Annotated in this window: 54 protein-coding genes and 1 tRNA gene (1 of these 55 running past the window's edge); 15 read left to right on the forward strand and 40 right to left on the reverse strand. The window is 55.3% G+C overall.

Translation table 11 applies throughout. From position 1 onward, the window contains the following. A partial coding sequence (locus PGR79_RS19180; RefSeq protein WP_164519096.1) for a molybdopterin-dependent oxidoreductase occupies nt 1-338 on the reverse strand: 338 nt, incomplete at its 3' end. Nucleotides 339-610: 272 nt separating this feature from the next. Here PGR79_RS19180 and PGR79_RS19185 point away from each other — a divergent pair. Further along, on the forward strand, nt 611-1345 hold the full coding sequence (locus PGR79_RS19185; RefSeq protein ID WP_087859226.1) for a response regulator: 735 nt from the start codon (nt 611-613) through the stop codon (nt 1343-1345). A 28-nt stretch (nt 1346-1373) separates the two neighbouring features. Here PGR79_RS19185 and PGR79_RS19190 read toward each other — a convergent pair whose 3' ends face one another. The 3 genes from PGR79_RS19190 to PGR79_RS19200 are packed head-to-tail and all read right to left on the reverse strand — an operon-like array spanning nt 1374 to nt 4861. Beyond that, nucleotides 1374-2315 (reverse strand): ABC transporter substrate-binding protein, encoded by a 942-nt coding sequence (locus tag PGR79_RS19190; RefSeq protein ID WP_087859227.1) that lies wholly within the window; start codon nt 2313-2315, stop codon nt 1374-1376. 30 nt (nt 2316-2345) lie between these two features. Further along, nucleotides 2346-3344: an ABC transporter permease subunit gene (locus PGR79_RS19195; RefSeq protein WP_087859228.1), complete on the reverse strand. Its 999-nt coding sequence runs from the start codon at nt 3342-3344 to the stop codon at nt 2346-2348. Beyond that, nucleotides 3341-4861: a sugar ABC transporter ATP-binding protein gene (locus tag PGR79_RS19200; protein ID WP_430922295.1), complete on the reverse strand. Its 1521-nt coding sequence runs from the start codon at nt 4859-4861 to the stop codon at nt 3341-3343. The genes PGR79_RS19195 and PGR79_RS19200 overlap by 4 nt, the downstream gene beginning before the upstream one ends. A gap of 189 nt (nt 4862-5050) precedes the next feature. Here PGR79_RS19200 and PGR79_RS19205 point away from each other — a divergent pair, with 189 nt between their 5' ends. Both PGR79_RS19205 and yjdP read left to right on the forward strand, forming a co-directional pair. Beyond that, nucleotides 5051-7336, forward strand: a complete 2286-nt coding sequence (locus PGR79_RS19205; protein WP_430922297.1) for an ATP-binding protein — start codon at nt 5051-5053, stop codon at nt 7334-7336. A gap of 70 nt (nt 7337-7406) precedes the next feature. Further along, a complete protein-coding gene (gene yjdP / locus PGR79_RS19210) occupies nt 7407-7760 on the forward strand; it encodes a DDRRRQL repeat protein YjdP (RefSeq protein WP_045396524.1) in 354 nt (117 codons plus the stop codon). A gap of 22 nt (nt 7761-7782) precedes the next feature. Here the strand turns inward: yjdP and phnP are convergent, their stop codons facing one another. The 12 genes from phnP to PGR79_RS19270 all read right to left on the reverse strand — a co-directional run bounded on the left by phnP (nt 7783) and on the right by PGR79_RS19270 (nt 16672). Then, nucleotides 7783-8541: a phosphonate metabolism protein PhnP gene (phnP, locus tag PGR79_RS19215; protein ID WP_213795081.1), complete on the reverse strand. Its 759-nt coding sequence runs from the start codon at nt 8539-8541 to the stop codon at nt 7783-7785. 15 nt (nt 8542-8556) lie between these two features. Then, on the reverse strand, nt 8557-9120 hold the full coding sequence (phnN, locus tag PGR79_RS19220) for a ribose 1,5-bisphosphokinase (protein WP_087859234.1): 564 nt from the start codon (nt 9118-9120) through the stop codon (nt 8557-8559). Beyond that, on the reverse strand, nt 9120-10256 hold the full coding sequence (gene phnM / locus PGR79_RS19225) for an alpha-D-ribose 1-methylphosphonate 5-triphosphate diphosphatase (protein ID WP_430922299.1): 1137 nt from the start codon (nt 10254-10256) through the stop codon (nt 9120-9122). The genes phnN and phnM overlap by 1 nt, the downstream gene beginning before the upstream one ends. Then, a complete protein-coding gene (gene phnL, locus PGR79_RS19230; RefSeq protein WP_087859236.1) occupies nt 10253-10933 on the reverse strand; it encodes a phosphonate C-P lyase system protein PhnL in 681 nt (226 codons plus the stop codon). The genes phnM and phnL overlap by 4 nt, the downstream gene beginning before the upstream one ends. Before the next feature lie 107 nt (nt 10934-11040). Continuing rightward, the gene (gene phnK / locus PGR79_RS19235; protein ID WP_042894298.1) at nt 11041-11799 is read right to left on the reverse strand and encodes a phosphonate C-P lyase system protein PhnK; all 759 of its coding nucleotides are present in this window, start codon (nt 11797-11799) and stop codon (nt 11041-11043) included. Then, nucleotides 11796-12644 (reverse strand): alpha-D-ribose 1-methylphosphonate 5-phosphate C-P-lyase PhnJ, encoded by an 849-nt coding sequence (locus PGR79_RS19240; protein WP_213317926.1) that lies wholly within the window; start codon nt 12642-12644, stop codon nt 11796-11798. The genes phnK and PGR79_RS19240 overlap by 4 nt, the downstream gene beginning before the upstream one ends. Then, the gene (locus PGR79_RS19245) at nt 12637-13701 is read right to left on the reverse strand and encodes a carbon-phosphorus lyase complex subunit PhnI (RefSeq protein ID WP_213317927.1); all 1065 of its coding nucleotides are present in this window, start codon (nt 13699-13701) and stop codon (nt 12637-12639) included. The genes PGR79_RS19240 and PGR79_RS19245 overlap by 8 nt, the downstream gene beginning before the upstream one ends. Then, a complete protein-coding gene (gene phnH, locus PGR79_RS19250) occupies nt 13702-14286 on the reverse strand; it encodes a phosphonate C-P lyase system protein PhnH (RefSeq protein WP_430922302.1) in 585 nt (194 codons plus the stop codon). Next, a complete protein-coding gene (gene phnG / locus PGR79_RS19255) occupies nt 14283-14735 on the reverse strand; it encodes a phosphonate C-P lyase system protein PhnG (RefSeq protein ID WP_015368696.1) in 453 nt (150 codons plus the stop codon). The genes phnH and phnG overlap by 4 nt, the downstream gene beginning before the upstream one ends. After that, entirely contained in the window at nt 14736-15461 is a 726-nt protein-coding gene (phnF, locus tag PGR79_RS19260; RefSeq protein WP_047065952.1) for a phosphonate metabolism transcriptional regulator PhnF, read from the reverse strand. Between the two features lie 156 nt (nt 15462-15617). Next, nucleotides 15618-16052: a VOC family metalloprotein YjdN gene (gene yjdN, locus PGR79_RS19265; protein WP_015704080.1), complete on the reverse strand. Its 435-nt coding sequence runs from the start codon at nt 16050-16052 to the stop codon at nt 15618-15620. A 284-nt stretch (nt 16053-16336) separates the two neighbouring features. Then, entirely contained in the window at nt 16337-16672 is a 336-nt protein-coding gene (locus tag PGR79_RS19270; RefSeq protein WP_015704081.1) for a zinc ribbon domain-containing protein YjdM, read from the reverse strand. A 534-nt stretch (nt 16673-17206) separates the two neighbouring features. On the opposite strand from PGR79_RS19270, the gene proP reads away from it, so the two are divergent. After that, the gene (gene proP / locus PGR79_RS19275) at nt 17207-18709 is read left to right on the forward strand and encodes a glycine betaine/L-proline transporter ProP (protein ID WP_020079848.1); all 1503 of its coding nucleotides are present in this window, start codon (nt 17207-17209) and stop codon (nt 18707-18709) included. A gap of 50 nt (nt 18710-18759) precedes the next feature. Here proP and melR read toward each other — a convergent pair whose 3' ends face one another. After that, complete coding sequence (gene melR / locus PGR79_RS19280; protein WP_026612426.1) at nt 18760-19698, reverse strand: transcriptional regulator MelR; 939 nt, start codon at nt 19696-19698, stop codon at nt 18760-18762. Between the two features lie 239 nt (nt 19699-19937). Between melR and PGR79_RS19285 the strand changes: the two genes are divergently transcribed. The 4 genes from PGR79_RS19285 (at nt 19938) to PGR79_RS19300 (ending at nt 24410) form a co-directional block, all read left to right on the forward strand. Next, nucleotides 19938-21290, forward strand: a complete 1353-nt coding sequence (locus PGR79_RS19285; RefSeq protein WP_087859241.1) for an alpha-glucosidase/alpha-galactosidase — start codon at nt 19938-19940, stop codon at nt 21288-21290. A 92-nt stretch (nt 21291-21382) separates the two neighbouring features. Beyond that, entirely contained in the window at nt 21383-22798 is a 1416-nt protein-coding gene (melB, locus tag PGR79_RS19290) for a melibiose:sodium transporter MelB (RefSeq protein WP_430922305.1), read from the forward strand. Between the two features lie 274 nt (nt 22799-23072). Continuing rightward, nucleotides 23073-24029 (forward strand): plasmid stability protein StbA, encoded by a 957-nt coding sequence (locus PGR79_RS19295; protein ID WP_015368687.1) that lies wholly within the window; start codon nt 23073-23075, stop codon nt 24027-24029. A 9-nt stretch (nt 24030-24038) separates the two neighbouring features. Beyond that, nucleotides 24039-24410: a plasmid partitioning/stability family protein gene (locus PGR79_RS19300; RefSeq protein ID WP_087859243.1), complete on the forward strand. Its 372-nt coding sequence runs from the start codon at nt 24039-24041 to the stop codon at nt 24408-24410. A 101-nt stretch (nt 24411-24511) separates the two neighbouring features. Here PGR79_RS19300 and cbpM read toward each other — a convergent pair whose 3' ends face one another. The 3 genes from cbpM to PGR79_RS19315 form a co-directional block, all read right to left on the reverse strand. Beyond that, nucleotides 24512-24817: a chaperone modulator CbpM gene (gene cbpM, locus PGR79_RS19305; protein ID WP_087859244.1), complete on the reverse strand. Its 306-nt coding sequence runs from the start codon at nt 24815-24817 to the stop codon at nt 24512-24514. Then, nucleotides 24817-25734, reverse strand: coding sequence for a curved DNA-binding protein (gene cbpA / locus PGR79_RS19310; RefSeq protein WP_411325442.1), 918 nt, complete (start codon nt 25732-25734; stop codon nt 24817-24819). The genes cbpM and cbpA overlap by 1 nt, the downstream gene beginning before the upstream one ends. Nucleotides 25735-25875: 141 nt before the next feature. Then, a complete protein-coding gene (locus tag PGR79_RS19315) occupies nt 25876-26559 on the reverse strand; it encodes a TerC family protein (protein ID WP_087859246.1) in 684 nt (227 codons plus the stop codon). Between the two features lie 218 nt (nt 26560-26777). Between PGR79_RS19315 and PGR79_RS19320 the strand changes: the two genes are divergently transcribed. Next, a complete protein-coding gene (locus PGR79_RS19320; RefSeq protein WP_045380425.1) occupies nt 26778-27569 on the forward strand; it encodes a DsbA family protein in 792 nt (263 codons plus the stop codon). A 57-nt stretch (nt 27570-27626) separates the two neighbouring features. On the opposite strand, the gene pgaD is transcribed toward PGR79_RS19320, so the two are convergent. From pgaD to pgaA, 4 genes are read right to left on the reverse strand one after another with little or no spacing between them, the layout of a single operon-like run. Next, complete coding sequence (gene pgaD, locus PGR79_RS19325; protein ID WP_087859247.1) at nt 27627-28061, reverse strand: poly-beta-1,6-N-acetyl-D-glucosamine biosynthesis protein PgaD; 435 nt, start codon at nt 28059-28061, stop codon at nt 27627-27629. After that, nucleotides 28058-29389 carry a poly-beta-1,6-N-acetyl-D-glucosamine synthase gene (pgaC, locus tag PGR79_RS19330; RefSeq protein WP_087859248.1) on the reverse strand — a complete coding sequence of 444 codons (1332 nt, stop codon included), beginning with the start codon at nt 29387-29389 and terminating at the stop codon, nt 28058-28060. Before pgaC ends, pgaD begins: the two co-directional genes overlap by 4 nt. Beyond that, nucleotides 29382-31367 carry a poly-beta-1,6-N-acetyl-D-glucosamine N-deacetylase PgaB gene (gene pgaB / locus PGR79_RS19335; RefSeq protein ID WP_375156857.1) on the reverse strand — a complete coding sequence of 662 codons (1986 nt, stop codon included), beginning with the start codon at nt 31365-31367 and terminating at the stop codon, nt 29382-29384. The genes pgaC and pgaB overlap by 8 nt, the downstream gene beginning before the upstream one ends. 38 nt (nt 31368-31405) lie before the next feature. Then, entirely contained in the window at nt 31406-33853 is a 2448-nt protein-coding gene (gene pgaA, locus PGR79_RS19340) for a poly-beta-1,6 N-acetyl-D-glucosamine export porin PgaA (protein ID WP_411325443.1), read from the reverse strand. A 651-nt stretch (nt 33854-34504) separates the two neighbouring features. On the opposite strand from pgaA, the gene PGR79_RS19345 reads away from it, so the two are divergent. Both PGR79_RS19345 and PGR79_RS19350 read left to right on the forward strand, forming a co-directional pair. Continuing rightward, nucleotides 34505-35071: a helix-turn-helix transcriptional regulator gene (locus PGR79_RS19345; RefSeq protein ID WP_020079840.1), complete on the forward strand. Its 567-nt coding sequence runs from the start codon at nt 34505-34507 to the stop codon at nt 35069-35071. 330 nt (nt 35072-35401) lie between these two features. Further along, nucleotides 35402-35689 (forward strand): PerC family transcriptional regulator, encoded by a 288-nt coding sequence (locus PGR79_RS19350; RefSeq protein WP_020079839.1) that lies wholly within the window; start codon nt 35402-35404, stop codon nt 35687-35689. 61 nt (nt 35690-35750) lie between these two features. Here PGR79_RS19350 and PGR79_RS19355 read toward each other — a convergent pair whose 3' ends face one another. The 8 genes from PGR79_RS19355 to aspA all read right to left on the reverse strand — a co-directional run bounded on the left by PGR79_RS19355 (nt 35751) and on the right by aspA (nt 44265). Beyond that, entirely contained in the window at nt 35751-36077 is a 327-nt protein-coding gene (locus tag PGR79_RS19355; protein ID WP_430922308.1) for a contact-dependent growth inhibition system immunity protein, read from the reverse strand. Between the two features lie 268 nt (nt 36078-36345). Further along, nucleotides 36346-36421 (reverse strand) — tRNA-Phe (locus tag PGR79_RS19360). 114 nt (nt 36422-36535) lie between these two features. Then, complete coding sequence (locus tag PGR79_RS19365) at nt 36536-38623, reverse strand: DUF1176 domain-containing protein (protein WP_430922310.1); 2088 nt, start codon at nt 38621-38623, stop codon at nt 36536-36538. Nucleotides 38624-38688: 65 nt separating this feature from the next. Beyond that, a complete protein-coding gene (locus PGR79_RS19370) occupies nt 38689-39264 on the reverse strand; it encodes a transcriptional regulator (RefSeq protein WP_113374765.1) in 576 nt (191 codons plus the stop codon). Between the two features lie 35 nt (nt 39265-39299). Then, nucleotides 39300-41012 carry a protein-disulfide reductase DsbD gene (locus tag PGR79_RS19375; protein WP_430922312.1) on the reverse strand — a complete coding sequence of 571 codons (1713 nt, stop codon included), beginning with the start codon at nt 41010-41012 and terminating at the stop codon, nt 39300-39302. Further along, the gene (cutA, locus tag PGR79_RS19380) at nt 40988-41311 is read right to left on the reverse strand and encodes a divalent cation tolerance protein CutA (RefSeq protein WP_032715456.1); all 324 of its coding nucleotides are present in this window, start codon (nt 41309-41311) and stop codon (nt 40988-40990) included. The genes PGR79_RS19375 and cutA overlap by 25 nt, the downstream gene beginning before the upstream one ends. A 99-nt stretch (nt 41312-41410) precedes the next feature. Further along, nucleotides 41411-42712, reverse strand: a complete 1302-nt coding sequence (locus tag PGR79_RS19385) for an anaerobic C4-dicarboxylate transporter (RefSeq protein ID WP_430922314.1) — start codon at nt 42710-42712, stop codon at nt 41411-41413. A 116-nt stretch (nt 42713-42828) separates the two neighbouring features. After that, nucleotides 42829-44265, reverse strand: coding sequence for an aspartate ammonia-lyase (aspA, locus tag PGR79_RS19390; protein ID WP_045380159.1), 1437 nt, complete (start codon nt 44263-44265; stop codon nt 42829-42831). Nucleotides 44266-44600: 335 nt separating this feature from the next. Between aspA and PGR79_RS19395 the strand changes: the two genes are divergently transcribed. Further along, nucleotides 44601-45071: an FxsA family protein gene (locus PGR79_RS19395; protein ID WP_015368667.1), complete on the forward strand. Its 471-nt coding sequence runs from the start codon at nt 44601-44603 to the stop codon at nt 45069-45071. 31 nt (nt 45072-45102) lie between these two features. Here PGR79_RS19395 and yjeH read toward each other — a convergent pair whose 3' ends face one another. Next, nucleotides 45103-46350, reverse strand: a complete 1248-nt coding sequence (gene yjeH / locus PGR79_RS19400) for an L-methionine/branched-chain amino acid transporter (RefSeq protein ID WP_430922316.1) — start codon at nt 46348-46350, stop codon at nt 45103-45105. Nucleotides 46351-46581: 231 nt separating this feature from the next. Between yjeH and PGR79_RS19405 the strand changes: the two genes are divergently transcribed. The 3 genes from PGR79_RS19405 to PGR79_RS19415 all read left to right on the forward strand — a co-directional run bounded on the left by PGR79_RS19405 (nt 46582) and on the right by PGR79_RS19415 (nt 49040). After that, nucleotides 46582-46875, forward strand: a complete 294-nt coding sequence (locus PGR79_RS19405; protein WP_003855929.1) for a co-chaperone GroES — start codon at nt 46582-46584, stop codon at nt 46873-46875. 37 nt (nt 46876-46912) lie between these two features. Further along, entirely contained in the window at nt 46913-48559 is a 1647-nt protein-coding gene (gene groL, locus PGR79_RS19410; protein ID WP_015368665.1) for a chaperonin GroEL, read from the forward strand. A gap of 127 nt (nt 48560-48686) precedes the next feature. Continuing rightward, nucleotides 48687-49040 (forward strand): DUF4156 domain-containing protein, encoded by a 354-nt coding sequence (locus PGR79_RS19415; protein WP_015368664.1) that lies wholly within the window; start codon nt 48687-48689, stop codon nt 49038-49040. Nucleotides 49041-49082: 42 nt separating this feature from the next. Here PGR79_RS19415 and yjeJ read toward each other — a convergent pair whose 3' ends face one another. The 7 genes from yjeJ to PGR79_RS19450 all read right to left on the reverse strand — a co-directional run. Continuing rightward, nucleotides 49083-49946 (reverse strand): YjeJ family protein, encoded by an 864-nt coding sequence (gene yjeJ / locus PGR79_RS19420; RefSeq protein WP_308958329.1) that lies wholly within the window; start codon nt 49944-49946, stop codon nt 49083-49085. A gap of 10 nt (nt 49947-49956) precedes the next feature. After that, nucleotides 49957-52080 carry a peptidase domain-containing ABC transporter gene (locus PGR79_RS19425; protein WP_316425429.1) on the reverse strand — a complete coding sequence of 708 codons (2124 nt, stop codon included), beginning with the start codon at nt 52078-52080 and terminating at the stop codon, nt 49957-49959. Next, nucleotides 52073-53362 carry an HlyD family secretion protein gene (locus PGR79_RS19430; protein WP_087859218.1) on the reverse strand — a complete coding sequence of 430 codons (1290 nt, stop codon included), beginning with the start codon at nt 53360-53362 and terminating at the stop codon, nt 52073-52075. Before PGR79_RS19430 ends, PGR79_RS19425 begins: the two co-directional genes overlap by 8 nt. A 71-nt stretch (nt 53363-53433) precedes the next feature. Then, nucleotides 53434-53805: a hypothetical protein gene (locus PGR79_RS19435; protein WP_045396432.1), complete on the reverse strand. Its 372-nt coding sequence runs from the start codon at nt 53803-53805 to the stop codon at nt 53434-53436. Between the two features lie 132 nt (nt 53806-53937). After that, entirely contained in the window at nt 53938-54954 is a 1017-nt protein-coding gene (locus tag PGR79_RS19440; protein WP_113374735.1) for a fimbrial protein, read from the reverse strand. Between the two features lie 23 nt (nt 54955-54977). Continuing rightward, nucleotides 54978-57521, reverse strand: a complete 2544-nt coding sequence (locus PGR79_RS19445; protein ID WP_113374736.1) for a fimbria/pilus outer membrane usher protein — start codon at nt 57519-57521, stop codon at nt 54978-54980. Nucleotides 57522-57556: 35 nt separating this feature from the next. Further along, nucleotides 57557-57671 carry the 3' end of a fimbrial biogenesis chaperone gene (locus PGR79_RS19450; protein WP_113374737.1) on the reverse strand. 572 nt of this gene lie beyond the right edge of the window, so only the last 115 of its 687 coding nucleotides appear in the window; its start codon lies beyond the right edge, outside the window; its stop codon occupies nt 57557-57559.

The raw sequence follows: 57671 nt of genomic DNA on the forward strand, positions 1-57671 counted from the left end.
CCGGTCCCGCGGGAGGAGCCGGTGGTCTGGATCGCGTCCGGGCCATATTTTTCTTTAATGGCGCCAAGGCGGGTGGCGACATAATCGAGCGCCTCATCCCAGGAGACGGCTTCCAGTTTGCCGCCACGTTGGCGACGGATCATGGGGGTTTTGAGACGCGGGGTCAGGATCTGGGTATCGTTAATGAAGTCCCAGCCATAATAGCCTTTCAGACACAGGGTTCCCTGATTGGTTTTCCCCTGCGCCGCCTCAGCCCGGACGATTTTGCCGTTATCGACCACCAGGTTGATTTTGCAACCTGATGCGCAATACGGGCAAACCGTGACGACTTTTTTCATCGGTTTTGCTCCAGTTAATCAATTAGCGCTGACGCGCAATCGACCGTCACTATGCATCTTCTATGCCATGTTTTCATTGTGGGTATTGACGGATAGTACGCGGCTTTTTTGGGCGAAATGCTGACGAAAAACAGGTCATCGTCAGTTTTGACGTGACGAAAAGCCCGGAGATGTGACGCCGATTATAAAAACGGCAGCGAAAAATGGATTTGTCGTCGCCTGCTTGCACAATCGACCAGACTGACACTATTCCCGCCAGGCAGAGGTAAACCATGAAACCGGTCATTTTAGTGATTGATGATGACGCTGCGATCTGCGAGCTGCTGAGCGACGTGCTCGGCGCCCACGCGTTCGAGGTGGTGGCCTGCCAGAACGGCGGCGAAGCGCTGGCGACGGTCGCCCGGCGCGCAGATATTGCGCTGGCGCTGCTGGATATGATCTTGCCGGATACCAATGGATTGCTGGTGTTGCAACAGCTGCAGCGCACGCGGTCTGAGCTACCGGTGATAATGCTTTCCGGCCTGGGAAGCGAATCGGATGTGGTAGTCGGGCTGGAAATGGGCGCCGACGATTACATCGCCAAGCCGTTCAACGCGCGGGTAGTGGTGGCGCGCGTCAAGGCGGTGCTGCGGCGCAGCGGGGCGATCGGCACGGAAAGCCTCGTGCCGGGCGGAGATCATGGCCTGTTGTTTAACGGCTGGCGGCTGGATACCCGCCGTTGTGAGCTGTTTAATCCCCAGCAGCAGAGCGTGGCGTTAACCCAGGGGGAATATGGATTGTTGCTGGCGCTGGCGCAAAACGCCCGCCGGGTTCTGAACCGTGAACAGCTGCTGGCGCTGACCCATAATGAGAGCATGGAGGTATTCGACCGCACGATCGATGTGCTGATCATGCGCCTGCGGCGTAAAATTGAGGTCAATCCGCACCAGCCCACGTTGATTAAAACCCTGCGCGGGCTGGGCTACGTTTTCTCCGCTGACGTTATCCATAACGACAAAGCGGCCTAAGGGGAGACCCGTCAGCCGCTTTGCAGCGTTATTTCACCGTCCAGCCCTTATAGCTGCTGACGTTATTTTTATCGATCATCTTCACCGGGATCAGCACCGGCGCGGTCGGCGCGGGCTTGCCCTGCAAAATGTCATAACCGATTTCCACCGCCTTCGCCGCCATGACCTGCGGGTCCTGCGCCGGCGTGGCGACGAATAGCGAATTCTTACGCTTCAGCGCCTCTTCGCCGTCCGGGCTGCCGTCGACGCCCACGATAAAGAACTCGCTGCGTTGCGCCTGTTTCGCCGCCAGATCGGCGCCAATCGCCGTCGGATCGTTAATCGCGAACACGCCGTCAATCTTCGGATTTGCCGCCAGCAGCGACGTCATCACTTCCAGTCCGCCTTCGCGACTGCCTTTAGCGTTCTGGTTGGCGGAGAGGATTTTGATATCCGGATGTTTTTTGAATTCGGTTTCGCAGCCTTCGACGCGGTTCTGCACCGCGGAAACCGGCGGCCCGTTAATAATCACCACGTTGCCTTTGTTGTTCAGGCGATCGCTAATGTATTTACAGGCCATAGCGCCCGCTTGCGTGTTATCGGAGGTGATGGTGGCATCCGCGCCTTCGGCGGCGACGTCAACCGCCACCACCACGATCCCGGCCTCTTTCGCCCGTTTCACTGCCGGGCCGATACCTTTTGAATCAGCGGCGTTAAGGATGATCATATCGACTTTGGCGGCGATAAAGTTATCTATCTGCGCCACCTGCTGTCCCAGGTCGTAGCCGCTCGACACCAGCGTGACCTTCACTTTATCCCCCGCCAGCTTGCGCGCTTCCAGCTCGGCCCCCTTGGTAATTTGCACGAAGAACGGGTTGGCGAGGTCGCCTACCGTCACGCCTATCGCTTGTAGATCTTTGGCCGACGCAAAAGGGGAGGCGGCCAGCAGCGCGCCGGCACACAGCGCGGTCACTATCGGTTTTAAACGCATTCGCTTTTCCTCGCAGGTAAGATGTTGTTGTTATGCACTTTGGTGGTGTCGGGTACGGTATTTGTCGATCAGCACCGCTATGATGATCACCGCCCCTTTGATCACCAATTGCCAGAAGTAGGAGACGCCCATCAGCGTCATGCCGTTGTTGAGGGTGGCGATAATCAGTGCCCCCACCAGCGTACCGGTGATGGTGCCGATACCGCCGACGAAACTGGTACCGCCGAGGATCACCGCGGCAATGGCGTCCAGCTCATAGCCGACGCCGAGGTTGCCGTTGGCGCTGTACAACCGGGAGGCGCTCATCACCCCGCCGAGCCCGGAAAGCAGCCCGCTCATGCCGTAGACGAACAGCAGCACCAGCCAGACTTTAATCCCCGTCAGCCGCGCCGCCTGCATATTGCCGCCGACGGCGTAAATATGAATACCGAGGGTGGTGCGGCGCAGGATAAACCAGCACACCGCCACGACCGCCAGCGCAATCACCACCAGCCACGGCACCGGGCCGAGATAGTTATTGCCGATCCATTCAAAACTAATATCGGAGTTGATCACCGTGGTGCCGTCGGCTAGCAGATAGGCGGCGCCGCGCAGCGCGGTGTAGGTGCCAAGGGTGACAATAAACGGCGGTAGTCCGGCGAAGGCCACCAGCGCGCCGTTGAACAGCCCGAGCAGCAGGCCGAGCATCAGGGCCGCCGGAATCGACAGCATCGCGAATTGCGGGATGAGCGATACCACCATCGCCGCAACCGCGGTGGTGCCGAGAATTGACCCCACCGACAGATCGATACCGCCGGTCAGAATAATAAAGGTCATCCCCGCCGCCAGCACGATGTTGATGGAGGACTGGCGGGTAATATTCAGCAGGTTGCTTTCAGTAAAGAAATTCGGCGCGACGAAGCCGAACACCGCGACGATCAGGATTAAAATCGGCAGGATGCCGACGGTTTGCATCAGGTCGCCCATCAGTATTTTTTTTGCCGAGGCGGATTTCGCCGCCGGCGCGGAGGTCTCTTTCGGTATGCTCATGCTTGTCCTGCCTTAAGGTGAGAATCGTTCACGCCGGTCGCCAGCGTCATAATGCTTTCCTGACTAATCTCGCCAACCTGCAACTCGCCGGCGATAGCGCCTTCGCGCATCACGTATACCCGGTCGCTCATGCCTACGATTTCCGGCAATTCGCTGGAGATCATTAAAATGGCGACGCCCTGGCGGGCCATCTGATTCATGATGCGGTAAATCTCGCTTTTGGCGCCGACGTCAACGCCGCGGGTCGGCTCATCCAGAATGAGAATGCGCGGGCCGATCGCCACCCAGCGTGAAATCAGCAGCTTTTGCTGATTGCCGCCGGAAAGCCCGCCGGCGCGTACCTGGGCATGTGGGACGCGGATGTTCAGCAGCTGGATGGCGTCATCGGAGATGGTTTGCGCCTTCTTACGGTCGAGCATTCCCCAATTGGCGTCGCGCTCAAGCGTCGCCATGGTGATGTTCTCCTGCGCCGCCAGTTCGAGAAATAGACCCTGTTCCTTACGGTTTTCGGTCAGAAAGCCGATCCCGAGGTCGATCGCTTCGCGCGGCGAGTGAATAACAACCGGTTCGCCGTCGATTTCAATCACCCCGCCCGTCGCTTTACGGACGCCGAAAATCAGCTGCGCCAGCTCGGAACGCCCGGCGCCGACCAGCCCGGCCAGGCCAACGATTTCCCCGGCGTGCACCACCAGGCTGCTGGGATGCACTTTGCCGCTGTCGCTGAGATCCTGCACCCGCAGGCGCGGCTGGCCGCGCGGGATATCGCGCTCTTTATTGAACAGATCGCTGAGCGGACGGCCAACCATCATGCGTACTAATTCGGGGGCGCTAAGGTGGTCGCGGGTGAGGCTGCCGACATACTGGCCATCGCGCAGCACGCTGACCCGGTCGGAGAGTTCATACACCTCCGCCATGCGGTGGCTGATGTAGATGATTGCCATCCCTTCATCGCGCAGGCGCAAAATCAGCTCAAACAGGCGCTGCGTTTCCCGCGAGGAGAGGGCGGCGGTAGGTTCATCCATCACCAGAATGCGGCTGTTGCGATGCAGCGCGCGGGCGATTTCCACCTGCTGCTGTTCGGCGATAGTCAGCTTCATCACCCGGTCGCTGGCTTTGAACTGCGCGCCGAGCCGGTCGATAACCGCCTGCGCCTGGGACTCCATCTCTTTACGTTGTACCAGACCGCCGCGGGAAAGCTCGCTGCCGAGGAAAATGTTTTCCGCGACGGTGAGGTTAGGCGCCAGCTGCATCTCCTGATAGATCAAGGTGATCCCTGCCGCCAGCGCATCCTTCGGGCCTCTGATCGTCTGTGGTTGTCCGTCGATCAGGATCTCGCCGCTGGAGGCGGTATAGGCGCCGGCGAGGATCTTCATCAACGTGCTTTTTCCCGCGCCGTTTTCGCCCATCAGCGCGTGGATCTCGCCGGGCCAGACCGTCAGATCCACCCCTTTTAGCGCATAAAACTTGCCGAAAACTTTGGCGATGTTGCGCATGGATAGCACCGGTGTTCCCTGCATGCCTGCTCTCCTGGCTGCGTTGTTGATGTCGGCACTTCATCACCGCAACGTAAATGAGTGATGTCATCGGCCATTCATAATTGTCATATTTTTGAATAGTTAATGCAGATCACAATTACGCCGAGAAATTTTCTTCACCTTCGGCGATAGTGCGGGAATGATGGGAGAAAACGCCTGACCGGAGTCGCCATGTCTTCTCGCCATCCGTACTTTTTCGTTAGCGCCCGCGGTCGCCTGCTGTCATTTAACTTGTTGATGGTGGCGGTGACGTTAATGGTCGCCGGAGTGGCGATTTTCGGTTTTCGCCATGCCAGTCAGTTGCAGGAGCAGGTGCAGCTGCAAACGCTTACCGACATGAGCGGCAGTATGAATCTGGCGCGTGATACCGCGAACGTCGCCACCGCGGCGGTACGGCTGTCGCAGGTAGTGGGCGCGCTGGAGTATAAAAGCGAAGCGGAACGGCTGCTGGAAACCCAACAGGCGCTGAAGCATTCGCTTGGACAACTGGCCTCGGCGCCGCTGGCACGGCAGGAACAGACGCTGGTGGCGAGCATTATTCGCCGCAGCAACGAGCTGCAGCAGAGCGTCGGCGGCATGCTGGAGCGCGGGCAGCGTCGCCATCTGCAGCGCAATGAACTGCTGAGCGCGCTGTATCAAAACCAGAGCTATTTGCGTCATTTGCAGGATCTCAACGATCGCGAGGGTAAACCGGCGATCGATCCTCAGCGTTTAAACGAGATGGACCGGCTGATCGTCGCCGCGATACACACTGCGACGCCGCGTTCAATCGTCCTGCAGCTCGATGACATCAGACGCTTTTTACCGCGCAACGATAGCGATTCAGAGCGGGCGTTTATCCTGCCGGATTTCAACGCCGAGTTGGCGCGGCTGGCGCCGCTATCGGCGCAGCTTGAAGAGAGCGATCTGGCGATAGGCTGGTATATGTTTCATATCAAAGCGCTGGTTGCGCTGCTTAATGATGATATTAATCGGTACGTTGCCAGAGTAGCCCAGGCATCTGAGGCACGGGCGGCGCAAAGCCACCAGCAGTTGCGCTCCATCAGCACATTTATCCTGCTGGCCGCGCTGCTGGCGCTGGCGATTACCGGCTGCGCCGGCTGGTATATTTATCGTAATCTCGGCCTTAATCTGAACGCGATATCCGGCGCGATGTCGCGGCTGGCGCACGGCGAGCAGAATGTGACGGTGCCGGCTCTGCAGCGGCGCGATGAGCTTGGCGAACTGGCGCGCGCCTTTAACATTTTCGCCCGTAATACCGCTTCCCTTGAGCACACCACCCGCCTGCTGCGAGAGAAAACCACCCAGATGGAAATTGACCGCATTGAGCGACAGGGGCTGGAAGAGGCGCTGCTGCATAGCCAAAAAATGAAAGCCGTCGGCCAACTGACCGGCGGCCTGGCGCACGATTTTAACAACCTGCTGGCGGTTATTATCGGCAGCCTCGAACTGGTACAGCCGGATGAGTGCGATGCGCCGCGGATATCGCGGGCGCTGAAGGCCGCCGAACGCGGCGCCTTACTTACTCAGCGGCTGCTGGCCTTTTCGCGTAAACAGGCGCTGAACCCGCAGGCGGTGGCGCTACAGCCATTGCTGGAGAACGTCTGTGAACTGATGCGCCATTCGCTCCCCGCATCGTTGCGTCTCGAAATTGAAGCGCAGTCTCCCGCCTGGCCGGCGTGGATCGATGTCGGGCAACTGGAAAACGCGATTATCAATCTGGTGATGAACGCCCGCGACGCCATGGAGGGACGGCCAGGCGTTATCGCGCTGCGCACCTGGAACCAGCGGGTTACCCGTAGCGATGGACGACGTCAGGATATGGTGGCGCTGGAGGTGATTGATCACGGCTGCGGCATGTCGCAGGAGATAAAAACGCAGGTCTTCGAGCCCTTCTTTACCACCAAACAGACCGGTAGCGGCAGCGGGCTTGGGCTGTCGATGGTGTACGGTTTTGTGCGCCAGTCGGGCGGGCGTGTGGCGATTGAAAGCGCGCCGGGGCAGGGCACCACCGTACGTTTACAGCTGCCGCGAGCCACGTCAGCGGCGGAGGATGAACGAGCGCCGTTGGATAGCGAACCGATGACGAGCGGCGAGCGGCTGGCTTTGGTGCTTGAGGATGAAGTCGATGTGCGCCAGACGTTATGCGAGCAGTTGCATCAGCTGGGCTGGCTGACGCTGGAGGCGCAAAGCGGCGAGCAGGCGCTGCAGATGCTGGCGGCCTCCAGGGATATCGCGTTGTTGATTAGCGATTTAATGCTCCCCGGCGGGCTGAGCGGCGCCGAGGTGATTCACGAAGCGCAACGCCGTTTCCCGGCGGTGGCGCTGCTATTGATTAGCGGCCAGGATTTGCGCCCGGCGCATAACCCGGCGTTGCCGGAGGTGGAACGGCTGCGCAAGCCTTTTACCCGTACGCAGCTGGCGCAGGCGTTGCGTGCGGCGATGGCGCGGATTTGAGATTCCTCCGCTACACGCCGCACATACGGTTGATTAAGGTACCACCAGTACCCTGATGAGACTGGCCACGATGAAACGTTACGCAACCGCTCTGTTTTTTTGCACGCTGGCGCTGAGCAGCCAATTGGCCCACGCCGATATTATTGATGACGCTATTGGTAATATTCAGCAAGCCATCAACGATGCCTACAATCCGGGCAGCAGCCGTTCCGACGACGACGACGGGCGCTATGACGACGGACGCTACGATGACGGCAGCTATCAGGGCAGCCGCCAGCAGCGTAGGGATAATCAGCAGCAATATAACGATCGCCAGCGCCAGCTTGACGACCGCCGTCGCCAGCTGGATGAGCGCCAGCGCCAGCTCGATAGCGATCGCCGCCAGTTGGAAAGCGATCAGCGCCGTCTCGACAACGATTACTGATTTTCCATTGCCATGACGCCGGTTACTCCAGCACGATCTCCATGCCGTCGTATCCCGCCTCGAAACCTTTCGGCAGCGGGTTAGTCATCATCCAGCGGTCGAACTGATGGCTGATATGGGTGAGGATCACCCGCGGGCAGCCAAGTACCTGGTTCAGTGCGCGCACGGTATTCAAGTCGCTGTGGTTGCGCGGCGTCTGCGCCCTGGGCTCGTAGCTGCAATCGATGACAATCACCTGCGGCTGATTATTAAGTAAAAACTTCAGCGTCTTCTCCGGCAGCCCGGCGGTATCCGCAAGCCATGCCACCCGGCTGTGCGCCGACTCCAGCAGATAGCCGTAGGTCAGCTTCGAATGGATTAACGGCAGCGGCGTGACCTGTAGCCCCTGTAGTTCAAATACCGTGAAGGGGGTAACGGTGTGGCTAAAATCGAGGATGCCGGGATGTTTAAACAGATCGTCGCAGCCGATGTCATCCGGCGGGCCGTACACCGCAATCGGATCGCCCACGCCCCAGCGCAGGGGGAACAGCCCCTGTACGTGGTCCATATGGTAATGCGTCAATAAAATCTGCTGGAAGCTGCCCGCGGGCTGGCGTTCCGCCAGATCCGCCAGCCCGGCGTCGAGCAGCGTGACCGCATGGTTAAAGCGCACCACCGCGCTGCAGGGGCGGCGGCGATAGCGCGCATCGACGCGGGCGCGCTGGCAGGCGGCGCAATCGCAGCCGAAGACCGGCACCTGCTGGGCGCCGCCGGTGCCGGTCAGGCGGATCGTCAGGCTCATCGTATTACCTTACCCTCAGGCATGCTGATTCTCTTCACGCCCGGCGTGCTGGCGCAACAGCTGGAAGAAACGCTCTACCGATTGCCCGAGGCTGCCGTCGTTATTCAACGTCAGGCAGTCGGCCGGTTTATAGCGCGCGGCGCGTTGCAGGCGTTGGGCGATTTCCACGGCATTTTCCCGGCCGCGCTGTTCAAGCCGCTGGCGCAATACCTGTGGCGAGACTTCGAGACAAATTGGTACCAGTACGTCATCGTAACGTTCCCGCGCCTGCGCCAGATGCGCGCGCGAGCCGTTGGCGACGACATCAAAACCGGCATGCAGCCAGAGGTCGATCTCCACGCCGACGCCATAGTAATTATTGTTGGCATGCCAGCTTAGCGCGAAAAGATTACGCTCGGCGCGGGTGAAAAACTCATGCTCGCTCAGCGCAATATGGTTCTCGCAGCCCGCCTGGTGCGGGCGGGTGATGTAGCGATGCGCGACCAGCAGTTGCGGATGCTCACGCTGGCGCAGCGCGGCCAGCAGGCTATCTTTTCCCGACCCGGAGGGGCCGACCAGCCAAATCAGTTTTCCAGGCATTAAAAGACCCTCTTTCCCTGACGCCAGACGTGGTCGATATGGACGTGCTCGCCGCGGCGGTGCGCCAGCACCAGATCGGCGCGTTTGCCTTCGGCGATGACGCCGCGGTCATGCAGACCCAGCGCCTGCGCCGGATGTTTGCTGACCAGACGGATAGCCTGCGCCAGCGTGAAAGCGTTGTCGTCGCTATCGGCGATGCGGAAAGCGGCATCAAGCAGGCTGGCGGGGTAGTAGTCGGAAGAGAGAATATCTAACAGGCCGCTGGCGGCCAGTTGATGCGCGGCGACATTGCCGGAATGCGAGCCGCCGCGCACGATATTCGGCGCCCCCATCAATACATTCATACCGTGCTGGCGCGAAGCCTGCGCGGCGGCCAACGTGGTGGGAAATTCGGCGATCACGCTGCCAAGCTGGTGGGATTCGGCGACATGTTCATGAGTGGCGTCGTCGTGGCTGGCGAGAGCGATTTGGCGTTCCCGGCACATCGCGGCGATAGCCTGGCGATTAGGCTGCGACCAGGCCGCCGCCAGCGCCATTTGCTCCTCTTCGAAGCGTTCCATCTCCTCGCCGCTGAGCTGATATTTGCCCTGATAATATTCGCGATATTTTTCGCGGTTGGCGAACTGGCGTTGACCCGGCGAGTGATCCATCAGCGACACCAGAGTGACCGGCTCGCGGTCGACCAGCTTTTCAAACAGCGGCAGAGTGGTGTGGTGCGGCAGTTCACAGCGCAGATGCAGGCGATGCTCGGCGCGGTTAAGCCCGCGCTTTTGCGTCTCTTCCACCGCGTTGATCATCTTTTCCAGATTCTCAAGGCGGTCGCCGCCGTCGCGCACGTCGCCAATCGCCACGGCGTCGAGTACGGTGGTGATGCCGCTGGCGACCATCAAAGCATCGTGGCTGCTCATCGCCGAGTGTGCAGGCCAGTCAACCTTTGGCCGCGGGGTGAAGAATTTATCCAGGTTATCGGTATGGAGTTCGATAAGCCCCGGCAGCAGCCAGCCGCCTTCGCCATCGAGGGCGCCGGGCTGCCGGCTCTGGCTTTCGGCAAAGGCGTAAATCCGCCCCTCCTGCACTTCCAGCGAACCGTCGATGGTTTCGTCTTCCAGTACCAGCTTTACGTTATTGATTATCATACTGTGATACCCATTGGGTGCAGGCGGTCGGCGACCTGACCGCGTACCGTTTCATCATGGAAAATACCGACGATGGCCGCGCCGCGGGCTTTAGCCTGCTGGATCAGCGCCACCACCGCGGCGCTGTTGTTGGTATCCAACGAGGCGGTGGGTTCATCAAGGAGTAAAATCGGATAGTCGACCGCAAAACCGCGGGCGATGTTGACCCGCTGCTGTTCGCCGCCGGAAAAGGTGGATGGTGCCAGATGCCACAGACGCTCCGGCACGTTGAGATGGCTCAGCAGACGGGCGGCTTTAGCGGCGCTCTCTTCGCGCGGCGTACCAAGGTCGAGCAGCGGCTGCATGACGACTTCCAGCGCGGATATCCGCGGGATCACCCGCAAAAATTGGCTGACCCAGCCGATGGTGGTTTTACGCACTTCCAGCACCTTGCGCGGCGTGGCGGTCACCAGATCCACCCATTCGTCGCCGTGGCGGATATGAATATGACCGCTGTCCGGCAGATAGTTAGCGTACAGCGAGCGCAGCAGCGTCGATTTACCGCTGCCGGAATGGCCGTGCAGCACCACGCACTCCCCGGCGTTAACGGTGAGCGAAGCGTCGGCGAGCACCGGCAGGCGTACGCCGTGCTGTTGGTGCAGAACAAAGGTTTTATGGATGTTTTCAACGCGGATCATTTTAGCCCTCTCGGGGTTGGAGTGCCGGGTGGCGCTTCGCTTACCCGGCCTACGAATAACGCACCTGTAGGCCGGATAAGGCGCAGCCGCCATCCGGCAAAACAGCATCAATTCTGCAACACCGACGACACCAGCAGCTGGGTGTAAGGATGATGCGGATCGTCGAGCACCCGGTCGGTTAAGCCACTTTCCACCACCTGTCCTTGTTTCATCACCAGCAGACGGTTCGCCAGCAGGCGGGCGACGCCGAGATCGTGGGTGACTATCACCGCCGCCAGCCCTAACTCCACCACCAGCCCGCGCAGGAGATCGAGCAGGCGCGCCTGTACCGAGACGTCCAGCCCGCCGGTGGGTTCATCCATAAACACCAGTTTCGGCTGCGTCACGAGATTGCGGGCGATTTGCAAGCGCTGCTGCATGCCGCCGGAAAAGGTGGTCGGCAGGTCGTCGATGCGGGAAGGCGGGATCTCCACCTCCTGCAGCCAGCGTTCGGCGGTGGCGCGAATGTCGCCGTAGTGGCGGGCACCGGTCGCCATCAGCCGTTCGCCGATGTTGCCGCCCGCCGAGACCTGGCGACGCAGGCCGTCCATCGGGTGCTGATGCACAACGCCCCATTCGGTGCGTAGCAGGCGGCGGCGTTCGGCTTCGCTCATGGCGTATAGCGATCGCTGTTGATACCGCACTTCACCCTGTTGCGGCGCCAGACGAGCGGAAATCGCTTTCAGCAGCGTGGTTTTACCGGAGCCGGATTCACCGACGATACCGAGCACTTCGCCCGGCCACAGCTCGAAAGAGACATCGCTAAAACCTTTGCCCGGCGCATAGAGATGGGTCAGGTGATTGACTGCAAGTAACGGCTGGCTCATTTTTTCTGCGCCTCGCTCTGTTGGCGGCAATAGTCGGTATCGGAGCAGACAAACATCCGCTGGCCGCTGTCATCCAGCACCACTTCGTCAAGATAGCTGTGGCGAGAACCGCAAATGGCGCAGGGTTCATCCCACTCCTGCACGCTAAACGGGTGATCGTCGAAATCGAGGCTTTCGACTGCGGTATAGGGCGGCACCGCGTAGATACGTTTTTCGCGCCCGGCGCCGAACAGCTGCAGCGCCGGCATCATGTGCATTTTGGGGTTATCGAATTTCGGGATCGGCGAAGGGTCCATCACGTAGCGGCCGTTCACCTTCACCGGATAGGCGTAGGTGGTGGCGATATGGCCGAAGCGGGCGATATCCTCATACAGCTTCACCTGCATTACGCCGTACTCTTCCAGCGCGTGCATGGTGCGGGTTTCAGTTTCGCGCGGTTCGATAAAGCGCAGCGGCTCCGGGATCGGCACCTGATAGATCAGGATCTGATCTTCCACCAGCGGCGTTTCCGGGATCCGGTGGCGGGTCTGGATCAGGGTGGCGTCTTCGGTGCGTTCGGTGGTGGCGATGCCGGTTACGCGTTTAAAGAACTGGCGGATCGACACCGCGTTGGTGGTGTCATCGGCGCCCTGATCGATGACCTTCAGTACGTCGTTCTCGCCGATAACGCTGGCGGTCAGTTGGATCCCGCCGGTACCCCAACCGTAGGGCATCGGCATTTCGCGGCCGCCGAAGGGCACCTGATAGCCGGGAATGGCCACCGCTTTCAGTATCGCCCGGCGGATCATGCGCTTAGTTTGCTCATCAAGATAAGCAAAGTTATAGCCAGTCAGTGGGTTAGCCACGTTCGTTCTCCCGTTGCAGGCGTTTCAACAGCGCCAGTTCGGCCTGGAAATCGACATAGTGCGGCAGTTTCAGATGCGAGACGAAGCCGGCGGCTTCAACGTTATCGGCGTGCGCCAGCACGAACTCTTCGTCCTGGGCCGGGCCGCTTATCTCTTCGCCGTATTCCGGCGCCTGAAGGGCGCGGTCGACCAGCGCCATGGCCATCGCTTTACGCTCGCTCATGCCAAACGTCAGGCCGTAGCCGCGGGTGAAGTGCGGCGGCTCATCCTTTGGATCGACAAAGCCGTTGACCATTTCGCATTCGGTCAGCAACAGCTCGCCAATATTGACGCTAAAGCCCAGCTCTTCCGGCACGATTTCCACCTGTACGTAGCCGCTGCGGATCTCGCCGGCAAACGGATGGTTGCGGCCATAGCCGCGCTGGGTTGAGTAGGCCAGCGCCAGCAAATAGCCTTCATCGCCGCGTACCAGTTGCTGCAGCCTTGAGGAGCGCGAGCAGGGATAGACCGGCGGGGTGCGGGTGATATCGTCAGGCGGCGCGCCGCAGTCCGCTTCCGCTTTTGCCAGCCCCTGCTGCGCCAGCAGGTTGAAGACGTGCGGCGTCGGCTGCGTTTCGCTATTGGCTTTCTGCACCGACGGCGGTTCGCCGTTGGCCAGCAGGGTAAAATCGAGCAGGCGGTGGGTGTAGTCATAAGTAGGGCCCAGCAGCTGGCCGCCGGGAATATCTTTGTACACCGCGGAGATCCGGCGCTCCAGGCGCATACCGGCGGTATCAACCGGTTCGCTGACCGCCAGCCGCGGCAGGGTGGTGCGGTAGGCGCGCAGCAGGAAAATGGCTTCGACGTTATCGCCGCTGGCCTGCTTCAGCGCCAGCGCCGCCAGTTCGCGGTCGGCGATGCCGCCTTCGGTCATCACCCGGTCCACCGCCAGGCTGAGCTGTTCGCTTATCTGGTCAACGCTCAGTTCGGGAAGCCGTCCATCGCCCCGTCGTTTCTGCTCTTGCAAGGCGTGAGCGGCGCTAATCGCCTTCTCGCCGCCTTTGACGGCAACATACATTTAGCACACCTCCACGTGGGTGGTACGCGGGATAGCCAGCAGGCGCTCGCCGCAGGTCAGGATCAGGTCAATGCCCAGCGGGAACGGGTGCGGGCGTTCGGTTAATTCGTCGATGATGCAGTCTGGCAGCTGTGGGGCGATCATTCGCTCCTCGGCAATGCCCGCGCCGGTCAGGCGCAGCATGCGTCCGCCGCTCAGGCTGGCTAGTTGAACAATCAGCGTGACGCCGGTTTCCGGCGCCGCCACGGTACCGGCGGAAAGGACATTAAGCTGTTCGGCGCTGATGGTGTCGCAGGCGACGGCAAATACCGCCTGCTGCGGCTGTTCCACCAGCGTCGCGCCGGTATGGAAGCGCAGATTTTGGCTGACCAGATCGTTATGCAGCGCGGCGGCCATCCACACCGGGGTGTTGTGATCGGCCAGCGTCAGCAGCAAGCTGGTGGAGGCGATATTCAGCGGCTGCCAGCCGTGCTGAAGCTGCTGTAGGGAGACAATCACTCCCGGCTCGCTCATTGCTTTCAGCAGGCGGCGGAAACTGTGTTGGGCATCCTGCACCGGTAGGGTAAAGGCGGTTTGTAATGTCATGCGTTATCTCCGCGAACCAGAGTAAAGAAGTCGACCCGGCTGGCGTTGACTTCGGCGCGGCGAGCATCAAGGCGCGCGCTGCGTTGTGCTTCCAGCGGGGTAATGAGGGTTTCCATTAAGGTGTGAAAATAGTGAGGCGATTGCAGCAGGCCGTCGATCGCCGCACAGCGCTCGGCGTGGGGGCGGTCGCGGCCCAAAATCCAGCTGTAGCCGAGGGTGCCATCGGCCAGGCGTACGGCGGCGCGGGTCAGGGTGGCGTCGCCGGCAAAGAAGCGATCGCCGATGCCGCCCATGCGCGCCTGGAGCTGTACCAGTCCGGTTTCCGGGGCGCGAATTAATTCATACTCCGGCGCCAGCCGCAGCGATTGCATGCGCGCCAGAAGGTCCTGCGGTTCACTGTGGGCCAGTACGGACATCCAGCGCTGGCGGGTGGCGGTATCGAAGTGCATTCAGTGCTCCATGGTGAATTCAATCATGTCGGCGCGGGTCAGGCTGACGGAGTACTCCGTCGTGACTGTCTCGCCCTCGCGGCTATTGAGCGTACGTACGCACAGCAGCGGCGCCATATTGGGGATTTCCAGCAGCTTGCTCTCTTTCGCCTGCGCGCGGCGGGCGCTGATTTTGGTGCGCACGCGGGTCAGTTCGACGGCGAGTTGGTCGCGCAGCAGGTCGTGTAGCGAACCGTGGGTGAAGGTTTGCAGCACCGGCCAGAAGCGCAGGTCGGCGAAGTAGTGGTCAATCAAACACAGCGCCACGCCGTTGACCCGGCGCAGGGTGCGCAGATGAATGACGGTTTCGCCTTCGGCAATGCCAAAGGCTTCGGCGACATGGCTGCTGGCCGGGCGTAGCACCGACAACAGCTTCTCACTGGTCGGGTGGCTGCCTTGTTCCAGCAGGTTCTGGCTGAAACGCGCCTGGGCGTTGAGCGGGTAGTCGATGGGGCGCATCAATACCAGCACGCCGACGCCCTGGCGGCGCTGAACCCAGCCGCGTTCCACCAGCTGATCGATGGCGCGACGTAGGGTGTGGCGGTTGACTTCAAAGCGCGCCGCCAGCTGCTGTTCCGCAGGCAAATAATCGCCGCAGCGATAGTGATGGCGCAGCTCCTGTTCAAGCCTGGCGGCAATTTCCTGATACCGGGTGGGGTAACTGGTCGGATGTCTGGATAAGTACATGGTTATCGAGCCTCACTAAGCACCTTGGGGATCCCCGTTGAGCGTGGGCCGATACTGACGCGTTTTTGTTACATTTCTGTTAAGTCACGATGACCGCAGGATGAAGAGTTGATGCCGGTGAGATGACAGGGCGGAGAAGCCGCCCTGTGGAGAAGATTAGGGTTGTTTGACGACGTTAACCATCCACGGCACGCCGAAGCGATCGACCACTTTGCCGAAACCGTGGGCCCAGAAGGTCTCCTGCCACGCCATTTCGATGCGCCCGCCATCGGCCAGCGCCTCAAACCAGTGTTTGCCTTCAGCAATATCTTTTGGCTCCAGCACGAGGACGAATCCCGCGTAATGTTCCATGTCGCTACTGGGGCTATCGCTCAACATCAAAATACTGTCGGCGACCTGCAGGCTGGCGTGGGCGATGCAGTCGGCGGCAAGATGTTGCCCGGAGGCGCAACCATCTTCGGCATCCTGGGCGCTCTGCGGCATCTCGCCGTAGGTGATTTGGTGGATAAGCTGCGCCCCCAGCGCCTGCTGATAGAAGGCGATGGCGGCAGCGCAGTTGCCGCTAAAAGCAATGTAAGGACTCAGGGACATAAGCATGACCTCAGATAATCAATGACCCATAAAGCGTAGTTGGTGACGGGCAAAAGAAGCCAGGCGGCAAAGCGGGGTGAATTTTTCTGAAAATGCGTCGCCGCGTGGCGGGAAGGCAGAGACGAAATGAGAATTGATCGCGCGGTTTGGCTGGAAGGATTCGGGAATAATTTTCGTGAAATTAGCAAAATAACTTCGCCGCGATCCACCGCTGATATTCGGACGCGCCGGCGAGGTTGCCGCCAGCGCCGGAAAAATAATGGCGCTGGCGTAAAAAAAATTAATTAGTTCTTTTTGACGAATTCAGATTTCAGCTTCATCGGACCAAAACCGTCAATTTTGCAGTCGATGTTGTGATCGCCTTCGACCAGACGGATATTCTTCACTTTGGTGCCGATTTTCAGCATAGAAGAACTGCCTTTTACCTTCAGATCTTTCACCACGGTCACGCTGTCGCCATCGGCAAGTAAGTTGCCGTTAGCGTCTTTTACGATCAGCGCGTCGGTGTCGTCGGCCGGCTCGGCATTGTTCCACTCGTGGGCGCATTCCGGGCAGATGTACATGCCGTTATCTTCATATGTGTATTCAGAATGGCATTTTGGGCAGTGTGGAAGTTGCATGGCGTTCCTCGTGATTACTGGGAAAAACAGGACGTTGGTCCGTTAAACAGCGGCTATTAGCCGAAAGTGCGGCTGATTATAGCGCAATCCCGCACTTTTGTCGGGTATTTTTTCCAGGAAATAACGCAGGGTAATTATTTTGGCTTTGCGGAGAATATGCTGAAAAATGGACGTTAATAAAGTCCATAAATAAACATCGGCGGCGAAACAGAGATTGAACTTATTCATTTTATTTGGCTCTGTAATTAAGCTGGGCGAATTTTTCGTGAAGTTGATCCCAAATTTAAACGCTGGTAGGGTAAAAAGGGATGTAAGTAAATTCGTCACTGCTTATTTGGTAAGTGAATTATTAATTTAAGGCCAGAGCAGGCGTCAACAGGTTCGGTTGTACACTCTGTCAGAAAGACAGTGCAGGCAAACCTGCTACGCTTGAAATGTGGAGCACAGCACTTCGCCGCTCCCAACGTACGTCGCGAATGACCTCGTCATTTGGCGAGGAGTCGTGCGCTCAAGGCGATAGCACAGAGGAAAAGTATGCTTAAAAGGAAAAAAATAAAGCCGATTACGCTTAGGGATGTCACTATCATCGATGATGGCAAGCTGCGAAAAGCCATCACCGCGGCCTCGCTCGGTAATGCGATGGAGTGGTTCGATTTCGGTGTGTATGGTTTTGTGGCTTATGCCCTCGGTAAAGTCTTCTTCCCCGATGCCGATCCCAGCGTGCAGATGATTGCCGCTCTCGGTACTTTCTCGGTTCCCTTCTTGATTCGTCCGCTCGGCGGCCTGTTCTTCGGGATGCTCGGCGATAAATACGGTCGACAAAAAATCTTAGCGATCACCATCGTTATCATGTCGATAAGTACATTCTGTATCGGTCTTATTCCGTCGTATGCCACTATTGGTATCTGGGCGCCGATTCTGCTGCTGTTGTGTAAAATGGCGCAGGGCTTCTCGGTGGGCGGCGAATATACCGGGGCGTCGATCTTCGTGGCTGAATACTCGCCTGACCGTAAACGCGGGTTTATGGGCAGTTGGCTGGACTTCGGTTCGATTGCCGGCTTCGTGATGGGCGCAGGCGTGGTGGTACTGATTTCCAGCGTCGTGGGTGAAGAGAATTTCCTCGACTGGGGCTGGCGTATCCCGTTCTTCCTGGCGCTGCCGCTGGGGATTATCGGCCTGTACCTGCGTCACGCGTTGGAAGAGACCCCGGCGTTCCAGCAGCACGTGGATACCCTTGAACAGGGCGACCGCGAAGGCCTGCAGGAAGGTCCGAAGGTCTCCTTTAAAGAGATTGCCACCAAGCACTGGCGCAGCCTGCTGACCTGTATTGGCCTGGTGATTTCCACCAACGTGACCTACTACATGCTGTTGACCTATATGCCGAGCTACCTGTCGCATAACCTGCACTACTCGGAAGATCACGGCGTACTGATTATTATCGCCATCATGGTCGGCATGTTGTTTGTCCAGCCGGTTATCGGCATGCTGAGCGACCGTTTTGGCCGTCGCCCGTTTATCCTGGTGGGTAGCGTCGCGCTGTTCACGCTGTCTATCCCGGCCTTTATCATGATTAACAGCAACGTGATTGGCCTGATTTTCGCCGGTCTGCTGCTGCTGGCGGTGGTGCTGAACTGCTTTATCGGCGTGATGGCCTCATCGCTGCCGGCGATGTTCCCGACCCACATCCGTTTCAGTGCCCTGGCCAGCGCCTTTAACATCTCGGTGCTGATCGCCGGTCTGACGCCGACGCTGGCGGCATGGCTGGTGGAAACCACCCAGAACCTGATGATGCCGGCTTACTATCTGATGGTGATTGCGGTGATTGGCCTGATTACCGGCCTGTCGATGAAAGAGACCGCTAACCGTCCGCTGAAAGGGGCGACGCCGGCGGCGTCCGATATCCAGGAAGCGAAAGAAATTCTGGGCGAGCACTACGATAACATCGAACATAAAATCGAAGATATCGATCAGGAAATCGCCGACCTGCAGGAAAAACGCGCCCGTCTGGTACAGCAGCACCCGCGTATCAACGACTAACCGCTTTTCACTGTTCACGATGCCGCCTGGGGAGACCCAAGCGGCATTTTTTATGGCTGCGGCGGCGCGAGACTGTGGCGGCGCTGCTGGCTCAATTTACGGTACTGCTGCGGCGGCATGCCGACGTAGCGGGTAAAGGTGCTGTAGAAGCGGCTGCTGGAACGGAACCCGGCGGTGAGGGCGATATCAAGGATGGTCTTATCGGTGTCGCTCAGCAGCGCGCGCACGTGATTGATGCGCATGGCGGTGATGTACTGCTTCATGGTCTGCTGCATTACCCGCTGAAAAACGCCCATCGCGTAGTTTGGGTTGAGTTTAACGTGCTCGGCGACGGCATCGACGGTCAGCGCCTGGTCATAATGGGCGGCGATAAATTCCAGCATCTGGCTGACATAAAATTGCGCGTGGCGCGAGACGCTGTTCTTGTGCGTGCGCGAGGTCTTATTGACCAGAATCGGCTGCCAGCCGGCGAGGCTCAGCCGTTTGAGCATCAGGGCGATTTCATCGATCGCCAACTGGCGAATCTGTTCATTCTCGTGATTCAATTCCTGCTGCCAACGGCGTACTTCAAAAGCGCTTAACTGCTGGGCGGCAAGAGATTTAATCACCATCCCGTGGGTGACGTGGTTTATCAGTTCGCGATCCAGCGGCCACGACAGAAACAGATGCATCGGCAGGTTGAATATCGCCATCTGCTGGCAGTCGCCGGGGCGGGTCAACTGATGCGGCGTACAGGCCCAAAACAGGGTGATATAGCCTTTCTCAATGCGCACCACTTCATTGTTAATCAAATACTCCACGTCGCCGTCGAACGGCACGTTGACCTCTACCTGGCCGTGCCAGTGGCTGGTGGCCATGGCGTGCGGGGGGCGCAGTTCGATATCCATGCGCTGATACTCGGAATAGAGCGCCAGCGGGCTGCGGCTCTGCTTTTCATCGCTGCTGCACATGTGCGGGTCGGGGGGCAGGGAAGTGAAGCGGTGTTCCATCATGGGCGGATTCCTGGATCGTCAGAGTGGCTGCGTTTTTAGCCTGAACTGATTACAGCTTAGCGGAATCATCGGCCCGTTTTCTCTCCTTTTAAGCCGATCTATTCCCAAAAGCTCAGATTTTGTGGCGCTTAATGGCCGATCTGAGTTTCCGGGAATGCTCCGGCGGGAACGGGGCAGCGCAGCGGCGAGCGGCATGCCACTCTGAAAGTGTTCAATGACCTGATGGAGAGAGCGCGATGTCCGCCCCAAAAATTACCTTTATCGGCGCCGGTTCGACGGTGTTCGTCAAAAATATTCTCGGTGATGTTTTCCAGCGCCCGGCGCTGAAATCGGCGCATATCGCGCTGATGGATATCGATGAAACCCGGCTGGAAGAGTCACATACCGTGGTACGAAAGCTGATGGATTCCGTCGGCGCGAATGGCGAAATTAGCTGCCATCGCGATCGTAAAACCGCCTTGCGGAACGCCGATTTTGTTGTTGTCGCTTTCCAGATTGGCGGCTACGAGCCCTGCACCGTGACTGACTTTGAAGTCTGTAAACGCCACGGCCTTGAGCAGACCATTGCCGATACGCTGGGGCCGGGAGGCATTATGCGCGCGCTGCGCACCATCCCGCACCTGTGGGCTATCTGCGACGATATGAGCGAGGTCTGCCCGGACGCCACCATGCTTAACTACGTTAATCCGATGGCGATGAACACCTGGGCGATGTACGCCCGCTACCCGCATATCAAGCAGGTGGGTCTGTGCCACTCGGTGCAAGGCACAGCGGAAGAGCTGGCGCGCGACCTTAACCTCGACCCGGCGGATTTACGTTACCGCTGCGCGGGAATTAACCATATGGCGTTCTATCTGTCGCTGGAGAAAAAGCTCGCGGACGGCAGCTACGTCAGTATCTATCCCGACCTGCTGCAGGCCTACGCCGAAGGACTGGCGCCGAAGCCGAACCTGCATGGCAATCCACGCTGCGAGAACATCGTCCGCTATGAGATGTTCAAAAAGCTGGGCTACTTTGTCACCGAATCGTCGGAGCATTTCGCCGAATACACGCCATGGTTTATCAAGCCGGGGCGCGACGATCTTATCGCCCGCTATAAAGTGCCGTTGGATGAGTACCCTAAACGCTGCGTCGAGCAGTTGGCCAACTGGCATAAAGAGCTGGAGAGCTATAAGAGCGGCGAGCGTATCGAGGTTAAACCTTCGCGCGAGTATGCCAGCACCATCATGAATGCCATCTGGACCGGCGAGCCAAGCGTGGTGTACGGCAACGTGCGCAACGATAATCTTATCGACAACCTGCCGCAGGGTTGCTGCGTGGAAGTTGCTTGCCTGGTGGACGCCAACGGCATCCAGCCGACGAAAGTAGGCGCGCTGCCGGCGCATCTGGCGGCGCTGATGCAGACCAACATCAACGTGCAGACGCTGCTAACGGAGGCCATCCTGACGGAAAATCGCGATTACGTTTATTACGCCACGATGATGGATCCGCACACCGCCGCGGTGCTGGGGATCGAAGAGATCTACGCGCTGGTGGACGATCTGATCGCCAGCCACGGCGACTGGCTGCCGGACTGGCTGCACCGTTAATCTTCTCATGCCGCCGGGGGATCTGGCCCGGCGGCGCCTGCCATGCTCTATCAAACGCTAAAGGAGGCGCTGGCGACAGCGACCTGTACCCTATGAGTATTTCAATGACAACAAAGCTCAGCTACGGATTTGGTGCCTTTGGTAAAGATTTCGCTATCGGTATCGTTTACATGTATCTGATGTATTACTACACCGATATTGTTGGCTTATCGGTTGGGGTGGTTGGCACCTTGTTCCTGGTGGCGAGGATCCTCGATGCGATAGCCGATCCGATCATGGGATGGATCGTCAACTGCACGCGATCGCGATGGGGGAAGTTCAAGCCGTGGATCCTGATCGGGACTATCACCAACTCGGTGGTGCTGTATATGCTGTTCAGCGCCCATCACTTCAGCGGCGGGGCGCTTCTGGCGTGGGTGTGGCTGACCTACCTGCTGTGGGGCTTCACCTATACCATCATGGATGTGCCGTTCTGGTCGCTGGTGCCGACCATTACCCTTGATAAACGCGAACGTGAACAGCTGGTGCCTTACCCGCGCTTTTTCGCCAGCCTTGCCGGGTTTGTGACCGCCGGGGTCACACTGCCGTTTGTCAGCGCCGTCGGCGGCGCCGATCGCGGCTTCGGTTTCCAGATGTTTACCCTGGTGCTGATTGCCTTTTTCGTAATTTCCACCCTCGTTACCTTGCGCAACGTCCATGAGGTTTACTCGTCGGATAGCGGCGTAAGCGAGGATTCCAGCCATCTCTCACTGCGCCAAATGGTGGCGCTCATCTATAAAAACGATCAGCTGGCCTGCCTGTTGGGCATGGCGCTGGCCTATAACACGGCGGCGAATATCATTGCCGGCTTCGCGATTTATTACTTTACCTACGTGATTGGCAGCGCGGAGATGTTCCCGTATTACATGTCCTACGCGGGGGCGGCGAATTTGCTGACGCTAATCCTGTTCCCACGGCTGGTGAAAGGTCTGTCGCGACGCTTTCTGTGGGCGGGGGCATCGATCATGCCGGTGCTGGGCTGCGGCGTACTGTTGCTGATGGCGCTGAGCGGGGTTTACAACATTGTGCTGATTTCGCTGGCTGGAGTGTTGTTGAATATTGGCACCGCGCTGTTCTGGGTGCTGCAGGTCATTATGGTGGCCGATACCGTTGACTACGGCGAATATACGATGAATATCCGCTGCGAAAGTATCGCCTACTCGGTACAGACGCTGGTGGTCAAAGCCGGTTCGGCGTTTGCGGCCTGGTTTATCGCCATCGTGCTCGGTATCATCGGTTACGTGCCGAATGTGGTGCAATCATCCCACACGCTGCTGGGGATGCAGGCGATTATGATTGCGCTGCCGACGATCTTTTTTGCTCTGACGCTGTTTCTCTATTTCCGCTATTACAAACTGAATGGCGATATGTTGCGACGTATTCAGATTCACCTGCTGGATAAATATCGTCGGGTACCGGAAAATGTCGTCGAGCCGGAACGGCCGATCGTGGTACCCAATCAGGTGTAAAAAGCGTGCGAAAACCGCTGGCGAAAGAGGGGAGGGATGCTCTCTTTTTGCACAAAAAAAGCGTTTAAAATAGACAGAAATGAAAACTTTTAGTTCTCTTATTTGTCTCTTATAGTTCTCTCTTTGAACTCAATGAGTTAATTGAAATCTCCATTGTTTCTCAAATAAAACTCAGAATTGTCTCTTTTTCGTGCTCTTGCGCTGCTTTTTAACTCTTGCTACTCTTTTTGGGTCTTACATTTTCTCTTATTTGTCTCAGTGATGGAGCAATGCGATGCGCATTTTTATCGATGATGGTTCAACCAATATCAAAATGCTGTGGGAGCAAGATGGCGAAACTTTCACCCATATCAGCCCCAATAGTTTCAAGCGCGGCTGGTCTGCCACCTTCGGCGCCGGGAAGCCATTTAACTACACCGTGGATGATGAAAAGTACTCTTTCGACCTGATCACCCCCGATGCGTTACCCACCAACAATATTGATTGGCAATACAGCCCGTTGAACTCCATCGCTGTTCACCATGCTCTGCTGACCAGCGGCCTCGAACCGCAGGATGTCGAGATTGTGGTCACCCTGCCGCTGACTGAATTTTATGATGAAGATGCGCAATATCGTCTTGATAACATTGAGCGTAAGAAAAAGAGCCTGCTGCGCGAAGTTAAACTGAATAAAGGCGTGGTGTTCAATATCACTAAAGTCACCGTGCGTCCGGAATCCATTCCGGCGGGTATCAGCCTGTGCGATGAGCTGAAACCCTCGCATTCGGTGCTGATTGTCGACCTCGGCGGCACCACGCTGGATATTTCGATGGTGGCCGGGCAAATGACCTCGGTTTCGCGTATTTACGGCGACCCGAAGCTGGGCGTATCGCTGGTGACCGACGCCGTTAAGCTGGCGCTGGCGCGGGCGAATACCGATACCTCCAGTTATAACGTTGACCAGATAATCATCAACCGCCACGACGAAGAGTATCTGACCGATAACATCAACGATCCGGATGCGGTATCTGAAGTGAAAAAGGTTATCTCCAACAGCATCGAACGCCTGACGACTCGCGTTCTGACGGCGATTGATAGTTTTAAAGGCTATTCTCACGCCATCGTGATTGGCGGCGGCGCGCCGCTGGTTGCCGATGCGATTCGCGAACGCATGGGTCTGCGCGAAGATCGCTTTGTGGTGGCCGACGAGCCGCAGTTCGCCCTCGTGCGTGGTCTGAAAATTATTGGTTAAGGAGCGTCTATGACTCTGGATCGCAGAAAGGTTCTGATATACCTGCGCCCGGATATCAGCGCCAGCGAGCGCTTTGCGGACGCGAAAATTGAAGCCCATCATCGTGGCGATCGCGGGGATATGTCGCGTACAGCGCTGCTGGCAGGGTTAGCGTTGGGTGAAGTAGATAGCCGGCTGCCGTCAATGCTGGCGGCGCTGCTGGCGGAAGATACGCCGCCGGAGACGCTGCGTAGAATGCTGGCCTCGTTTCTTGAGATTCAGCCAGCCTCTTCCGCTGCGGCATCTACGCCAGCGGCCGCGCCGGTTAAGGCGCCCGAGCCGCCAGCGCCGGTGAGCGAGAGCGTCTCCGCGCGTAATCTCGCCGGCTCGCTGCCGGATTAAGCGCTTTTCCCGGCTTTCGCTACGCGCAGCCGGGCTACGGTTTGCGCCGTGAGCGAACTGTAGCCCGGGTAAGGCGGAACGCCGCGACCCGGGAAATCCGCTTAGCTGTGGGTCAAAAAGCGGGCCAGACGCTGCTGCAGTAGCCGATTTTCGCGGGTGAGTCGCGCATTTTCATCCAGCAGCGTCAACGCCACCGCAATCCCCGGCCAGTCCAGCTCCAGCTCGTTACGCAGGCGCACTGCGCGATGCACAATCGTCACCGCGCTGTCGTCAAACAGCCAGGTTTCAGCCTGCGGCTGGTGCGGCTCAATCATCCCTAAGCCGACGATCTCCGTCAGCTCCTCTTGCGACACCCCGGTGCGCAGGCACAACTCGGTGATGGTAAACGTCACTGTTACTTTAGCCATCAGGCTTTCCCCCATGTCTTACGCGGATCGAAGCTGGCTTCGCTTTCGGCGAGTTGCTGCCAGAGCTCACGCGCTTTTTCATCTGGTTTTGGCGGCATAACGATTTTGATGACGGCGAACAAATCGCCGGTGTGGGTTTTGCTTACCAACCCTTTGCCCTTGATGCGCAGCCGTTGTCCCGCCTGGCTACCCGCCGGAATTGTCAGCAGAATGCTCTCTTTTAACGTCGGTACGGTGACTTTCGCCCCCAGCGCGGCTTCCCACGGCGCCAGCGGCAGTACGATCTCCAGGTTATGACCGTTGATGTCGAACAGCGGATGCGGCGCGATGTGAATCACCAGCCACAGATCGCCATTCGGGCCGCCGTTTTCGCCTGGCGTCCCCTGACCTTTCAGGCGAATTCGCTGGCCATCGCTGACCCCCGCCGGAATTTTCACATTCAGCGTTTTCGGCGTTTCACTCTCAACCATGCCGAAGATGTTATAGACCGGCAGCTTGTAGCTGATGGTACGAGTCTGTTCGGCGAGGGTTTCTTCGAGGAACACCGCCACTTCGATTTCGACATCGTGGCCGCGCTCGGCGCGTTGGCGGCGGGCGTGATGCGCCTGCTGGCCGAACATCGAGGAGAAGATATCGTCGAAGTCCTGCTGGCTGTAGCTTTGTTCGTGGGCGTGCTGTTGGCGGTTGAACTGCGGATCGTTGCGGTGCTGCCAAAGTTGGTCATATTCGGCGCGACGCTGATCGTCTTTGAGGACTTCCCATGCTTCGGCGAGATCCTTGAATTTTGCTTCGGCATCGGGCTCTTTGCTGACGTCGGGGTGATATTTACGTGCCAAACGGCGGTAGGCGGTCTTGATGGTTTTCAGATCGTCCGTTGGCTTAACCCCTAGAATGGTATAATAATCCTTTAATTCCATGGTGTTATCTCATTTATGCTCAAAAATCTGGTCACAGAATCCCTGGATCAGGCGGCTCTATTAAGAGTAGGGCAAATGAGAAAGGGTGGCGGAGAAAAGTGGCAAAAACTTGACGCCGTCGGGGATGACGGCATCCAGTGATTATTCTGGGGTGCCGGAGCGGTAGTTGCGCCGCCATCCTTCCAGCAGCACCAGCGCCGCACCAATGGCCCCGGCAACAAAATGTAGATAATTCGGGGAATTGGGGAACAGCTGAACAAAGGTCGGGTCGGTTATCATCATTGAACCGGCAATCCAGCCAATCAACGCGCCGCCCAGCAATACGACCGAGGGAAAGCGAGTCAGTATGGCCAACACCAGCTTACTGCCCGCGACAATAATCGGGATGCTGATTAATACCCCCAGCGCCACCAGCAGGAGATGGCCTTTACCGGCGGCTGCCACGGCTAGCACGTTATCCAGCGACATGATCACATCGGCGACGGTGATGGTGACGGCGGTGCGCCACAGGCTACTGGAGCTGCTGATATCGCTCTCTTCTTCCTCGTTGGCGACCAGCTTAATGCCAATCCACAGTAGCAGTAACGCGCCGACGATTTTTAGCCACGGCAACGACAACAAATAAATCGCCACCGCCAGCAGCGCGACCCGGGCGATAATCGCGCCGAGAGTACCGATAACAATGGCTTTGGTGCGCAGATGCGCCGGCAACTTGCGGCAGGCCATGGCGATGACCACCGCGTTATCGCCGCCTAATAACAAATCGATGGCGATGATTTGTAGCAAAATAACGGCGAAGTCCCACTGACTCAATATTTCGTTCATGCCTGGCTCGTATTGCAAATAATGTCGATCAAAAAAGATGGGCGCAGGGTACTCCCGTTCTTCGCCCCTGACCACCCTTCAGGCCGTAGGGGGAATCGCGGCGTCTGACAAATAAAGTTACGAATCAATGCATAGACTGACAATGATTCGCCGCCAAAGGATGATATTTTGTCCGATTAGGCTCACCTGCCGTCTACTTTTCGTAAGGACTTTTCAATATGTCTGGCATCAAGAATCTACTTATTCTCGCCCTGGCGGGCGCTTCCCTGCTGCCGGCGCTGGCCAGCGCCGCTGACGCGCCGGCCGCGACGTTCACCGCGGAGCAGGAAGCGCGTATCGGCAAAATCGCCGCTGATTACCTGGTCGCCCATCCGGAAGTGCTATTGCAGGCCAGCCAAAAGCTGCAGCAAATTCAGGCGGAGCAGCAGGCCAGCGCCGCTACCCAGGCGGTAATCAAGAATGCCGACAAGCTGACGCAGGATAAGGCCACGCCAACCTACGGCCCGGCTAACGGTAAAGTCACCGTTATCGAGTTCTTCGATTATCAATGCATCTACTGTAGCCGCCTCGCGCCGGTTATGGAGCAGGTGATTAAAGACCATCCGCAAACCCGTTTTGCCTTCAAAGAGTGGCCGATTTTCGGCAGCCGCTGGGCAACTTCGCTGGATGCGGCGAAAACCGGTCTGCAGATATATCAGCAGAAAGGGGCCGAGGCCTATCTGACTTACCACAACGGCGTTTACGCCACCGGGCATAACGAAGGCAAACTGACGGCGGCGGACATCCAACAGCAGGCGAAAAAGGTGAACTTTGACGCCAAAAAAGCGGCGGACGTCGAACCGGCGCTGGAAAACATTAACCAGCTGGCGCAGGAGATTGGCTTAAGCGGTACGCCTGGCGTGATTGTCATGCCGACAACTGGCGCGACCGAAGCGACCATTACCGTCTTCCCGGGACTGGCCGACAAAGCCTCGCTGGATGCGGCGATTAAGAAAGCCGGCGGTAACTAATTTCACCGCCCCGTAAGCACAAAGGCCGCAAGCGATGCGGCCTTTTTTGTGGTTCCGTTAGCGTTCGTCTTCCTCGCTCTGATTGATTTTTAAATCAATGATTCTGCCAATCTGGTCGTGATATACCGTCAGCAGGTTATATTGGCTCATCTCGGAAATGATTTGCGGTGCGATATTAAAGCTCTCCGCTAGCTCTTCATGACGTAGCGAGGCCATGCTGCCGTGCCGCCGGGCGTTATAACGGCGTAGATTGTACTGATACCACAAAATCAGCAGCCAGCCGTTAATTGCTGCTACCAGTAAATAGACCAGTACGGTATTAAACGACGCCATAATCGCGTCCCAGCTGTCGTTACCGTGCTGGGTAAACTGCATCAGCAAATTGGCATACAGAAAAAAGGCGAAGCCGGCCCACGCGATAGCGGTTAATACGCCGTCAAAGATGCGCGGCAACACGCGATGCTCGGTTAAGATCAGGGTTTGTTCGTTCATGACATTCTTCCTTTACCTCTATCGGGGCTGACCCAGCGAGCCCTGGCGCGTTTACGTTTCAACATGACTTTGGGGAAGGCAACGATGGTGGTTAACAGGCCAATCATCCAGTACACCATCGGAAACCAGATCACCCAGAACAGCGAGCCGGCGACGCCGCGTTCATAGCGCCGTTCGATGTACAGACTGGCGATAAACTGCAGCAGACACATCACCCCCAGCAGCAGCCCGGTAAATTCCGGCGGAAAAAGGCTGCGGACGGTCAGATTCTCCGGCAGCGGGGCAAAATGGCTGGCGATGAACAGCAAAATGGTGACCGCATAGGCGAAGGCCCATAGCGTGGAGAGGGCATATTCGAGAAACAGCGGCCACATCCGGTGATGCTCCCAGCGAAACAGGCGGCGCAGATTGACCAGAAAAACCTCGGCGCCGCCCTGCGCCCAGCGTAACCGCTGTTTCCACAGCCCCTTCAGCGTCTCCGGCATCAGGATCCAGCACAGCGCTCGCGGCTCGAAGAAAATCGCCCAATGGCGTAGCTGCAGCTTCCAACTGATATCGATATCTTCGGTGATCATATCCGGGCTCCAGTAGCCGACGTCCGCCAGCGCCTGGCGACGAAAAGCGGCAATCACCCCGGAGACGGTAAACACACGGCCGTAAATACGCTGGGTGCGCTTAATCAGCCCGATTATCGAAGAGAATTCGCCGACCTGAATGCGGCCAATCAGCGTCGAGCGGGTACGAATTCGCGGGTTGCCGGTCACCGCGCCGACGTGGGGATACTGAATCAGCGGCGCTACCAGGTAGGCGGCGGTATCGCGGTCGAGCAGGGCATCGCCGTCGATGCACACCAGCAAGTCCCCACGCGCGGCGGCAGCGCCGGCTTTCAGCGCTACCGCTTTCCCCTGATTTTCGGCTAGATGAATCACCCGCAGCAGGTCGTACTCTTCCGCCAGTTGATTCAGCACCCTGGCGGTATCGTCGGAGGAGCCGTCGTTGATGGCGATCACCTCAATGTTGCGATAGCGCTGAGCCAGCGCGGCTTCGATGGTCTCGCGGGCATTTTTCTCCTCGTTAAAGCAGGGAATCAAAATAGAGATCAGCGGATCGCCGTCGAGTTTCGGCGGCGGCGTCTCTTTACCCCACGGCCAGTGGCGTTCCAGTTGAAACCAGAAGTAGAGCCCGCCGGTTATCCACAGCACCGACATAAACAGCGGCCAGAAGAAGACGAAATCCAGTATCAACTCGCCGGTGAAAACGGCGGCCACGCCCAGCGGTAGCCCGAAAACCAGGCATAAAATCGAAAATGCGATAATGCGATCAGTCATTGTTGGGATACCAGTACGATGAAAACAGGGGCCTGATTTTTGAGATATCAGGCTGATTATTAAGAAAATCGTCGGGGTAGTAGCCGTAATTGTTGACGCCGTTGAGCTGTAATGTCCGCATCCAGTCGACCAGCTGTTGGTCAGGGATGGCGTTTTGCTGCGGGAGACTCCAGTCTTTAGCCTGTAGCTCAAAAATGGTTTTCTTCAGTGCGCCCGGCCTGGCGCTGACGGCGCGCACCAGACGCGCCAGCCACGCATCGCTTTCCGCAACCGGAACGGATTCCATCAGCGGCATCGCCATCGGCACCGTCCAGTCGTAGGCCGCCAGAAAATCATCCAGATTCTGCGCGAACCAGGCCTCGCTTTCCGGCTGCAGGATCGGCAGGGCGAAGATATTGCGCGCGGTTCTCACCTGCGGGCCGCGAATCGCTTTCACGCTCTGGCTGAGCGTGCGGGTGAAGTCGATAAGCGTCTGACTTTTAAATCGCGTCCAGGCGTGCAGCGTGGCGGGGTTTTGGCGGATCTGCGCGATATCCTCCCGATGGCCCGCCGCACGCCAGGCAGCCATCGCCCCGGCGCCGGCATCTTCGTAATCCGTCAGTACCGCGTCGTCGTGGAACAGCACGCCGTCAAAGGTCGCGTAGCGGGCAAGGTCCTGATAAATATCGCGGATCTCATCGCGCACCTGGCTATTCCATGGCGACAGACGTACATAGGGGTGAGTAGCCTGGCGCAGCGTGTTGCTTTGTGCATCCCAGCGCTGTACGCGCGGTAGCGAACCGTCCAGATCGAACGCCAGCACTGGCATCCACGCATACACTTTGGCGCCGCCGCGCGTCTGCAATTGCCAGGCGACGAAATTAAACAGATCGGCGCGCATCGGCAGGCGGCGGTTGGGGAAGTAGAGCGCTTTCACCGTGCCGTCGCCGAGCGGATCGGAAAAGGCCTGTAGGAAAACGTGAGTGATTTTCATGTCATAGACGCGCTGGATCAGCTTATCGATATTTTTGCGCTGCTGAGCCGGGTCTTTATCGTAGACATAATCGAGATCGACGTGCATCACCCGAACCGGTTCACGCTCCTGGATTTGCGTTACCTGGCTGGCGAAGGCCTTGATCGACGGGTTACCTGAGATAAGCAGACGGGGAATGTTATCCAGATCGCGCACGTCGCCCAGACCATCGCCTAGGGTAAACGCCAGTTGATAGCCGCGATTTTTGGCAATAGCCAGCGATGTGCCGTTGGCCGCGCCGTAGGGCCATACCCAGGCGCGCGGCGCTTTGCCGGTGACGTCGGCGATTTTGTCGCTCACTTTGCGCACGTCGGCATCGATGCGCTGGTGAAACTGCTGGTCGCTTTCGTAGCGCCCACTGGCCTTATCATAAAAGCGGTTGGCAACCGCCGGTTCGCGGCTACCCTGTGGATTGGCCTGAATACCATAGTGCGAAGCCCAGGTATGCGCGCCGATTTCAACCAGAGGTGATTGCGCGAGCTCGCGCACCATCTCCCAGGTGGCGAAACGTTCGCGCGGGGTCATCAGACCGCCGAAATCGACTTTTTTCTGCTCCGGCGTATCGACCCAACTGCCTACCGGCGCCCACAGTGCCGGGACGTTCCAGGCTTTTAACAGCGGCCAGACCCGGGTGTAAAAACTGCTGTAGCCATCATCGAAACTCAGCAGAAATGCCTTCGGCGGCAGTGTGATTAACCCCGCGTTGGCGTCGAGAATATTTTGCACGCTGATGGCCTTATAACCATTGTGCAGCAGCCAGCCGATTTGATCGTTGAGCGCGCTGGTACGCACCGCCAGATAGCGCTGATCGGCGGCATCGTCTTCTACATCGTGATAGGCCAGTACCAAAAACTTATTATGCGGCCAGGGCTTATTCGCCTCCGGTTGCGGCCGCGCGTCCGGCGGCAGAAAAGGAATCGTCTCTGCGCGAAGCGCGCAGGTCATCAGGAGCCAGCCGATAACCATCAGGCTGATGCGGATACTTTTGTTGACCATGTTTATCCTTAAAACCGTAAATTCGCATCAAGGGCAATGGAGAGATTGCTTTCGCGTTTGCCGTCGTAAGGGCGCTTGTCCCAGTTCAGCATCACGCCGGTGTCGATCACGTTGTTCCAGCGAATTCGCTGGCCGTAGCCGAGCATGGCGATAGCGCCGGCCGAATATGCTTTTTGCCAGTAGGCGCCGCCGCCTGCCGCAAGCTGCTGGCTCCAGACGGTATCGTAGTGCTGATACATGACGTGATCGGCGACCAGCGCCGAGGTGGCGGCGAAGTCGCGTTTCGGGTTGTAGTACAGGGTATCCGTCCGGCTGTTGGCGCTGGCGGAAAGCCCAGGTTCAAGATCGAGCGTGATGGTTGGCGATTGCCAGAGCCGCTCTTTGCCGGTGAAGGTGTATTCCTGACGACGGTTGTGGTCGGAGAAGCGGCTGGCGGCGGCGCTAAAGCGATATTCGCGTCGCTCGTTTTGATACCAGCGAACCCATCCCTCGCCGCGGTTGGCGCTGATACCATTGCGCAGCGCGCGCAGCGGCGTCTGGCGCGACAGGCGTTCGACCTCGCCGCCAATCTGCCAGCGATCGTTGAAACTTTGCCAGGCGGAAAGCCGGGCGCCGGGTTTGTTGTCGCCGGCAAAATTGTTGTTGGAGATTTCCAGTTCAGCCCAGGCATCACGCGGGCGCCATTCGATGCCGCCAAAGAGCTGGCGGCTGGAGCCTTTTCCTTCATCAAAATTCCCTTTGGCGAAGCGATTACCGGCGAAAAGCCGCCAGTTATCAGCGATTGGCGGGCCGTAAATCGCTGCATCCCAGCTAAAGTCGTGGCTACCGCTGACCGGGTTATCCGAGTGGATCCCCTGAGTACTGTTGAGACGCAATTCCGACATATGGTGCACCTCGCGAGCGCGAGCTAATTTTTGCGTGCTCAGGTCTTCAGGGCTGCGCGCCAGCAGGTCATCGGTTAATAGCTCCATCTGCCGCCACTCCTGAAGATCCATCGCCACGTAGGCCTGCTGGCGTTCGAGGGGAATATTCGACGGCTCCAACGCTTCCGCCGCTTTCAGTTCCCGTTCGGCGGCGCGGGGTAAACCGCGCGCCTGCAGTATCGCCGCGTAGTCAATGCGCAGCCCCTGATTACCGGGCGCGGTAGCGGCCAGTCGGCGGGAGAGACGCTCGGCTTCCGGCAATGCGTTAGTACTCAGTAAATACTGTACCTTCAGCGATTGGGCGTTCAGCCACGGGTCGTTTGGCTGCGGCGTCGGCGAGCCGTAAAGGCGGCGGGTGTAGGGAACACCGTTAGTCACTTTGGCGAGATAGTCGCGGGCGGCCTGATACTGGCCGCTGTCCAGCAGCGCGTAAAATAACTCATGCTGATCATCTTGCGGATCAGGGCGATAAAGGGGATGTTGGCGGGCGATCGCCTGCGCGGCCCCGACGTTCTGTTGCGCAAGATAAGAGGAGATAACCCAGCCGATGGCCCAGTCAGGAACGGGCTGCTGAGCGGCGGTCAGCGACTGATATTCACTGATGACCTGAGTGTAATAGCCGCGGGTGTATAGCGCGCCGAGGCGGTCAATACGCGCGCGGGCAAGATCCTCTGCGGCCTGCGGATCCTGACGCCAGCGGGCGAACAGCGCGTCGTAGCGGTTGAGCGCCATTTGCGCCAGGCGAAAGCGCTCCCGTTCACCGCGGGCAGGGGTGTCCGCCAGCCGTACCCACTCCGCCGCTGCGTCCATTTCCAGCTTTCGCTGCTGCGCGGGCGTTAAGGTGGTTTTGGCTGACCATTGCAGCGCAGGCGAATTGATGCGATTGCTGCTCAGGCTTTCAATCAGGCTATTGAGCGTCTCTCTGTTTTGCGGCGCGAGCTCCTGCGCGCGCATATCGGTGAGCAGCTGGTCCCAGCTTTTTCCCTGACGTAAATAGACGTAGGAGAGCGTCTGCAGGTGAGCGGCGCTGGGTGTGGTGGCGACTAAGCGGCGGGCTTCACTTAGCGCCTGCCCGTCATGGCGCGCATCGGCCAGCGTTTTAATCCGGCCAATAAGATAATCGTCGTTCTTCGGCTGTTGGCTGAGCGCTTGATCCCAAAGCGCCAGCGCCGAAGACCACCGTTTTTGATTACGGTAAGCCTGCGCCGCTGCCGCCGTACCGCGTGCCGGTAGCGCCATATAAACCTGATAACGCTGCCAGACCTGGATAACTTCTTCATCACGTCCAGCCCAGGAGGCAATTTGTAGCCAGTCGGCGACTTGCTCAGGCGTCAAGGCATGTTGTTGCTGATACTGCTGAAGATAATCGAGAAAAGGAGAGTAATTACCTTCACGCGCCTGTAGTACATGCTGTTCATATATCGACTCAGCCCCCTGAGCCAGAATAGGCGTTAACAACAATAAACTAATTGAAAGCGAGAATGTCGTGCGGCGATAAAAGAATAACTTATTGAAACGAGTTGATCTTCCCATAACTATTTACCATATGTCCATCAAGAATCCATTGCACAACACGTCGGCCTTTTAGCTGAATGCAAAAGGATGGGGTAATGAGTTTTTACCTGACGGTACGCGGCTGCGATTACTTATTTAAGGTAATAAAATATCTCCTCGCGATAACGGGGTGGCGATTAATGTACACCTGATATGTTTGCCTGAAAATATGTCAAATAATAGACCTGTGGTTTTAAGATAAATCTGGAAATTGTCCTTTTATACAATAATTAATTGTCTGATGTTACGCATAACTAACTGAATTGGAATAAGTTAAGGTGAGTCCGAAATTCTGTTTTAATGTTTTTGGTTCGCTTTTCCATGCATAATGTTAGGCTGTTGCTGTAGATATTTAAGACGATTTTTGACAAAAATTCTCAATAGTGGAAAAGCTTCTTTTTTGTGCGAGTTTTTTATTTATAATTAGCCGAAGGGCAGATAATTAGGAAATGACGTAAGAGTCGTGGAGTGGAGCATTCACTATAGATGGAGAGGTTGGAGGTTTACTAAAACGACAAACAGATGCTTTATTTTGCTCGCCATAGTCAGCACGCCACCAGGCGCTGTGCATATTCTCCCTGGAGGGGTTTTGTTGCTTTATTGTTAAAGGGATGATTTGTGGCAACGACAATGTTTTTAGTTACTCAGGATCACTATCTCTTTGAAGGGGTAAGAATTTTCTTTCCAGATATCATCCAGTTACATTCGATTGAGCATAAGCTTTTTGAGAGTGATGCCGAGGAGTTTTCGGTGCTGGTGGATAGTCGGGCGCCGCTTTGTTTTTATGATTATCTTATTCCTGGCGCAGCGGAAGCGGGTAAACGTATCTGCTGTATTATGCTTGATATGCGCCATCGGGAAGAGCATTTGCTGAGCTTAAAGTGGTTTCTCAACATGTCTTTGACGCCTACGGATATGGCTAATTTATTTAGCCTGTTTCTTGATGTGAAGAGTAAGCGGCTGACCCGAGAATGGCTCAAGAATTTCAGCCTGAAACCACAGGAACATATGACGTTGACTTTGCTCAGGGCCGGAATGACCATGGATCAAATTGCCGGGGTGCTTAATACTTCAGTGAAAAGCCTGTATCGTAAACGCATTGAGCTTTATGAACGTCTGGGACTGGCCAACTTTAATGAGGCCTGTTTGTTTATCTTTAAAAATAGACTGCTGGAGTGTCCCGCGCAGAAGCGATAAAAAGGGAAATGAATACAGAGTAAGGTATCTACTACAAGCTACTCAACAACGGTATTATGTTAATTTAATCAATCATTGATAGGTATAACCGTAGTTCAGGAATAACTCAGATGATAATCCGCGGTATATGATAAAAATGCTCTTTGGAAGTACTTACTGCTTCGGCAGTTTTAATGCACACAGCAATTAATATTATAAATGCCCTCAATATTGAGCTGGCATAGATTTATCGTGGATCAAATTATCGGGGTTTTCTTTCATTATTTCTTCGGATGGCGTGGTTATATTTATATACGCAAATTAGCTAGCATATGTGAGAGAAATTATCGAATGATCAAGGACAGTATTGCCGAGTCTCTGGAAGCCCGTGGATTGTACCGTCGGGCCGCTTCGCGCTGGGTGGATGTGATGCAGACGTGTGTCGATGATAATGACCGTGAATGGATTAGGATGCACCGCAATAAATGCCTGAAAAAAGCGAAGCTGCCGCCGGCGCGTAAAGAAGAGTTTGCTGACATCCACAAGGCAGCCAGAGAAACGCAGTACCGTATGGGAATTGCCAAGCCGAATGGGGAAGTGTTCCGCCTTCCCGCTAAGAAGAAAGCGACGCGGCGCTAGCGTTTTCAGCGACATCTTGCTGAATCAGACCAAACCGATAGTGTGGTGAGGAAGCCGCGGGTTACTGATGGCCTGTCGGCTCCGCCTCATTCAGGGAATGACTAATTCTATCTCTTACCCGTTTCAGGAAGCTAAGGGCATCTGTTCCCCACAGGTGAGGGTCAAAGTCTGCACCATAGCGCATCCTGAATTCCTCTTCCGGGTTATCTGCTTCTTTCAGCAGAAGGTCAATGTCTGCGATAAGACCATACTTCATGGCGAGATGACTATCGGCGATAAATGCGTCAATTTTGGGGGCGATCTCATCACTATCATCGATAAGGTCATAATCCTGCCCGAAGTAAACCGTGATAAAGCTGTTAAGTTCATTCAGGTTCATTTTTGTCATGTACAAACCGTGTTCAGGGTAGAGGAAAGGCTGTCAATATCGTCGGATGAAGTGAGATAATTGGAGAATACCATAAGCGATGGACATTGAATGCCTGATGGCGCTGCGCTTATCAGGCCTACGGTATGCAGTCGACGTTGAACAGCGCGCTTGTCGCGCTGGCCCCGAAGGGGTGAGCCGCGTTGCGGCGAATAATCGAACGCAGTTCGATGGAGAGTCCGGTCGCAGAAAAGCAAAAACCCGCCTTTTGGGCGGGTTCTTTAAATAGTGGTGCCCGGACTCGGAATCGAACCAAGGACACGGGGATTTTCAATCCCCTGCTCTACCGACTGAGCTATCCGGGCAACGGGGCGCATTAAACCGTAATCCGCCCACTGCGTCAATGAAATTTCTCTATTTATTGTTTGATTGCTTATCTTTGCGGCAATTCTGCGCCAAAAGGGGCGTTTTGCTTAAAATCACATCACGCCGTTATCGCCTTCGCGAACTTTCCAGCCGCTGGTGATGGCGATGGCATGGCGTTTTCCGGAGATGTCATAATCGCCAACGAGCTCTTCGTCATCTCGTGGCGAACTGATGGTTAAGATCGCATCCACTCCATGGCGGTAAGCGCCATGATGGCTGAAAATGGTGCCGATAAAGCATTTATCGTTGAGCCACACCGGGATCCACGCCACCGTTTCGACAGTATAGTGTCCTGCAGCGCCGCCATAGTAGCTGTCCGCATCGTCTTTCGCAGTGCCAGGCGGGATCGGGCAAATCGGCTCATCGTTATCGTCAGCAGATTTATCCTTTAGCAGGCTACCTTGCATGACGTCCAATGACTTCAATAAGCCAGCTCTATCTTTATCGTTTAAGGCGGGGGTGGGGGTCTGCTCGTTTTCCGCAGCGCTAATGATATTGAGGTTATAACGGTAGCGGATGGTGATGGCCGGCGTCAGGTCGCTCTGGTTAAACGGACGCAGCAGATAGAGGTTATCTTCCCCAAACACGCCGTTAAACCACAGGGCGTAAACCTGGCCGTTGATTCTGACCCAGCGGCCCCACTGGTTCGCTCCGCGATCGTTAATAGAGTAAAGGGCGCCGGGCACGCCGGCATCGAAGTTATCGTCGTCATTGCTGTCGGCATCGTTCACCGATTCAAAGGCGTTATCACCGCGTTTCAGCACGCCGGTATAGCTGAACAGGCCGGTACCGCCAACATAGCTATCGATGATGAGATCGCGTTTGCCGTCGCCGTCGAGGTCGATAAGCGTGAAGCTGACTTTGCCGTTTTCCGAATCGGCGCTGATATCGGAATGTAAAAACGCCTGCCACTCATCGTCGCTGATATCCGCCGCTGGCTTGGTGGTTGAGACCGGCGCGTCGTCGGCATAGGTGAGGGTAAAGTGGCTGATGTGTCCGCTGAGCGGAAACTGTTCCGCAATGTTCTCTAATGCAAGTTCCGGGTTGCGTTTTTGCTCTTTTAGGACCGCGTCGTGCAACGTCTTCAGCGCGAGTATATCGGCCTCTCGTTGCTTGCGGGGAATAACCTTGCTGACGAAGGTAGGAAGCTGCCAGGTTCCGCCTGGGGTGATTTCCCGACACATGCCGGTACTGTATTTCAGACTTTGCACAAAAGCTTTGCCATCCCACACTCGCTCTTCTCCGCTGACGCAGTCGGCGACGCCGCGTCCCTTGTTAAAGAAGGCGATTACGCCATCGTTATAGCTGGAAGCATCCGTAGTAATGAGCTGTGGCCTGGCGGTCTGTGTGTTATCGACAACCCACATCGCGTAGCCGTCGTTATAGGCGGCGCGCCAGCACAGAGTCTGCAGTAGCGAGTGATTTTTATCCAGCGAAGTGAGGGTGATTTGTCGTTCGCTGGTCGGAATATCGGCGTTTTGCCTGTCATCACACTGGCTGTTGAGCGCGATTTCCAATTGCGGTAGCCATTTCTGCTGTTGTTTCGCGTTGAGCGCAACGGGCTGGGCGCTGTGAATAAACGGCGCGCTCAGGATCTCCGGCGCGGGAATGGCGCGCAGAACGGTGCTGTCGTCACCGTCGCCTTTACGTAACAGCGCATCGGCGGTGCCGATCCGCCGCTGGAATTCATCGATCTTGAGGAACACCGCGCTGCTGCCTGCGTTCGACAGCCGCTTGCGCTGGCCATTGAGCGATAGCTCGATTTTCGCGTTTTGCTCCAGGGCGGTAATAAGCGCGCTGGTTTGCGTACTGTCGAAATGAAAATGGCTGTCGTCGATAGCCTCAAGCGTCCCGCGATCGCTATCGTTGATAAAAAGATTTACGCTGGCATCTGGCGGAATATCGTGCTCGGTCTGCGCAAACGTGACCTGCGCGGTTGCCTGCCGCCCTGCGCCTGCACTGCGAGTCAGCAGGACGCTGACTTCGCCCATTGTCGCGCCATAGCCCGCAGCCCGGCAGGTGCCGGTATTATCGCAGGCGACTTCCCAGTCTTTGTAGGCGAAAGAGAAACCGCGAGGAGGGGCGGCCATCAGCGAGGTCGAACAGAGCCCCATTACGGCGGCCCAGAGAAGTGGACGCATATAGATCCCTGCCACAGAAAGTGTCAGGGAATTATATGCGCCTTGCAGGGCTTGGGAAATCCGAATTACGTGAGCGCGCCGCCCATCCGGCAGCGGGCAAAGCGCAGGATATCTTCCGCCAGACGCTGGGCGGTATCGACGTCGGCCTGGCTGCGTTTGATCAGCATGCGGCTCAGGCAGCCTTCGACAATTAATTCCATCTGCTTAGCGACCATTTCCGGGTCATCCACCTCAAGCAGGGTCAGCAGCTCGTGCGTGTAGGCCAGCGAAGCCTGCTTCTGCTGTTCCGCTAACTGGTGAATTGGGTGCTGGGCATCCGGATAGAATGTACAGGCGGCGATAAACAGGCAGCCCGGATAGCGGTGGTTGCTAACGCATTTGGTCAGCGCGCTATAGCGCGCCAGCAGCTTTTGTTCTGCGCTCAGCGTCTCATCCAGCAACAGCTGGCGACGCCAGGCATCAACCTGCTGACTTAAATAACGCAGGGCGTCATAAAGCAGCGCTTCGCGGTCGGGCCAAAAGCGCTTGAGGTCATCAAGCGGGTATGCGACGCGTTCGGCGACCATTTCCAGCGTGGTGTTGGCGATACCCTCGATTTCAAGAATTTGTATGGCCTCACCCAGGACATCTTCACGTTGCACGATAGTCTCCTCCATTTATCCTCCTCAAGTGTCGTTCACGGTTGCCAATCGCGCAAATGGGCGCTGAATGCCGTAGCATCCATAAACCCGGTGACGCGCTGCGCGGGCTGTTCTTCTCCCTGCGCGTTGAAGAACAGAATCGTCGGCAAGCCGAGCACCTGTAAATGTTTCAGCAGAGCTGCGTCTTGCGCGCTGTTCTTAGTGACATCCACTTGCAACAGAATGGTCTCTTTTAGGGCCTGTCGCACTTCAGGAGCGCTAAAGGTATATTTTTCGAACTCTTTGCAGGCCACGCACCAGTCGGCATACAGATCGAGCATGACCGGTTTCCCTTTGGCCTGCGCCAGCGCCTGGTTGAGTTCATCAACGGTGCTGACGCGGGTAAATTCCAGATGCGCCTGCTGCTGGACGGCCGGTGCGCCAAAGGCCCAATCCTGCAGCGGACGCGCGCTAACCAGCGCGGCGGCCAACATGACGATTTGCACCAGACGCAGCCAGGGTTTGGTGGCGCCAAGCGAGGTGATAAACGCCCAGCTAAAGAAGGCGACGCCAAGCAACGACCACAGACGTAAACCCCAGGCTTCGCCGATAACGCGTTCCAGTAAAAAGACCGGCAGCGCGAGGATCACGAAGCCAAACGCGGTCTTGACATGAGCCATCCACGGCCCGCTCTTCGGCAGCAAACGGTTACCGAACACGGTCACCAGGATCAGCGGCAGCCCCATTCCCAGCGCGTACAGATACAGCGTGCCGCCGCCGAGCCACAGGTTACCGCTTTGAGCGATATACAACAGAATGGCGCTAAGCGGGGCCGTAGTGCAAGGGGAACAGATAAGCCCGGCGATGGCGCCCATTGCAAACACGCCGCCCGGCGAACCACCCTGGCGCTTGTTGCTCATCAGCGTCAGTCGGGTTTGCAGCGATGAAGGCAGCTGCAGCGTAAACAGGCCGAACATCGACAGCGCCAGCGCGATAAATACCGCTGACAGCCCAATTAATACGTAAGGGTGCTGCAGCGCGGCCTGGAATTGCAGACCGGCGGCGGCTACGACCAGCCCCAGCGCGGTATAGGTAACCGCCATCCCCTGGACATAAATAAATGCCAGCAGCAGGGCGCGCGCCGTTGATAAGCGCTGTTTACCGCCGAGGACAATCCCGGAAATCAGCGGATACATCGGTAAAACACAAGGCGTAAAGGCGATACCGATACCAATCAGCAGCGCCCATAGCGCTGAAAACGGCAGCGACGCGGGTTCCGCGCCGGTCTGGTTGCCGCTGGCGGGTGCTGAAGGTTGGTCTGCCAGCGCCTTGCCGGAGTCAGCGAGCACCGCGCTGAGCGGCACGATTTTGGTCTCCGGCGGGTAGCAGAACCCGGCGTCGGCGCAGCCCTGATAGGTAACGGTCAGCGTGGCTGTTTTGCTGGCTTGCGTGAGGCTAATCGGTAATGTCAGACGCTGACGATAAATTTCGCTTTTGCCATAAAACTCGTCTTCATGCCATTCGCCAGGCGGTAGCGAAGGGGCGACGATCGCAGCGTCCTTTGCCGTCAGCGTAATCTGCTTACGGTAGAGGTAGTAGCCATCCTTGATGCGCCAGCTCAGGTTGAGGTCGTGTTGATTCTGCTGAAAGTCAAAGGCGAAAGCCCGATCGGCAGGCACGAAGTTTGAACGCCCGGGGGCGTCAAACAACCCGGCGCTGGCGGATGCGCTGCACAGTAGCAGGATCAGCGTAATGATGCGTTGAGCCATGAGAGGTAATCGTTGTCTCCGTGAGTAACCGGCAGGACCAGTAGTTCGGGGGTTTGATACGGGTGATGGGACTTCAGGCAGTCCAGTAACGCCTGCTGATGGGCCAGGTTGGTTTTGAGCAGCATCTGGACTTCATACTCCTGCTCAAGCTTTCCTTCCCAGTAGTAGAGCGACGTCGCTCCCGGCAGGATGGTGGCGCAGGCGGCGAGTTTTTCTCCGAGCGCTTTGGCCGCCAGATCCTGGGCGGTCGCTTCATCCGGCGCGGTACAGAGTACAACAACAGCATCAGGCGTAGTCATCGTGAACCTCGTATCAGCGAAAAGAGGCACTATAGCATGCATGATGCGGGGAGATTAACCAAAGGGGTCAGTTACTTTACTGGCCCCTTTTTAACGATCTTAAAGCATGAGGCCGCCGAAGATGAATCCGAGGATCACGCAAAGCGTAATGGCGATGACGCCCGGGATCAGGAAGGCATGGTTAAAGACATATTTGCCGATACGCGTGGAGCCGGTGTCGTCCATTTCGACCGCTGCCAGCAGGGTCGGATAGGTTGGCAGCACGAACAGCGCTGAGACCGCCGCGAATGAGGCAATTGCCGTCAGCGGGGTGACGCCAAGCAGCAGCGCGGCGGGCATCAATGCCTTGGTCGTGGCAGCCTGTGAATAGAGCAGCGTAGCGGCGAAGAACAGCACCACCGCCAGCAACCACGGATAGTTTTGCAGCAGATCGCCCGCTACCGTCTGGATATCGGCAATGTGCGCTTTAACGAAGGTATCCCCGAGCCAGGCGACGCCGAGCACGCAGACGCAGGCGCTCATTCCTGACTTAAAGGTGCTGGCGTTCAGCACTTCGCCGGTATCGATTTTACAGGTGATGCTAATCAGCGTGGCGATGGTCAGCATGAAGACCACGATCGCTTCGTTACGCGGCAGCACCGGGTTCTGGATCAGGCCGACGGTGTCGCTGATGGCGGTAGCGTAGAACATGACCGCGACGATGCCGACGAGGAACAGCAGAACGGAGTGTTTAGCATGCGGCTTCAGCTCGAAGACCTGACTGCCGCGCAGGCTCACTTCCCCTTTTGCCAGCCGTTCCTGATAGACCGGGTCGTCTTTCAGCTCGCAGCCGAGGAAGTTACAGACGACGGCGGTCAGCATGACGGCAATCAGGGTAACCGGCAGGCAGATCGCCAGCAGCGTCAGGTAGCTGACGCCAAGTGGTTCGAGAATACCGGCAAAGAAGACCACTGCCGCGGAGATAGGCGAGGCGGTAATCGCAATCTGCGAAGCGACAACGGCGATGGAAAGCGGGCGGGAAGGGCGAATACCCTGTTCTTTCGCCACTTCGGTGATGACTGGCAGGGTAGAAAACGCGGTATGACCAGTGCCTGCCAGCACGGTCATAAACCAGGTGACCAGCGGCGCAAGGAAGGTAATGTACTTGGGATGGCGGCGTAGCATACGTTCGGCGAGGCTGACCAGATAGTCCATCCCTCCGGCGACCTGCATCGCGGCGATAGCGGCGATAACCGCCATGATGATTTCAATGACGTCAAAGGGGATCGCCCCGGGTGGAATTTGAAAAATTAAGGTTAAGACGAGGACGCCGAGGCCACCGGCAAAGCCGATACCAATGCCCCCGAGTCGGGCCCCCAAATAGATTGCCAGCAGGACAACCACGAGCTCTGCACCAAACATATATGCCTTCCTTGTTTTTTAACAAGTTGATATTGAATTGTTGTCGTTTCGTAAACCCAAAAAAGCAAAAAGGCATGTCATCACTGACATGCCTTTGGTTAGTTTACCCTGAAAGCTTACTGTTCGCTTTCATCGGTATACCGTTTTGCTTTATAAGCCGGATGCATCAGGTTTTGCGGGGAGAAAATGTCATCCAGTTCGGCTTCGGTCAGCAGCCCGCGCTCCAGCACCACTTCACGTACGCTCTTACCGGTTTCGGCGCAAATCTTACCGACGATATCGCCATTGTGGTGGCCGATGAACGGGTTGAGGTAGGTAACGATACCGATGGAGTTGTAGACGTAGCTTTCGCATACCGCTTTGTTAGCGGTAATGCCGTTCACGCATTTTTCCAGCAGGTTGTAGCAGGCGTTGGTCAGGATGTGGATAGATTCAAACATCGCCTGGCCAATCACCGGCTCCATAACGTTCAGCTGCAGCTGACCGGCTTCGGAGGCCATGGTCACGGTGGTATCGTTGCCGATAACTTTGAAGCACACCTGGTTAACCACTTCCGGCACCACCGGGTTAACTTTTGCCGGCATGATTGAGGAACCGGCCTGCAGCTCTGGCAGGTTGATTTCATTCAGGCCAGCGCGCGGGCCGGAAGAGAGCAGGCGCAGGTCGTTACAAATCTTGGACAGTTTGACCGCCAGGCGTTTCAACGAACTGTGAACCATCACATACGCGCCGCAGTCAGAAGTCGCTTCAATCAGGTCTTCCGCCGGAACGACCGGCAGGTTGCTGACTTCCGCCAGTTTCTGTACTGCCAGCTGCTGGTAGCCGTCAGGGGTGTTCAGGCGAGTCCCGATAGCGGTCGCGCCGAGGTTCACTTCCAGCAGCAGCTCTGCGGTACGCAGAATGCTTTTGGTTTCTTCGTTCAGCAGTACGTTAAAAGCGTGGAATTCCTGGCCGAGGGTCATCGGCACCGCATCCTGTAGCTGCGTGCGGCCCATTTTCAGGACGTCCTGGAACTCAACGGCTTTCGCCTGGAAGCCTTCGCCCAGCTGTTTGATAGCATCGATTAATTTGAGAATCGATGCATAGACCGCGATGCGGAAACCGGTGGGGTAGGCGTCGTTAGTGGACTGGCATTTGTTGACGTGGTCATTAGGGTTGAGGAACTGGTATTCACCTTTCTGGTGGCCCATCAGTTCCAGACCGATATTCGCCAGCACTTCGTTGGTGTTCATATTGACGGAGGTGCCCGCGCCGCCCTGGAACACATCAACCGGGAACTGGTCCATGCATTTACCGTTGTTCAGCACTTCATCGCATGCCGCGACAATGGTGTTCGCTACGCTTTTAGGAATGGTTTGCAGTTCCTTGTTAGCCAGCGCGGCGGCCTTCTTCACCATCACCATGCCCCGAACAAACTCAGGGATGTCGCTAATCTTGTTGTTGCTGATGTAGAAGTTTTCAATCGCTCTCAGAGTATGAACGCCATAGTATGCGTCAGCTGGAACTTCCCTGGTGCCCAACAGATCTTCTTCGATACGAATGTTGTTTAACATGTGAACCTTCTTTTTCAAGCTGCCAATGAATTCACCAAATACACAGAATTTATAGGATTTAGCGTATTTTCAGACCGAAGATTATTTCCTTAACCGGCCCGGTGCCCACGATCATATGCTGATGATAGCGAAGTTCAGTAACCTTGATCACTTATTATATAGCGCGGCGGATAAGAATTATTAATCTGTGAAATGAGTCACCGCTTTACTATTTTTGAAAAAAATGCCGTTGTCGTTGATTGAAAAATGGCGCGCCAACCCCACATTCCTATGACGCGAATAGCAAATTTATCACTACGGGCGTCTGCTACGACGGCCGATTGAAGGAGACGCCGGTGCGTTGGATCCCATTTATTGCCTTTTTCTTATACGTTTACGTCGAGATCTCGATCTTTATCCAGGTCGCGCACGTGCTTGGCGTGCTGTTGACGCTGATCCTGGTTATCTTTAGCTCGGTTGTAGGGATGTCGCTGGTCCGCAACCAGGGCTTCAAAAACCTGATGCTGATGCAGCAGAAAATGGCGGCTGGCGAAAGCCCTGCCGCAGAAATGATTAAAAGCGTGTCGCTGATTATCGCCGGGCTGCTGCTGTTGATCCCGGGCTTCTTTACCGACTTCCTCGGTCTGCTGCTGCTGTTGCCGCCGGTGCAAAAGCTGATGACCTTAAAACTGATGCCGTATCTGCGCTTTAGCCGGATGCCGGGCGGCGGTTTTAGCGCCGGCGCTGGCAACGGAGACACCTTCGAAGGGGAGTTCCAGCGCAAAGACGACGAACGAGACCGTCTGGATCACAAAGACGACCGCTAAAACGACAAAACCGGCCTGCGCCGGTTTTTTGTTATCGGCTTGCTGAAGGTGAGCGTGCAGGTAAGGCGAACCACAGCACCGCCAGCATAATAATGGCGTACAAGCTCTTCCAGCCGACCATTGCTAACAGCAAAATGCAGAGCACGCTTCCCACGATGGCCAGCACGCGGTATTTATCGTGCAGGAGTCGGCATCCCGCCAGCATGCACAGCAGATAAATCATGATGAAAATGCCGTTGGCATAGACGATCAGCGCATCGAGATTAATGTTCAGCCAGTAAATGCACAGCGTACTAAGTACGCAGCAGCCTAAGACCGTATTCAGGGCGTTGCGCGGTACCTGGCGCGGCGACAGGCGGGCCAGGTAGCTCTCCGGCTTGAACTGCGCCTGCGACCAGACCTGGCGGGCAAAACTTTGGATATAGATATTGAGGCTGGCGAAGCAGGCGAGATAGCCGATTACGCAGGCAACCCACAGCGCCTGCACGCCGAACAGTCGCACTACGATGTTTGGCAGCGAAGCCGCCGCCGCCATTTCCTCACCGAAGGCGTGAAAATGCAGAACGACTACCGTACAGCCCCAATAAACGGTTCCTGCCAGCACCAGGCCAATCATCAGCGCTCTAGGGAAGTCGCGCTCTGGACGTTTAAACTCTGATGCCAGATGAGCAAAGGCTTCCAGGCCGACGAAGCACCAGAACATCACCGATAGGGCCGCAAACAGCTGTGACGTGTCGACATCTTTAGGCTCCGGGAAAGGGATCTGCGCCGGGTTTATGCCACCGCGCCACCAGATGGCGACGATCAGCGCGACAATCAATATCGCAACCAGCGTCTGTAGATTGGCGCTGGAACTGGCGCCGCGCGAGCCCACCCACCAGACGATCGCCAGCGTGCCGAGCTCGGCAAGCAGCAGCTGAGTATCGTGCCAGCCGAACAGCGCCTGGCCAAAACCGGTGGCGATATGCAGGGCGGCGGGTAAGCCCACCGGGATCACCGATAAAAACAGCCAACCGGTTACCCGCGCCAGACGTGGGCCGAACGCCATATCCACAAAATGAGCCACGCCGCCAGCGCTGGGAAAGTGGCGCCCAAGCACGGCAAACACGATAGCGATGGGAAAGACCAGGATAATCAGCGCCGGCCACGCCCACAGGCTATTATCGCCTGAGACCAGCGCCGCCAGCGCCGGTACGGCGAATACGCCGGTTCCCAGTAGTGATGTTGAAAGTAACCCGACTCCCTGACCTAACCCCAGCTCCTGTTTTAAACCACTCATGACTCAACCCTGCGCGCGGCAAAAAAACGATGTTATCACAACCCTTTGCGCCAGAAAGCGCAGCCGCCACGCGAATATTTTTGCGCGTCAGCGCACAGGCGGAAATTTTTTTTTAATTTTCCCCTTGAAGCGGTAAATGGCCATCCCCATCTCTCTCTGCACTAGTCGGAAACCGTTTACGGCCCGGCGCCATCCATAACTGATAATGACTTTCTCGAAGGAGAGCTATCAATGAGTATTCGTCCGTTACATGATCGTGTGATCGTCAAACGTAAAGAAGTTGAAACCAAATCTGCAGGCGGCATCGTTCTGACCGGTTCTGCGGCAGCTAAATCAACTCGTGGCGAAATCATCGCTGTCGGTAAAGGCCGCATCCTGGAAAACGGAACTGTGCAGCCGCTGGACGTTAAAGTTGGTGACATCGTGATTTTCAACGATGGTTACGGCGTGAAGTCTGAGAAAATCGACAACGAAGAAGTGCTGATCATGTCCGAAAGCGACATCCTGGCAATTGTTGAAGCGTAATTCGCACGACCCTGAACGAATTTGAGGAATAAAAGAAATGGCAGCAAAAGACGTAAAATTCGGTAACGACGCTCGTGTAAAAATGCTGCGCGGCGTAAACGTACTGGCAGATGCAGTTAAAGTCACCCTGGGCCCGAAAGGCCGTAACGTTGTTCTGGACAAATCCTTCGGCGCGCCGACCATCACTAAAGATGGCGTTTCCGTAGCTCGTGAAATCGAACTGGAAGACAAATTCGAAAACATGGGCGCGCAGATGGTGAAAGAAGTTGCCTCTAAAGCGAACGACGCTGCAGGCGACGGTACCACCACCGCAACCGTACTGGCTCAGGCTATCGTTAACGAAGGTCTGAAAGCCGTTGCCGCGGGCATGAACCCGATGGATCTGAAACGTGGTATCGACAAAGCTGTCGTTGCCGCTGTTGAAGAACTGAAAGCCCTGTCCGTACCGTGCTCTGACTCTAAAGCCATTGCTCAGGTTGGTACTATCTCCGCTAACTCCGACGAAACCGTAGGTAAACTGATCGCTGAAGCGATGGATAAAGTCGGTAAAGAAGGCGTTATCACCGTTGAAGACGGCACCGGTCTGGAAGACGAGCTGGACGTCGTTGAAGGTATGCAGTTCGACCGTGGCTACCTGTCCCCTTACTTCATCAACAAGCCGGATACCGGCGCTGTTGAACTGGAAAGCCCGTTCATCCTGCTGGCTGACAAAAAAATCTCCAACATCCGCGAAATGCTGCCGGTCCTGGAAGCTGTAGCGAAAGCTGGCAAACCGCTGGTTATCATCGCTGAAGACGTTGAAGGCGAAGCGCTGGCGACCCTGGTGGTTAACACCATGCGCGGCATCGTTAAAGTTGCTGCGGTTAAAGCGCCGGGCTTCGGCGATCGTCGTAAAGCCATGCTGCAGGACATCGCGACCCTGACTGGCGGTACCGTTATCTCTGAAGAGATCGGTATGGAGCTGGAAAAAGCGACTCTGGAAGACCTGGGTCAGGCGAAACGCGTTGTTATCAACAAAGACACCACCACCATCATCGATGGCGTTGGCGAAGAAGCCGCAATTCAGGGCCGCGTTGCTCAGATCCGTAAGCAGATCGAAGAAGCGACCTCTGATTACGACCGTGAAAAACTGCAGGAGCGTGTGGCTAAACTGGCCGGCGGTGTTGCGGTAATCAAAGTCGGTGCTGCTACCGAAGTTGAAATGAAAGAGAAAAAAGCGCGCGTTGACGATGCCCTGCACGCGACCCGTGCTGCGGTTGAAGAAGGCGTGGTAGCTGGCGGCGGCGTAGCGCTGGTCCGCGTGGCGGCGAAAATCGCTGGCCTGACCGGTCAGAACGAAGATCAGAACGTCGGTATCAAAGTTGCGCTGCGCGCAATGGAAGCGCCGCTGCGTCAGATCGTTTCCAACGCCGGTGAAGAGCCGTCTGTGGTTGCCAACAACGTGAAAGCAGGCGACGGTAACTACGGTTACAACGCGGCTACCGAAGAGTACGGCAACATGATCGACTTCGGTATCCTGGACCCGACTAAAGTCACCCGTTCTGCGCTGCAGTACGCGGCATCCGTTGCTGGTCTGATGATCACCACCGAGTGCATGGTGACCGACCTGCCGAAAGGCGACGCGCCTGATTTAGGTGCTGCTGGTGGCATGGGCGGCATGGGCGGTATGGGCGGCATGATGTAATCGTGCGCTATACGGCATAAAAATGCAGAAACCCCCGGTCAGAAATGGCTGGGGGTTTTTCTTTTTGCTGGCTTTTTAGTATAAGGTTTACATCCGGGCCAGTGCGTCCAGCTCATTGGGGAATAACATGCAGGTAAAATATTTAGCAGGGATTGTCGGCGCAGCATTATTGTTAGCGGGTTGCAGTTCCAGCAACGAATTAACCGCAGGCGGCCAGAGCGTGCGTTTTGTTGAAGATAAACCGGGAACGGAATGCCAGCTGTTAGGGACGGCAACCGGTACGCAAAGCAACTGGCTGTCAGGCCAGAATGGCGATGAAGGCGGCTCGATGCGCGGCGCGGCGAATGCCCTACGTAACCAGGCTGCGGCCATGGGCGGTAACGTCATTTATGGCGTGAGCAGCCCGACGCAAAACCTGCTGTCGAGCTTTGTTCCGACCGATAGCCAGATGAACGGCCAGGTTTATAAGTGCCCGAACTGATGCGTTAAGCACTCTCTGCACAAGCAGAGAGTGCTTAACAACTTATGCCTCAAGCGCTGCTTTGGTAGCCACGTAGAATTCACGCAGCGACAGCATACATTCATCTCTGGTCAGCATTTGTCCCGGTGAGGATGGAATTACCTTACTGAAGATTTGATACGGCGTATGCTGGCTGTGGACCTGTTTTAGCTTCTGACTCTTTTCAAGCAGACGCAGCACGATACTCTTTTCAACATCGGACTGATGCGCGGCGCTGGTTTTAATCACCGCACCGGAGAGTACTTTTTTACCCTCCTCCTGCTCGTAGCTGTATAACACGGCCAGATGGTGGCTAAACAAATTCAGCTTCCACTCTTCCTGAGCATATTGCTGGTACTCAATGTTAGGTTGGGTCGTTAAATCGACGGTATACAGCAGTACATAATCCAAAGCCAGCGCCAGGTACTCATTTAATTTCGTATCAGCAACCATTTTTAGTGATTGATTGATACCCAGAATCAACGCCTCTACCTGCCGGTCGTCAATCCGTAATGTCGCGATTTGCTCGTTCTGCAGCATCAGGATCAGCGTTGACTCATTTACCCCCGGTTTCAACGTGATCGACATGATCCGCAGCTCCGGATTGGGGTTTTGTACCTCTACCATATCGACTGCCGGGGTGTTGGCGATGAGCTCATTATTGTAGGCAATAAGCTCCTCTTTCAGCGTATCGTCGCTTTGCTGCAAGCGCTGTAAGAAAACAGACATTCGAGTTGTCAGGACCATGAGCAGGTCAGCCAGCGCCGGCGCCTGTAAATAGAACGTCCGACACAGGCCATTCTGGTTTTGTACTTTCAGCAGCAGCGCCATGAAATGGTCTTCATAGGTAATTCCGGCGGTGTTAAAACCAATAAACGTTCCTTGCATATTCTTCTCCTTACGCTGGCATTGGTATTTTGGACTGCGACAAATCAATAACCCGATCGGCAGAGGCGATAGTTGACGGGCGGTGGGCAACGATGATGCGGGTAATACTGAGCCCTGAAATCGATTGGTTAATGACCGACTCATTTCTTAAATCGAGATGGCTGGTGGCCTCATCCATAAACAGAATGCTCGGCTTACGGTAAAGCGCGCGAGCAATCAAAATACGTTGCTTCTGGCCCCCGGAAATGCCTAAGCCTAACTCACCGATGATGGTTTCATAGCCCATCGGCATTTTCATAATTTCGTCGTGAATGTTGCAGCGTTTAGCGCATTCGACAACAAAATCCACATCGGCGTTGTCTTCAAAGCCGCTGATATTATCGATAAGCGAACCGGAAAAGAGTCTATCCTCCTGCAATACGCAGGCCGTTCCCTGGCGATAGTTATTGAGACCTATCTTCTGGATATCGAGATTATCGGCGAAGACGTCTCCGCTGGTGGGGGAGAGCAGCCCGCACATCACTTTCAATAGCGTGGTCTTACCGACGCCGGACGGCCCGACCAGCGCGACGGATTCCCCCGGCTCAACGGTGATGTTCAGGTTTGAGAAAATCGGCTGTGAAAAGGGATCGTACTGATAGCTGAGATTTTTGACTTCAAGTCTTGCGCCGGCATCTTTTGAGAAGACGTCCCGTGATGGTAATTCTTGCTCGGGTTCGCTGAAGACGATTTCTGAAAGACGCTCGTTATGCAGCGATAGCATGCGCAGCTGCATGGTCAGGTCAACCAGGCTGGATGCGCGCTGGGAGAACTGGCCGCGGTAGGCGTTAAAGGCCATAAACATACCGAGGGTCATTTCATTATCAATAACCATAATGGCGCCCAACCACAGTACCGCCACCTGATCGATAGCGGTAATGAAGGTATTAATACCGCTAAACATCATGTCGAAACGGGTTTGCTTGATCCCCGCATTACAGGCATCGATATTGATATTCAGCCAGTGCTGGGAGCGGCGTTCTTTCAGATTCAGCGCTTTGATGGTCGAAATACCGTACAGCGACTCCATAAAATGCGAACTGGAACGCGCACCTTTGATTACCTGCTCTTCAGCAACGCGGCGATAGAAGCGATAAGTTCCCAGACGCATAATGGCGTAGCATAAGGTAAAGCCAACGACGACCCATGTTAGCCAACCGCCGTACAGCGTGAGCATAATCAGCAGCCCGATTGTCATGATCGAATCGATAATGCCGCTGACGATGCTATTAGTGAACGTGGAGCGAATGGTGTCCAGCGATGAGAAACGGGACTGAATATCCCCCAGATGGCGCTTTTCAAAAAAAGAGAGCGGCAGGCTGGCCAAATGATCGAAAAGGGTCGTTTTCCACTGAATATTGGTCAGCGTGTTGAGCGTCAGCGAAGTCCATGCGCGCAGCATACTGATAAAGGTGCGGAAGAGGGTAAAGAAAACCAGGCCAATACAGATAACCGAGAGCAGGCTTTGATCGTGGGCCATGATCACGTGGTCAGTGACTAACTGCGTGCCTATCGGCAGCAGTAAGCCGATAGCTTCAACCACCACCGAGAAGGCGAAAATTTTCAGCAGCGCTGATTTTAAGCCAACAATATTGCGCATCAGATCTAACAAACGCAGGCGAGATTTGGCTTTTTCCTGCTGAAAGTTCTGATCGGGCCATAGCTCTAAGGCGATGCCGGTAAAATTATTCGACATTTCCTGAATGCCGATAATGCGTTTACCCAGCGCCGGATCGTGGACGACAAAACTGGACTTTCGCACTTTGGTGAGCACGACGTAGTGGTTCATTCCCCAGTGGATAACGCAGGGTAGCTTTAATTGCCTGATTTCGTCGAGATCGAGCGACAGCGCCCGGCTTTTTAAGCCGGCATGTTCCGCCGTTTTGCTCAATGACATCAGCGTGACCCCCTGAGAAGGGCTACCAAAACGCTGGCGGAAGTTGAAGAGATCGATATCGAGGCCATAATGGCCGCAAATCATTGCCAGGCAGGCAATGCCGCATTCGGCGGCTTCGGATTGTAATATGACCGGCGTCTTTTTCAGTATTGAAAAATTAACTTTCGCCGTAATTTTCTCAAACAGTTCATTAGTCATGAATCGGGCCGCTCACGCTTTGAGTAATCTTATAAACCGGAGTAAACATCCACATATAGAGAGGGCGTTCTTCAAGAAAAACAACGGCTTGTGCTTTAAGACCGTTGGACAGACTCAGCTTTTTCCCGTCATATTCGAACTGTTTATCTTTAATTTTGACGATTGCTTTATACAGCGCCAGTTCTTGTTGCTGATTACCACCATTGTTGACGTTGGTATATTCAGACATCTCTTGTCGTGATGCCGGCATTGAGGATATTGATATGATTTTTCCAGGGAATTGCCCGAATTTGTCTGATGGGAAAGCATCATAGCGAATATTAATGGTATCCCCAGTTTTTAAATAGGGGATAGTATTGTTTGGTAGCCAAAGGATAAGAAAATACTCAACGTTTCCTGTGGGTTTTATCTGTGCCAGGCTGCTGCCGTTATCAACGGTTTGTCCTTGGGTAGCTGAAAGTGACTCAATTCTGCCATCGCTGGTGGATTTAATAATAATGTTACCGTTAGCGTTGGATTCAACGAGTTGATTTTTAAAATCGTTGGATTGGTTGTACTGGCTGGATATTTGGTTATCAAAATCAGCAGCTTTAGTGATTTTATCGCTATTAAGCTGGGTGATTTGTGATTCCAGTTGCATCTTCTGGCTAACCAGAGATTGATACGCGCTTTGCTGTTGAAAGTATAAAGAGTGCTGATAGTTATACTGATCTTTTGTTATCAGGCCATTGCTAAGGTATTTATCGTAGCTGGAAAGGTTATCATGCATTTTTTTCAGACCGACCTGGGTATTGACCAGCATTCGGTTGGTCTCTTTCAGAGAGTCAGTAGTGGTTTTCAACTGCGCATTTAGCGCATTTAATGTCTGACTTTTATTATCTTCCAGCTTTTTGATGATGTCGTCAGAGTTGGCAATTTTTTCATTGATGACTTCTATCTGCGCCGCACTGACATTGCCGCTGGTGGTGCTGCGGGACACATCAATTTCGTAGAGCGGTTGGTTTTTTTTAACGACGTCACCAATTTTCACGAATTGCTTAACGACAAATCCTTGCTGCGGCGCAAAGACGTTAATCGAATGAGGGAGGGTGATGACTTCGCCCTGAACGTCTACGCGCTGGGTGAACTTACAAAAAATGAGTGCGCAAATAAGCGCAATGAGAAATAGTGCCGATAACAATGCAATCAACCATGCAGGTAAGCCAGCGAGCAATAAGGCTTTACCCTTCCAGTGATTTCTTTTGTATTCGATCGCTTCCTTGCGATAAAGCTTATTATTCATGAATGATGATTCTGATTATAGTAGTCGGGGAAACAAAGGCCAATATGGCCTTTGTTTATGTAAAAAGATATTTACGATGATGGCCAAGGTACAAAGGTACCATCAAGCCCGGCGTCGATAAGTTGACCTAAATAATCAATGCACTTATCCCAGCCTACTGCCACGGCGCCGACAGCACCTGCAATTGCACCGACGGCTGCACCAGCAAATAATCCAACCAGGTTACCCAACAGGCCGAAACCTAAAAGCCCACCATTTGTCCCACCTAATGTTCCTCCAACAGAGGCGCCAATTGCACCGACAATAACGGATCCGAGGATTGCGGAGCCTGCGGCTTCAGCCGCATTACCAAGTAAAGATGTCACGGTAGAAGAAATTGAAGAGAAATCCCATGAATAGCCTCCGGAGATCTCTTCCATCTCAAATACTGTTAATTGCTTCATATTTATTCCTTTAAATTAATATTATTACGGATTGACCTAATTACAGGTCGGGCAGAAATGTAAGCGACGATTGCTTTTTAAGCAATGTAATAGACATGAATTGTTTGTGAATTCATGTCTATTTTCTTAATATTATTGTTCCTGTATTACCACCTCTAACATTGCCTTAACTTTACCGTTAGTAATATCGTCAACACTATTGCTTTGGCGATAGTAGTCAGCGGTAAGGTTGATGACCTGCGAAGTCGCTGCACTGTTGAAGCTATAGCTATCCATATCATAGAAAACTAAAGGCGTCCCAGTTTGTTTGAAAATGATACCGACATTTTTGGCGCCGCTATCATCGGTTATCATATTATCAATGATGCCATCGCCAGATGCGCTGGCGGTGCCTATCGGATTAAACCAGTACATTAACGTATTACCGATTGAACCGGCTGGGCAGTTAATGGTTAATAAGATGTTTTTTTGCTCTGGTGTCACGCCGCCGCGGGAGACCGACATTAGCGTGCTTTTTTTAATCCGACCGAGCGTTATCTGTGAACTGGAGGGCGATATATCACAGGATGTTGCCTGATAGGTAGTATTTTTCAGTTTGATAGTCGTAGTATATAAAAGTCTATCACTGGCGCTTGGGTTGGTTGTAGGGTTGCCGACAGAGAAACTTATTGACGGGTTTGAATCCGACCCTGAAGTATCAATGACCTGTTTTGTTTTGATAAACCACACGGTGACAAACTTATAGTAGTTATCTGAGGTTTTTTCAAACGGTACCAGTACCGAACCCGCAACGGCAGGAACCAGTGCGCCATTTTTACTTTCCAGCAGATCGGATACCTGGAATCCAATACCGTCAATTCCGGTTTCATACACCGGCATTCCATGCATTCCTGTAACGCCGGCGACCTCAGCGGTACTGATAGTCGTAATATACTGATCGTTATCTTTCTGGCTGCATGTGAAGTTTTTATAGTTACCAGTGCCGTATTTAGTCGAATATAATATGCTGCCCACTGGAATTGAGTCGTCTGTCGGTATTTTTGCTCTAATAGTAAATGCTTGCCGCTGGATGCTACCTGAGTAACTACATTTTGCAGCCGTCTCACCACCGATAACTAAAAGCATTAATAGAATAAATATTCTCTTCATCAATATTTGTCCTTAAATGATGGCTAGCGACACACCGCTTCGACCTGGTTTAAGCCAGCGGTTTTGCCTTCCCGCGGCGGTAACGTGAAGGGGGCATGACACTGCTGGGAACTACTTTTTCCCCACTGAACGTTGAGCGTCCCGGTTGGCTGCAGTCCGGACATATAGACCATCCCGGCATCGCTAACGATACTTGCCTGGCTTTTCGCATCACCAGCCAGTAAGACCATCGCTCCATAGGGAATGTCCTGACCGCTGGCGGTTTTAAGATGAATAAAGGCACGTTGCCCAATCTTGCCGTCGTAGTTGGCCCGCACAATAGCGCCGCGAGTCGGCACCACGGTTTGCGTTGTTTCCGGTAGTTCCATATCATCGCCAAGCGTGGCGGTGTCGAGAGTGATATCGGTGCGACGATAAGGGGTAACGTAAGGCACGATGGCATAGCCGCGATAGTCGGTCGAAATGGTGTTATCGGTCGTCAGTTTGACGTCATCCAGCCCCGGAGCTTTAACCAGTACGGCAGCATCGGTGATGTCCTGACCTAAAGTGATGCCGTCAGCGTGCGCGATAATGCTGCCGTTGGCGCCATAATCAATGCGTTGGCTATCGCGATCGTAGCTGTAACCGGCGTTAACACTCCCCTGAGAACTGTTATAGGTGGCGCGCATGTCGCCGCTGTAATACTCGCGGTTGCTGTATCCTTGCTGAATACTCCAGTCCAGACTATCGTTTTCCAGCCCGACGCCGCCGATAGCAACCGATTGATCCGTTGAGCCTGGGTTGCTATTGGTGAGCTGGTAACTGGTATAGGTGCCAGGAAGCCAGTTGCCGATCGGTAAAGTAACCGTTAGGGTGATACGTTGATCGTCCTGGGTATCTTTATTCGCGCTATTGCTGCTCCAGGTATAGCGGCTATAGCTATAACCCAGGTAGAAGTTCACGTTTTTAAAGCCACCGTTATAGCCAACGCTGATAGATTTATTGGTGCGTTTATCATCCCAATAATCTTCTACCAGACCGCTAATAGAGAGACTACCGAGCCCTTTACCTAAGCTTTGATTAAGCGTCAGGTTGGTACGGTTGCGCAGTGAGCGGGTGGTATAGCTGCCGTCGTTTGAATAACTATCGAACACCTCTGACAGGGTGTTAAAGCCTTTGGTAGAGTATCGGTAACCCGCGATAGTAATGTTAGTACCGGTATCAAGGATGTTTTTGCCGTAGCGGATACGCCAGGACTGACCCGACGTCTTTTCTTGATCCTGGATCTTTGACCAGGCTTGAGTGACGTCTGCTGAAGCCGCGCCAAAATCACCGAGGTTATAGCCTAGACCGGATGATAATGCTTGATAGTGCGAGGCCATTTGCATCCCGCCGTAGGCCGTCAGGCTACTGGATACACCATAGCTTATTGTCGCTTGGGTGAATGGCGTTTCGTCAACTCCGCCATCATAAGGACGATATTTACCAGAGGTGATTTCATACTGTAGCTGGCCTTCGCGCACCATGACCGGCAGCGTAGCGAACGGCACGATGAATTCTTGCTTTGAGCCATCCGATTCTTCTACCGTTACGTACAGATCGCCGCTACCGCCGCTTGGGTACATATCGGTAATTTCAAAGGCGCCGGGGGCGACGTAGGTCTGATATACCTGGTAGCCATTCTGCTTAACAATCACCCTGGCGTTGGTTTTTGCAATCCCTCGGATAATTGGCGCATAGCCGCGAAGGCTCTCCGGCAGCATGGAGGTATCCGTTGCCATTTGAATCCCGGTAAACGGCACGCTATCAAAAATACCGGAGAGCGAGGAGCTTTCACCCATTACCAGATTACTATTAAGAGGGCGAATGCTGCGCTGCATGTACAGGTAAGCTGATTCCCAGTCGCTGGATTCTCCTTTCGTTTTATTCCAGGTGCTCAGATTTCGGATACGCCATGGACCAAGATTTAAACCGGACTGGAGGTTAAGGCTATAGTATTCATCTTCTGATTCGAAATCATTCGAGCCGCTGAACTGGTAATTCATTAACAGCGCGTTAATACCTTCATCAAATTGATCTTCCGGAATAAATCCTTGCACGACGGTGGATAATGCCGCTTGTGGTATGGAGATATTTAACCGTTGTGCAGTAAAATCGAAATCCGCTTTTGTATCCGGTATGACCGTTAGGTTAACGCAGTTATTGGTATCTTCTTTCAGAGCTGGGAAGGATTTCACTCTGACACCATATTCCGCCAGGTCTTTAAGCGTGAAACAGGGGGTTAATTTGATATCATCACTCTTATCAGCACTATGACTATCAATAACAAATTTGATAGTACGGGTATCCAGATATTGGCCGTTGAAAACAATGTCAACCCGATAATCTCCGGGCGCCTGAGCGTTCCTGGCTTCAAAAACAGATAAGTCTGGGGCGTTTGAAGGATCGCTACCATTCAATGAATTGATGAATGAGGGATCGAAGAAATCACGTGCTTGCGCTTTATTATCCAAACCACAAAAAAACGCTGGCAACAACGTGATGCAGAGCGTTGATAGTTTGAATAGCTCTTTATTTTTATTTTGCATAGACACATCCCTATAACGTTAATAAAAATTCCAAATTACAACGGTGATGAATAGAGCGATCCGGCCCCACCATAATCATTAACTATTTTCCATGTCACGCTTGATGCATTGACACTTTCCTTTAACGTGACTTCTTTTGTTTCCATCGGA

The organism is Klebsiella sp. 141161 (assembly GCF_050600815.1).
GTDB lineage: Bacteria > Pseudomonadota > Gammaproteobacteria > Enterobacterales > Enterobacteriaceae > Klebsiella > Klebsiella aerogenes.

Coding starts and splice junctions, on each gene's coding strand:
- PGR79_RS19185 (WP_087859226.1), top strand. CDS start 611: ATGAAACCGGTCATTTTAGTGATTGATGATGACGCTGCGATCTGCGAG.
- PGR79_RS19190 (WP_087859227.1), bottom strand. CDS start 2,315: ATGCGTTTAAAACCGATAGTGACCGCGCTGTGTGCCGGCGCGCTGCTG.
- PGR79_RS19195 (WP_087859228.1), bottom strand. CDS start 3,344: ATGAGCATACCGAAAGAGACCTCCGCGCCGGCGGCGAAATCCGCCTCG.
- PGR79_RS19200 (WP_430922295.1), bottom strand. CDS start 4,861: ATGCAGGGAACACCGGTGCTATCCATGCGCAACATCGCCAAAGTTTTC.
- PGR79_RS19205 (WP_430922297.1), top strand. CDS start 5,051: ATGTCTTCTCGCCATCCGTACTTTTTCGTTAGCGCCCGCGGTCGCCTG.
- yjdP (WP_045396524.1), top strand. CDS start 7,407: ATGAAACGTTACGCAACCGCTCTGTTTTTTTGCACGCTGGCGCTGAGC.
- phnP (WP_213795081.1), bottom strand. CDS start 8,541: ATGAGCCTGACGATCCGCCTGACCGGCACCGGCGGCGCCCAGCAGGTG.
- phnN (WP_087859234.1), bottom strand. CDS start 9,120: ATGCCTGGAAAACTGATTTGGCTGGTCGGCCCCTCCGGGTCGGGAAAA.
- phnM (WP_430922299.1), bottom strand. CDS start 10,256: ATGATAATCAATAACGTAAAGCTGGTACTGGAAGACGAAACCATCGAC.
- phnL (WP_087859236.1), bottom strand. CDS start 10,933: ATGATCCGCGTTGAAAACATCCATAAAACCTTTGTTCTGCACCAACAG.
- phnK (WP_042894298.1), bottom strand. CDS start 11,799: ATGAGCCAGCCGTTACTTGCAGTCAATCACCTGACCCATCTCTATGCG.
- PGR79_RS19245 (WP_213317927.1), bottom strand. CDS start 13,701: ATGTATGTTGCCGTCAAAGGCGGCGAGAAGGCGATTAGCGCCGCTCAC.
- phnH (WP_430922302.1), bottom strand. CDS start 14,286: ATGACATTACAAACCGCCTTTACCCTACCGGTGCAGGATGCCCAACAC.
- phnG (WP_015368696.1), bottom strand. CDS start 14,735: ATGCACTTCGATACCGCCACCCGCCAGCGCTGGATGTCCGTACTGGCC.
- phnF (WP_047065952.1), bottom strand. CDS start 15,461: ATGTACTTATCCAGACATCCGACCAGTTACCCCACCCGGTATCAGGAA.
- yjdN (WP_015704080.1), bottom strand. CDS start 16,052: ATGTCCCTGAGTCCTTACATTGCTTTTAGCGGCAACTGCGCTGCCGCC.
- PGR79_RS19270 (WP_015704081.1), bottom strand. CDS start 16,672: ATGCAACTTCCACACTGCCCAAAATGCCATTCTGAATACACATATGAA.
- proP (WP_020079848.1), top strand. CDS start 17,207: ATGCTTAAAAGGAAAAAAATAAAGCCGATTACGCTTAGGGATGTCACT.
- melR (WP_026612426.1), bottom strand. CDS start 19,698: ATGGAACACCGCTTCACTTCCCTGCCCCCCGACCCGCACATGTGCAGC.
- PGR79_RS19285 (WP_087859241.1), top strand. CDS start 19,938: ATGTCCGCCCCAAAAATTACCTTTATCGGCGCCGGTTCGACGGTGTTC.
- melB (WP_430922305.1), top strand. CDS start 21,383: ATGAGTATTTCAATGACAACAAAGCTCAGCTACGGATTTGGTGCCTTT.
- PGR79_RS19295 (WP_015368687.1), top strand. CDS start 23,073: ATGCGCATTTTTATCGATGATGGTTCAACCAATATCAAAATGCTGTGG.
- PGR79_RS19300 (WP_087859243.1), top strand. CDS start 24,039: ATGACTCTGGATCGCAGAAAGGTTCTGATATACCTGCGCCCGGATATC.
- cbpM (WP_087859244.1), bottom strand. CDS start 24,817: ATGGCTAAAGTAACAGTGACGTTTACCATCACCGAGTTGTGCCTGCGC.
- cbpA (WP_411325442.1), bottom strand. CDS start 25,734: ATGGAATTAAAGGATTATTATACCATTCTAGGGGTTAAGCCAACGGAC.
- PGR79_RS19315 (WP_087859246.1), bottom strand. CDS start 26,559: ATGAACGAAATATTGAGTCAGTGGGACTTCGCCGTTATTTTGCTACAA.
- PGR79_RS19320 (WP_045380425.1), top strand. CDS start 26,778: ATGTCTGGCATCAAGAATCTACTTATTCTCGCCCTGGCGGGCGCTTCC.
- pgaD (WP_087859247.1), bottom strand. CDS start 28,061: ATGAACGAACAAACCCTGATCTTAACCGAGCATCGCGTGTTGCCGCGC.
- pgaC (WP_087859248.1), bottom strand. CDS start 29,389: ATGACTGATCGCATTATCGCATTTTCGATTTTATGCCTGGTTTTCGGG.
- pgaB (WP_375156857.1), bottom strand. CDS start 31,367: ATGGTTATCGGCTGGCTCCTGATGACCTGCGCGCTTCGCGCAGAGACG.
- pgaA (WP_411325443.1), bottom strand. CDS start 33,853: ATGGGAAGATCAACTCGTTTCAATAAGTTATTCTTTTATCGCCGCACG.
- PGR79_RS19345 (WP_020079840.1), top strand. CDS start 34,505: ATGTTTTTAGTTACTCAGGATCACTATCTCTTTGAAGGGGTAAGAATT.
- PGR79_RS19350 (WP_020079839.1), top strand. CDS start 35,402: ATGATCAAGGACAGTATTGCCGAGTCTCTGGAAGCCCGTGGATTGTAC.
- PGR79_RS19355 (WP_430922308.1), bottom strand. CDS start 36,077: ATGACAAAAATGAACCTGAATGAACTTAACAGCTTTATCACGGTTTAC.
- PGR79_RS19365 (WP_430922310.1), bottom strand. CDS start 38,623: ATGCGTCCACTTCTCTGGGCCGCCGTAATGGGGCTCTGTTCGACCTCG.
- PGR79_RS19375 (WP_430922312.1), bottom strand. CDS start 41,012: ATGGCTCAACGCATCATTACGCTGATCCTGCTACTGTGCAGCGCATCC.
- cutA (WP_032715456.1), bottom strand. CDS start 41,311: ATGACTACGCCTGATGCTGTTGTTGTACTCTGTACCGCGCCGGATGAA.
- PGR79_RS19385 (WP_430922314.1), bottom strand. CDS start 42,712: ATGTTTGGTGCAGAGCTCGTGGTTGTCCTGCTGGCAATCTATTTGGGG.
- aspA (WP_045380159.1), bottom strand. CDS start 44,265: ATGTTAAACAACATTCGTATCGAAGAAGATCTGTTGGGCACCAGGGAA.
- yjeH (WP_430922316.1), bottom strand. CDS start 46,350: ATGAGTGGTTTAAAACAGGAGCTGGGGTTAGGTCAGGGAGTCGGGTTA.
- PGR79_RS19405 (WP_003855929.1), top strand. CDS start 46,582: ATGAGTATTCGTCCGTTACATGATCGTGTGATCGTCAAACGTAAAGAA.
- groL (WP_015368665.1), top strand. CDS start 46,913: ATGGCAGCAAAAGACGTAAAATTCGGTAACGACGCTCGTGTAAAAATG.
- PGR79_RS19415 (WP_015368664.1), top strand. CDS start 48,687: ATGCAGGTAAAATATTTAGCAGGGATTGTCGGCGCAGCATTATTGTTA.
- yjeJ (WP_308958329.1), bottom strand. CDS start 49,946: ATGCAAGGAACGTTTATTGGTTTTAACACCGCCGGAATTACCTATGAA.
- PGR79_RS19425 (WP_316425429.1), bottom strand. CDS start 52,080: ATGACTAATGAACTGTTTGAGAAAATTACGGCGAAAGTTAATTTTTCA.
- PGR79_RS19430 (WP_087859218.1), bottom strand. CDS start 53,362: ATGAATAATAAGCTTTATCGCAAGGAAGCGATCGAATACAAAAGAAAT.
- PGR79_RS19435 (WP_045396432.1), bottom strand. CDS start 53,805: ATGAAGCAATTAACAGTATTTGAGATGGAAGAGATCTCCGGAGGCTAT.
- PGR79_RS19440 (WP_113374735.1), bottom strand. CDS start 54,954: ATGAAGAGAATATTTATTCTATTAATGCTTTTAGTTATCGGTGGTGAG.
- PGR79_RS19445 (WP_113374736.1), bottom strand. CDS start 57,521: ATGCAAAATAAAAATAAAGAGCTATTCAAACTATCAACGCTCTGCATC.